This is a genomic window from Paenibacillus sedimenti (genome assembly GCF_014534655.1).
GTDB classification, from domain to species: Bacteria; Bacillota; Bacilli; order Paenibacillales; family NBRC-103111; genus Paenibacillus_E; species Paenibacillus_E sedimenti.
The window spans coordinates 634,387-692,057 of sequence record NZ_JACVVD010000001.1 but is presented as its reverse complement, the minus strand read 5'-3'; the positions used below and the strand labels follow the sequence as shown (position 1 = coordinate 692,057).

Annotated in this window: 47 protein-coding genes and 1 pseudogene (2 of these 48 only partly in view); 11 read left to right on the top strand and 37 right to left on the bottom strand. The window is 49.3% G+C overall.

The genetic code is table 11. From position 1 onward, the window contains the following. The 9 genes in view from ICC18_RS02445 to ICC18_RS02405 are tightly spaced (at most 59 nt apart) and all read right to left on the bottom strand, a layout consistent with a single transcriptional unit that may run on beyond the window. A protein-coding gene (locus tag ICC18_RS02445; RefSeq protein ID WP_188172780.1) for a 3-oxoacyl-ACP synthase crosses the window boundary here: on the bottom strand, nucleotides 1-345 show its start. 675 nt of this gene lie to the left of the window's left edge; only the first 345 of its 1,020 coding nucleotides appear in the window; its start codon is at nucleotides 343-345; its stop codon lies beyond the left edge, outside the window. 5 nt (nucleotides 346-350) lie between these two features. After that, a complete protein-coding gene (locus ICC18_RS02440) occupies nucleotides 351-533 on the bottom strand; it encodes a hypothetical protein (protein WP_188172779.1) in 183 nt (60 codons plus the stop codon). A 2-nt stretch (nucleotides 534-535) separates the two neighbouring features. After that, nucleotides 536-1,525, bottom strand: coding sequence for a branched-chain amino acid ABC transporter permease (locus tag ICC18_RS02435; RefSeq protein WP_188172778.1), 990 nt, complete (start codon nucleotides 1,523-1,525; stop codon nucleotides 536-538). A 4-nt stretch (nucleotides 1,526-1,529) separates the two neighbouring features. Further along, nucleotides 1,530-2,390, bottom strand: coding sequence for a branched-chain amino acid ABC transporter permease (locus ICC18_RS02430; protein ID WP_188172777.1), 861 nt, complete (start codon nucleotides 2,388-2,390; stop codon nucleotides 1,530-1,532). A gap of 24 nt (nucleotides 2,391-2,414) precedes the next feature. Further along, on the bottom strand, nucleotides 2,415-3,119 hold the full coding sequence (locus tag ICC18_RS02425) for an ABC transporter ATP-binding protein (protein ID WP_188172776.1): 705 nt from the start codon (nucleotides 3,117-3,119) through the stop codon (nucleotides 2,415-2,417). Further along, on the bottom strand, nucleotides 3,106-3,870 hold the full coding sequence (locus tag ICC18_RS02420; RefSeq protein ID WP_188172775.1) for an ABC transporter ATP-binding protein: 765 nt from the start codon (nucleotides 3,868-3,870) through the stop codon (nucleotides 3,106-3,108). The genes ICC18_RS02425 and ICC18_RS02420 overlap by 14 nt, the downstream gene beginning before the upstream one ends. 45 nt (nucleotides 3,871-3,915) lie before the next feature. Next, nucleotides 3,916-5,196: a substrate-binding domain-containing protein gene (locus ICC18_RS02415; protein ID WP_223192259.1), complete on the bottom strand. Its 1,281-nt coding sequence runs from the start codon at nucleotides 5,194-5,196 to the stop codon at nucleotides 3,916-3,918. 59 nt (nucleotides 5,197-5,255) lie between these two features. Next, nucleotides 5,256-8,516: an AfsR/SARP family transcriptional regulator gene (locus ICC18_RS02410; RefSeq protein WP_188172774.1), complete on the bottom strand. Its 3,261-nt coding sequence runs from the start codon at nucleotides 8,514-8,516 to the stop codon at nucleotides 5,256-5,258. A 33-nt stretch (nucleotides 8,517-8,549) separates the two neighbouring features. Further along, on the bottom strand, nucleotides 8,550-10,058 hold the full coding sequence (locus ICC18_RS02405; protein ID WP_312029470.1) for an acyl-CoA synthetase: 1,509 nt from the start codon (nucleotides 10,056-10,058) through the stop codon (nucleotides 8,550-8,552). Nucleotides 10,059-10,313: 255 nt separating this feature from the next. Between ICC18_RS02405 and bioB the strand changes: the two genes are divergently transcribed. Continuing rightward, nucleotides 10,314-11,297 (top strand): biotin synthase BioB, encoded by a 984-nt coding sequence (gene bioB / locus ICC18_RS02400; protein WP_376745606.1) that lies wholly within the window; start codon nucleotides 10,314-10,316, stop codon nucleotides 11,295-11,297. Here bioB and ICC18_RS02395 read toward each other — a convergent pair. Together ICC18_RS02395 and bluB are read right to left on the bottom strand one after the other, a co-directional pair. After that, nucleotides 11,283-11,873, bottom strand: coding sequence for a P-loop nucleotide/nucleoside kinase family protein (locus ICC18_RS02395; RefSeq protein WP_188172771.1), 591 nt, complete (start codon nucleotides 11,871-11,873; stop codon nucleotides 11,283-11,285). The two genes, bioB and ICC18_RS02395, sit on opposite strands and share 15 nt — an antisense overlap. Further along, the gene (gene bluB, locus ICC18_RS02390) at nucleotides 11,870-12,514 is read right to left on the bottom strand and encodes a 5,6-dimethylbenzimidazole synthase (RefSeq protein ID WP_188172770.1); all 645 of its coding nucleotides are present in this window, start codon (nucleotides 12,512-12,514) and stop codon (nucleotides 11,870-11,872) included. The genes ICC18_RS02395 and bluB overlap by 4 nt, the downstream gene beginning before the upstream one ends. Before the next feature lie 127 nt (nucleotides 12,515-12,641). Between bluB and ICC18_RS02385 the strand changes: the two genes are divergently transcribed. Beyond that, on the top strand, nucleotides 12,642-13,472 hold the full coding sequence (locus tag ICC18_RS02385; protein WP_188172769.1) for a sugar phosphate isomerase/epimerase family protein: 831 nt from the start codon (nucleotides 12,642-12,644) through the stop codon (nucleotides 13,470-13,472). A 7-nt stretch (nucleotides 13,473-13,479) separates the two neighbouring features. Here ICC18_RS02385 and ICC18_RS02380 read toward each other — a convergent pair whose 3' ends face one another. Next, nucleotides 13,480-14,172: a metal-dependent hydrolase gene (locus tag ICC18_RS02380; RefSeq protein WP_188172768.1), complete on the bottom strand. Its 693-nt coding sequence runs from the start codon at nucleotides 14,170-14,172 to the stop codon at nucleotides 13,480-13,482. A gap of 128 nt (nucleotides 14,173-14,300) precedes the next feature. Next, nucleotides 14,301-15,065 (bottom strand): YheC/YheD family protein, encoded by a 765-nt coding sequence (locus ICC18_RS02375; protein WP_188172767.1) that lies wholly within the window; start codon nucleotides 15,063-15,065, stop codon nucleotides 14,301-14,303. A 170-nt stretch (nucleotides 15,066-15,235) separates the two neighbouring features. Here ICC18_RS02375 and ICC18_RS02370 point away from each other — a divergent pair, with 170 nt between their 5' ends. Next, a complete protein-coding gene (locus ICC18_RS02370) occupies nucleotides 15,236-16,186 on the top strand; it encodes a CapA family protein (RefSeq protein ID WP_376745596.1) in 951 nt (316 codons plus the stop codon). Nucleotides 16,187-16,217: 31 nt separating this feature from the next. On the opposite strand, the gene ICC18_RS02365 is transcribed toward ICC18_RS02370, so the two are convergent. The 3 genes from ICC18_RS02365 to ICC18_RS02355 form a co-directional block, all read right to left on the bottom strand. Further along, a complete protein-coding gene (locus ICC18_RS02365) occupies nucleotides 16,218-16,718 on the bottom strand; it encodes a metal-dependent hydrolase (RefSeq protein WP_188172765.1) in 501 nt (166 codons plus the stop codon). Between the two features lie 36 nt (nucleotides 16,719-16,754). Next, nucleotides 16,755-17,171 carry a hypothetical protein gene (locus ICC18_RS02360; protein WP_188172764.1) on the bottom strand — a complete coding sequence of 139 codons (417 nt, stop codon included), beginning with the start codon at nucleotides 17,169-17,171 and terminating at the stop codon, nucleotides 16,755-16,757. Nucleotides 17,172-17,356: 185 nt separating this feature from the next. Then, nucleotides 17,357-18,361 (bottom strand): LLM class flavin-dependent oxidoreductase, encoded by a 1,005-nt coding sequence (locus ICC18_RS02355; protein WP_188172763.1) that lies wholly within the window; start codon nucleotides 18,359-18,361, stop codon nucleotides 17,357-17,359. A gap of 190 nt (nucleotides 18,362-18,551) precedes the next feature. On the opposite strand from ICC18_RS02355, the gene ICC18_RS02350 reads away from it, so the two are divergent. Next, nucleotides 18,552-19,745 carry a chromate transporter gene (locus tag ICC18_RS02350; protein ID WP_188172762.1) on the top strand — a complete coding sequence of 398 codons (1,194 nt, stop codon included), beginning with the start codon at nucleotides 18,552-18,554 and terminating at the stop codon, nucleotides 19,743-19,745. A gap of 539 nt (nucleotides 19,746-20,284) precedes the next feature. On the opposite strand, the gene ICC18_RS02345 is transcribed toward ICC18_RS02350, so the two are convergent. The 4 genes from ICC18_RS02345 to fucU all read right to left on the bottom strand — a co-directional run bounded on the left by ICC18_RS02345 (nucleotide 20,285) and on the right by fucU (nucleotide 24,766). Then, a complete protein-coding gene (locus ICC18_RS02345) occupies nucleotides 20,285-20,944 on the bottom strand; it encodes a class II aldolase/adducin family protein (RefSeq protein ID WP_188172761.1) in 660 nt (219 codons plus the stop codon). A 6-nt stretch (nucleotides 20,945-20,950) separates the two neighbouring features. Then, a complete protein-coding gene (locus ICC18_RS02340) occupies nucleotides 20,951-22,450 on the bottom strand; it encodes a rhamnulokinase (RefSeq protein WP_312029469.1) in 1,500 nt (499 codons plus the stop codon). Nucleotides 22,451-22,480: 30 nt separating this feature from the next. Next, entirely contained in the window at nucleotides 22,481-24,271 is a 1,791-nt protein-coding gene (locus ICC18_RS02335; protein WP_188172760.1) for an L-fucose isomerase, read from the bottom strand. Nucleotides 24,272-24,340: 69 nt separating this feature from the next. Next, nucleotides 24,341-24,766: an L-fucose mutarotase gene (fucU, locus tag ICC18_RS02330; RefSeq protein WP_188172759.1), complete on the bottom strand. Its 426-nt coding sequence runs from the start codon at nucleotides 24,764-24,766 to the stop codon at nucleotides 24,341-24,343. A gap of 163 nt (nucleotides 24,767-24,929) precedes the next feature. On the opposite strand from fucU, the gene ICC18_RS02325 reads away from it, so the two are divergent. After that, on the top strand, nucleotides 24,930-25,943 hold the full coding sequence (locus ICC18_RS02325) for a LacI family DNA-binding transcriptional regulator (RefSeq protein WP_188172758.1): 1,014 nt from the start codon (nucleotides 24,930-24,932) through the stop codon (nucleotides 25,941-25,943). A gap of 118 nt (nucleotides 25,944-26,061) precedes the next feature. Here ICC18_RS02325 and ICC18_RS02320 read toward each other — a convergent pair whose 3' ends face one another. After that, nucleotides 26,062-26,904: an SDR family oxidoreductase gene (locus tag ICC18_RS02320; protein ID WP_188172757.1), complete on the bottom strand. Its 843-nt coding sequence runs from the start codon at nucleotides 26,902-26,904 to the stop codon at nucleotides 26,062-26,064. Between the two features lie 181 nt (nucleotides 26,905-27,085). On the opposite strand from ICC18_RS02320, the gene ICC18_RS02315 reads away from it, so the two are divergent. Continuing rightward, the gene (locus tag ICC18_RS02315; protein ID WP_188172756.1) at nucleotides 27,086-28,036 is read left to right on the top strand and encodes a metallophosphoesterase family protein; all 951 of its coding nucleotides are present in this window, start codon (nucleotides 27,086-27,088) and stop codon (nucleotides 28,034-28,036) included. Between the two features lie 128 nt (nucleotides 28,037-28,164). Here ICC18_RS02315 and ICC18_RS02310 read toward each other — a convergent pair whose 3' ends face one another. The 4 genes from ICC18_RS02310 to ICC18_RS02295 form a co-directional block, all read right to left on the bottom strand. Further along, entirely contained in the window at nucleotides 28,165-28,704 is a 540-nt protein-coding gene (locus ICC18_RS02310) for a GrpB family protein (protein ID WP_188172755.1), read from the bottom strand. 62 nt (nucleotides 28,705-28,766) lie between these two features. Beyond that, complete coding sequence (locus tag ICC18_RS02305; protein ID WP_188172754.1) at nucleotides 28,767-29,411, bottom strand: HAD family hydrolase; 645 nt, start codon at nucleotides 29,409-29,411, stop codon at nucleotides 28,767-28,769. 151 nt (nucleotides 29,412-29,562) lie between these two features. Continuing rightward, the gene (locus ICC18_RS02300; protein ID WP_188172753.1) at nucleotides 29,563-31,029 is read right to left on the bottom strand and encodes an RICIN domain-containing protein; all 1,467 of its coding nucleotides are present in this window, start codon (nucleotides 31,027-31,029) and stop codon (nucleotides 29,563-29,565) included. Between the two features lie 278 nt (nucleotides 31,030-31,307). Further along, on the bottom strand, nucleotides 31,308-32,237 hold the full coding sequence (locus tag ICC18_RS02295) for an EamA family transporter (protein WP_188172752.1): 930 nt from the start codon (nucleotides 32,235-32,237) through the stop codon (nucleotides 31,308-31,310). 196 nt (nucleotides 32,238-32,433) lie between these two features. Here ICC18_RS02295 and ICC18_RS02290 point away from each other — a divergent pair, with 196 nt between their 5' ends. Further along, nucleotides 32,434-32,772: a L,D-transpeptidase gene (locus tag ICC18_RS02290; protein ID WP_188172751.1), complete on the top strand. Its 339-nt coding sequence runs from the start codon at nucleotides 32,434-32,436 to the stop codon at nucleotides 32,770-32,772. 116 nt (nucleotides 32,773-32,888) lie between these two features. Here the strand turns inward: ICC18_RS02290 and ICC18_RS33565 are convergent, their stop codons facing one another. The 8 genes and pseudogenes from ICC18_RS33565 to ICC18_RS02260 form a co-directional block, all read right to left on the bottom strand. After that, nucleotides 32,889-33,080, bottom strand: a complete 192-nt coding sequence (locus ICC18_RS33565) for a DUF6171 family protein (RefSeq protein WP_312029482.1) — start codon at nucleotides 33,078-33,080, stop codon at nucleotides 32,889-32,891. 92 nt (nucleotides 33,081-33,172) lie between these two features. Next, nucleotides 33,173-34,666, bottom strand: a complete 1,494-nt coding sequence (locus ICC18_RS02285) for an alpha-N-arabinofuranosidase (protein ID WP_188172750.1) — start codon at nucleotides 34,664-34,666, stop codon at nucleotides 33,173-33,175. A 160-nt stretch (nucleotides 34,667-34,826) separates the two neighbouring features. Beyond that, entirely contained in the window at nucleotides 34,827-35,909 is a 1,083-nt protein-coding gene (locus tag ICC18_RS02280; protein ID WP_188172749.1) for a Gfo/Idh/MocA family protein, read from the bottom strand. A gap of 25 nt (nucleotides 35,910-35,934) precedes the next feature. Beyond that, nucleotides 35,935-37,011, bottom strand: coding sequence for a Gfo/Idh/MocA family protein (locus ICC18_RS02275; protein WP_188172748.1), 1,077 nt, complete (start codon nucleotides 37,009-37,011; stop codon nucleotides 35,935-35,937). 190 nt (nucleotides 37,012-37,201) lie between these two features. Beyond that, a complete protein-coding gene (locus tag ICC18_RS02270; RefSeq protein ID WP_188173199.1) occupies nucleotides 37,202-37,654 on the bottom strand; it encodes a cupin domain-containing protein in 453 nt (150 codons plus the stop codon). Between the two features lie 26 nt (nucleotides 37,655-37,680). Next, a complete protein-coding gene (locus ICC18_RS34700; RefSeq protein ID WP_376745605.1) occupies nucleotides 37,681-38,184 on the bottom strand; it encodes a sensor histidine kinase in 504 nt (167 codons plus the stop codon). A 3-nt stretch (nucleotides 38,185-38,187) separates the two neighbouring features. Then, nucleotides 38,188-42,888: pseudogene (locus ICC18_RS02265) on the bottom strand (AAA family ATPase); the annotation flags it as partial. Nucleotides 42,889-42,931: 43 nt separating this feature from the next. Then, on the bottom strand, nucleotides 42,932-44,575 hold the full coding sequence (locus ICC18_RS02260) for a hydroxysqualene dehydroxylase (protein ID WP_188172746.1): 1,644 nt from the start codon (nucleotides 44,573-44,575) through the stop codon (nucleotides 42,932-42,934). A gap of 200 nt (nucleotides 44,576-44,775) precedes the next feature. On the opposite strand from ICC18_RS02260, the gene ICC18_RS02255 reads away from it, so the two are divergent. The 4 genes from ICC18_RS02255 to ICC18_RS02240 all read left to right on the top strand — a co-directional run bounded on the left by ICC18_RS02255 (nucleotide 44,776) and on the right by ICC18_RS02240 (nucleotide 51,318). Next, the gene (locus tag ICC18_RS02255) at nucleotides 44,776-48,072 is read left to right on the top strand and encodes a glycoside hydrolase family 44 protein (protein WP_188172745.1); all 3,297 of its coding nucleotides are present in this window, start codon (nucleotides 44,776-44,778) and stop codon (nucleotides 48,070-48,072) included. Between the two features lie 149 nt (nucleotides 48,073-48,221). Continuing rightward, nucleotides 48,222-49,412, top strand: a complete 1,191-nt coding sequence (locus ICC18_RS02250) for a PASTA domain-containing protein (RefSeq protein WP_188172744.1) — start codon at nucleotides 48,222-48,224, stop codon at nucleotides 49,410-49,412. Between the two features lie 43 nt (nucleotides 49,413-49,455). Then, entirely contained in the window at nucleotides 49,456-49,878 is a 423-nt protein-coding gene (locus ICC18_RS02245) for a GNAT family N-acetyltransferase (protein ID WP_188172743.1), read from the top strand. A gap of 81 nt (nucleotides 49,879-49,959) precedes the next feature. Next, entirely contained in the window at nucleotides 49,960-51,318 is a 1,359-nt protein-coding gene (locus ICC18_RS02240; RefSeq protein WP_188172742.1) for a hypothetical protein, read from the top strand. A 131-nt stretch (nucleotides 51,319-51,449) separates the two neighbouring features. On the opposite strand, the gene ICC18_RS02235 is transcribed toward ICC18_RS02240, so the two are convergent. The 4 genes from ICC18_RS02235 to ICC18_RS02220 form a co-directional block, all read right to left on the bottom strand. After that, on the bottom strand, nucleotides 51,450-53,072 hold the full coding sequence (locus tag ICC18_RS02235; RefSeq protein ID WP_312029468.1) for a DUF3502 domain-containing protein: 1,623 nt from the start codon (nucleotides 53,070-53,072) through the stop codon (nucleotides 51,450-51,452). A 235-nt stretch (nucleotides 53,073-53,307) separates the two neighbouring features. Continuing rightward, complete coding sequence (locus ICC18_RS02230; RefSeq protein ID WP_188172741.1) at nucleotides 53,308-54,216, bottom strand: carbohydrate ABC transporter permease; 909 nt, start codon at nucleotides 54,214-54,216, stop codon at nucleotides 53,308-53,310. 15 nt (nucleotides 54,217-54,231) lie between these two features. Next, nucleotides 54,232-55,101, bottom strand: coding sequence for an ABC transporter permease (locus tag ICC18_RS02225; RefSeq protein ID WP_223192317.1), 870 nt, complete (start codon nucleotides 55,099-55,101; stop codon nucleotides 54,232-54,234). Between the two features lie 98 nt (nucleotides 55,102-55,199). After that, nucleotides 55,200-57,671, bottom strand: partial view of a beta-galactosidase gene (locus ICC18_RS02220; protein WP_188172739.1) — the 3' portion only. The gene runs 315 nt beyond the window's last position; 2,472 of the gene's 2,787 nt are visible here — the last part of the coding sequence; the start codon falls outside the window, past its right edge; it ends in the stop codon at nucleotides 55,200-55,202.

Sequence of the window (57,671 nt, the reverse complement as noted above, 5' to 3'; positions counted from 1 at the left end):
CGCATCAAACCCCCAGGCGTTAACTGCGCCAATCTCATGCTGCAGCTTGAGTGCTGCCGTCCATACGGGATACTCCTTATATTCCTCGCCGATGTAAATTACCAGATCAATTTCTGCTGGATCCAAGCCCGTTTTGTCCAGAGCAGCTTTTGCGGCCCGAATGCCCATCGCACAACTGTGATCCTCTTCGCCGGGAACCAGCTTCTGCGTAATCCCGAGCTTCGTGCGCACAACATGCTCTGGAATGCCGGAAGCTTCGGCAATTTCCCCAGCCGTTATGACATGCTCGGGGATGTAAATCCCCGTACCGAGAATGCCGATTTTCGAATCTGAATAGGTTATCATCCCCGCTAACCTCGCTTCAATATTTGTTCCATTAATTCACACAGCTCTTCCATCGAAGACACTGTCATTTCTTCCTGGCCCTGCACATGCGTCACCCGAATACGCCATCGTTTCGACTCCGGAAGCTCTTCCTGTCCCATCGGGCTAAAGCGCACGACAAAAGATGTCACCTGCTGGTTGTCAGCCATCCCTATTTAGCCCTCCCGTTTTTCGAAATGTTGTCACGCCGATGATCCCGCCAATGCCTGACGGTACCGACGATTCCCTTGGGGAACAGCATGACAACCAGGATATAAAGCAAACCGAAAAAGATAATCCAACGCTCAAAAATCCAATGCACTTTAGCCAAGCTGGTCAACTGCTCATGAGCGAGCTCAATAATGGCTGCGCCAAGAATACCGCCGAACAACGTGCCAACGCCTCCGATAATGGTCATCAGCAGAGCGTCGACGTTCAAGTCAAACGCCAATACGGTCGTATTGACGAATCGCAATGTCACGACATACAGGGCACCGCTGACGGATGCTGCCACACCGGCAACCACACTGGCAATGACTTTGTAATGAATGATTTCGTAACCGAGCGACTGGGTGCGCTGTTCATTTTCCCGGATCGATTGGAGCACCCTGCCTAATGGAGACTGCGTGAACCTGCGCAGCATCAGGAATACGATAATCATCACGATAAAAGAAATGTAATAAAAAGTAAGTCGATCTTTCAGGACGTCTGGTATGGAAAAAGTAAACCCATCGTTACCCCTGGTCAAAGAGCGCCATTTCTCCGCAATGACGAGGAACAAGCCTGAAAAAGCGAGCGTCAACATCGCGTAGTAATGACTTTTGAGTCTAAGCGACAGCATGCCGACAATATAGCTGAGTATTGCAGACAAGACAGCGCCAATGACAACAGCCAGCAGCAGGGACGGAATGGTCGGTCCGAGCTTTTGCATTATGATCGCCACACTGTACGCACCAATGCCGAAAAACATGACATGCCCGAAAGAAACGATTCCCGTATAACCGAGCAGCAAATCGTAACTCATTGCAAATACGGCCAGAATGAAAATGTGGGTGATGACGATCATCGTCGCACGTTCATTATGAATGAGCGGGAATACGGCAAGGAGCAGGGTGATGACGGCAAATACGAGCAAGGACCGGTTGGTCAGCAATTTTAACATTCGTTTACCCCCTTGCCCCGAATAATCCGGAAGGCTTGAGCAGCAGTACAGCCACCATAATGAGCATGTTAACGGCGAGCGACAGCTCCGGCACGTAATACGCCATGAACGCGCCCGATAGGCCGACGAGGATCGAGGCGAATAAGGTTCCGCTCATTGTGCCCATGCCGCCGATGACGACGACGATGAATGCCAAAATCGCGAACTGCATGCCCATTTCCGCATGAATGACGCCTGAATAGGGAGCAACAAACACACCGGCCATCGCAGCTAGTGCAGCTCCCAGCATAAATACGAACGTGAACACCCGCCTAATATTAACACCCATCGCCTCAACCATCTCTTTATTGATGACGCCAGCTCGCACAATCAACCCTAACCGGGTTCGGTTTAACAGCATTTGTAAACCGATGAATACGAGGAGTCCAGCCACGATCAAGAACAATCGGTATTTGATGAAAATGACCCCGCCGACTTGCCAACTGCCGTCGAGGTAGCTTGGCACCGGCACGTTAATGGGATTCGGTCCCCAAACGACCTTCAACATCTCGCTTAGAACGAGCATAACGCCAAGAGTGACCAGAATTTGCGTCACATGATTGCCGTAAACCGGCCGAACAATCCATTTTTCCATTAAAAATCCAAGGCCTGTTCCTGTCACTATCGCACCCAGTATGGCAACCAGAAAGCTCCCTGAGAACATATAAAACCAGATGCCCGAGTAAGCGCCCCATGCGAATAAACCGCCATGACTGAAATTTAATACGTCCATAAGCCCAAAGATCAGGGTCAGACCTGCCGCCAGCAAAAAAAGCAGCATGCCCGTCGCTAACCCGTTAATTGCAAGGTTCAGCAGCACATCCAAACCCGGTCTCTCCTTTCCGACACATCAAGCGATGCCCAAATATTTGCGCCTAAGCTCTGCATCGCCTTTCATTTCAGGCATGGCGCCCCCGCGCACGATGCGTCCCTCCTCGACGATATAGAAACGTTCGCCGATCGAGCTCGCCATTATATAATTCTGCTCCACGAGGACTACCGTCGTTTTCTTTTTCATCATCAGAATCGACTGCATGAGTTTCTCGACCATAATCGGTGCAAGCCCCTTGCTCGGCTCGTCGATCAAAAGCAGCCTTATGTCATTGACATAAGCTCTTGCGATGGAAAGCATTTGCTTCTGACCGCCGCTGAGAAAGCCTGCTTTTTTGTGCCAAAACGTTCGCAGATCGGGAAATAGGCTCAAAATCCATTCCTGACGCTCCATGGAAGCATCGTCACGCTTCTGCATGGCTACTTTCATATTTTCTTCAACGGTCAGATCGCCGAAAATACCTTGATCTTCAGGCACGTAGCCAATGCCTTTGCGCGATATCGCGTAGGTCGGCAAGCTGCTGATCGAATCTCCTTGGTAGTGAATCGCTCCGCTGCGGATCGGTACCATGCCCATAATCGAGCGCAGTGTGGTTGTTTTACCGGCTCCGTTCCTGCCGAAAAGAACCGTAATTTCGCCTTCGTTCACGTCAAAAGAGATGCCCTGCAAAATATGATACTGCTCGATGTAAGAATGAATGTTTTGCACACTAAGAAGCGTCATCGTAAAGCCCTCCCAAGTAGGCAGACTGCACAATTTCGCTCTGCATAATGTCCGCTACCGGACCGTCAGCCAGAAACTTGCCGTTGAATAACACCATGATGGAGTCCGACAAATCGAGCACCATGTCCATCTTATGTTCAATAAGAATGATCGTTTTGTTACCCTGCTGCTTGATTTTGTGAATGACCTCGAGAATCGCAGGCACTTCCTCCAGCGACATGCCTGCCGTCGGCTCGTCTAACAGCAGCACTTCGGATTGTAGCGCCAGAAGCATGGCGATTTCCAGCTTCCTTTTCTCCCCGTGGGCGAGATTTTTGGCTAGCGCTTCCGCTTTGCCGTTCAGGAGTACGGTTTGCAGCAACTCGTATGCGCGTTCTTCCAGGCGGTTGAACTTGCGAAAATGCGAGAACATGTTGTAGCGGATGCCTGCCTGTGCCTGCACGGCGAGTCTCACGTTCTCCAATACGGTCAAATTCGGAAATACGTTCGTCAGCTGAAAAGAACGCCCGATACCGAGCCTTGCCCGCTCAGTCGGGGATAAACGGGTAATATCCTTGCCCTTATAGTGAATCGTGCCCGCAGATGGCTTTAACTGACCGCTTAACAGGTTGAAAAAGGTCGTTTTGCCGGCACCATTGGGACCAATGATCGATTTAAAATGATGGGGCGGCATTTGAAAATGGACGTCGCTCACAGCCGTGTGCCCGCCGAACGTAATCGTAAGTCCCTTCGTTTCCAGAATCGGTACCATGGGTCGCTCCTTCCTGCACATGAAATATATGAATCGGTTTGCTCATTATTTGTTTTGGATCGGCGGCGTCGTTTCGTCAGCCGTCATCTCGCGAATGAGCACGGGCACCGGATAGTCGAAGCCGTCTTTTTTCTCCAGTCTAACGGCGTAGAGCGGCTGCAGCGCTTGATGATCTTCCTTTCGGAACGTCATCTTGCCCTTCGGCGTATCGAAGGACATTCCTTCCATCGCCGGAATGAGCTTGTCGGCCGAAGAGTCCCCGTTCGTTTTCTTGAGCGATTCGACCGCAGCGAGTGCGGCCGACATGCCGCCTGGCGTAAACAGGTCAGGAACCTCGTTGTTGAAACGCTTCTTATGCTCATCCACGAGCCATTTGTTGATGTCGTTTTGCGGCAGCGTGTGATAATAGACCGAGAAACCTTCCATCCCGATCAGGTCGTTCATCGTTTTGAGCGCAGGAATATCCGGAGCGCCGGTTGAGATTTTGATGCCTTGCTGCTGCACCTTCATATCCTGGAACTGCTTCCAAGGCGAGTTCGCTCCCGCCCAGACGACGAACAAGTAATCCGGCTTCGCGCTGACGACCTTCTGGATATTGGCGGTATAATCGGTCGCCTTCGGATCCGCGTACTGCTCGGCAACAATGGTCGCGCCGAGCTTCAATGCCGCTGTTTTGAAGGCGGCGATGCCATCGCGACCAAATGAGCTGTCAGGTGCAAACGTGGCGATTTTGACGTCTTTTTTGGCGATGGCAGCGGCGCCGGCGACCGCATCCTGCGAGGAATTGCGCGCCGTACGGAAAATGTACTTGTTCCAGTTCGCGCCTGTGATGCTGTCGGCGACCGCAGGCTCGACGATCATCACCTTTTTATACTCTTCGGCGAGGGGAAGAACGGCGAGCGTATCGCCCGAGCTTGAGGAGCCGACCAGTAAATCTACTTTATCCTTTTCCAGCAGCTTCGTTGCTTTCTGTACGGCTACATCCGGCTTCGTTTCCGTATCTTCTACGATGATCTCGATAGGGCGGCCCGCAATTTCTTTCGAGCCTTTGGTCGCATATTCGATGCCAAGCTGAAAACCTCGCTCGGTTTGTTTGCCGTAGCTTTCCAGCGCACCCGTTTTGGAAGCGAGCAATCCGATCTTGAGCGGCGTTTTATTGGAGCTGGCTGCCGGTGTTGTTGAAGCGCTTACAGTTGTGGCAGGCGCCGTGCTCGCCCGGGTCGTTGAACTTGCATTTCCGCCGCCGCCTTGGCTGCAGCCTGTCAAAGCAACCGCAGCCCCTAGCATCGATAAGGCGCCTAAGCGTGCTAATTTTCTGGCAAACATGGTTAAAGCCCCCTCAATGGATAATGGATCTTTCGTATTTTCATTGTATCCATGCGAGGTTACAAATCAGTTACATGCGTCTGCATGACGGTGTCGTACATCTGCCTCGTTCGCTCCATCGGAGCTACACCGAGCTCACGATCCAGCTCCTTGCAACAGCGGTAATACCATTTCAACGCCTGATTGCGGTTGTTTTGCTTGTAATGGCAGTACATCAGCAAACGGTACGCTTCTTCCCAGCACGCATCCGTTTGTACGATTCGCTCGCACCAGTGAATGGCCCGGTCGAACTGTCCGGATTCGACACACAGCTGGGCCATCCGTTCCAATGATCGGAGATATAAGACCTGGATGCGCTCCCGCTCTTCGATGCACCAGTCGTCATAGCGTCGATCCGGCATATAGTCTCCGTGATAGAGCTGCAATCCTTTATCAAGCAGCGCCGCAGCGCGTTCTCTATCGGATTCTTCTAAGCCGTTTTTGGCATGCGCCTCGAATTCGACAACGTCCAGAATAAGTCCGGGCGCCAAATTCAAGCCGTACGAAGTGCCGTGCCGCTGTACGAAAAACGGATTCGAGCGCGCCTGTCTGCCGGGTTCAAGAGCGGAATGCAGCGCATTCAAGGCAACTTTGAAATCCCGCACGCCCGCCTTTTCATCCAATTCAGGGTAGAGCAGCGCCATGATCTCTTCTTTCGGCACCAACTGCTTCCTTTTCACGACCAATAGTTGAAAAAGCTCCTTCGCCTTCCCGCGCTGCCAGTCTTTGTCGGTGAGTTCCTTGTCGCCAAGAAAAACCTTAAATTCGCCCAGCGTTTGAACGCGAAGCGTATAACCGGGATGATAAGCTGCCTGTTCCAGGCCTAATCCGGACAGAAGAAACGATGCGTAGTGGCTGACGGCCTGACAGTTTTGCGCCGCAATCAACATAGGGACGAGCTGCTGAATATCTTTTGGACCGAAAAGCGTCCGCTTTTGAACCAGGTATTCATAATCGCCGCTTTGCATTTGAGAAAGAAATCGCTCTAAATGTTCATGGAATTCCCGCTCGCGCCCGCTATGATAGGCGATCCAAGTACGCCATAGCAGCGCAACCGTTAGTCCGTAACTATCCCCGCAATCACCAAAAAGAAGCTCCGCCTCGGCCATTAAATCATCAGATTCGGAAAGCTTGCCATGATAGATGTAGGCGACCGCGATGCTGAGCCGGATCCATGCGGAGAGCCAGCTATCGTTGACCTGCTCGGTTTCCAGCAGTGCCAGTCTGCCGTATTGCAGCGCCGACTCGAAGGTGCCGGCCCGACCGTGAAGCAGACAAAGGCCCATCAGCGGTTCGGCTTTGCCTCGCGACACTTCGAGGCCTTCCATCATCTCCTGCGCGGTGCGGTAGCAGTTCAGCACCACATCGAACTGCACGCTTGGCATTAGCTGTGCGGCATGCCCCATGCGCATCCAGCCGCACGCTTCGGCGAACGGGGATTCGGTGCGAATCCCTTGCAGCATGCCTTCTTGTGCGGCGGCTTTTGCTTTCTCGGGGTTGCCGAGCATCGACTCCATCAGTGAGGCTAAAATGTTCAATTCGCGGTGCGAGCGGGAGAGCACGATGCCGCCCTTCACGGTTTCCTCCAGCTTCAATTTTTCTAGCAAACGCAGCGCCTTTGCCAGTTTGCCGCTCCGCAGATTCATGCGGATCTCCAGCACATCGTCCTTGAAAACAGGATCCAGCTCCCGGCAGCGGGAGACCCACTTCCGGGCTTCGACGGCCCGTCCGGAGTTGACCAGATTTTCCGCGAGCAAGCTGTAGAGACGCAGTCTGTCATGAGTACTTCGAGATGAGTCTTCGAGGCTTTCAATTAGGTTCAGTGATTCTTTGAGCAAAGCATCCGCTTTCCTTGGTTGAATGGTATCCAGATACACGCGTGCTTGCCCTTCCAGCGCAGCGGCTCTGATCAAACCATCTCCGGTCTCATCCATCCGATATCCGGCTATTTCCTTGGCCTGCTTGTAACATGCTTGGGCTTTATCGTATAAACAGCGGTAGCGGTACGCCTCCCCCTGATAAACCCATAACCACGGATAGCGGTCCAGCAGCGGTTCCGGCAGAGTACGGGTTAGCTCCAGCAGCTTACCTAGGCGGCCGGTTTTCACGAGCGTCTTCCCGTAATCGTGCAAAACCGCAGCTATCCCCTGCTGGTCGCTAATGGTTCGATAATGATACAGCGCCGCCTCCGGCTGCTGATGATCCATAAAATATTGCGCTGCGAGTTTATGCAGGGAACGGAAGCGATTGTCTTCGCTTTTCAAGCGCTGCACCAGAAACTCGCGAAACATCGCATGATAACGGTATTGCTGCTCTCCGGTCTGGAACAAAAACAAACGCAAGCCGCATATGCGATCCAACATCATGTGGGAATCGTTCCAACCGTAAAGCTTATCGCACAGCGATGTATGGAAATCATCGAAAATGCAGGTCATGAGCAGTGCCTCACGAATCTCTTCGGTCTGTTTGCTGAACACTTCCATGGCCAGATAACGGAATAAATCATCCATCGACCTGCCGTCGTGATCGAGAATTTGCGCCAGTTTCCGGCCGGTTGTCAGCTGCTGCCAAATCATTTGGACGGCCATGACCCAACCTTCCGTCTTGCGGAAAATCTCCTTAACATCCGCTTCACCAAGCGGAAGCTCATAATAATCGGCGAATAAGACGTCAATTTCCTCTGCTGTGAACGCGAGATCCGACTCGCCCAGTTCGAGCAGCTCGGCTTTGACCTTCATGGAAGTGAGCGAATCCCAACGAGGTTTCGTTCTCCCTGAAATGACGAGATGAACCTGTGGAGGAAGATGACGAACCATATACTCCAAGCTTTTGCTCACGGGATCGCAATGCTCTACGAGATGGAAATCATCGATGACCACGATGACCTCGTCGCTGAGCTGCGTCAATTCATTCATGAGCGTATCGCTGAGCACATACAGATCCTGTTCATCCGAACCGTAGGCTCCCTCCAAGAGGGACACCATTAATTGCTCGCCAAACCCGGGATACTGAGTCCGTATCGCATGAACCAAATATTGATAAAAAGGAACCAGATCGTCCTCGCGCTCTCCGCAACTGTACCAGCACACCGCAATCCGCTCCATGCGGAAAAAAGAGGACAAAGCGGTGCTTTTTCCATAACCCGGTCCGCTTTGCACAATCGTAAGCGGGTATTCGAATACCTGCTTAAGCCTTTTGTTCAGGGATTGCCGCTGCAGCGTATTCTTTTTCAGCTGAGGCGGCGTAATCTTGGTAACCAAGATCGACTTGGCTGATCTCATGTTCTTCTCCTTGAAAGCGCTTTTTCACTTATTTTACCATAGGCCGCTGAACGCGGATACGAGGCCGTTCTTATCGATCTTCCCGACTGGCGTCTTTGGCAGCGTCTCGACAAACAGGATTTTTTTCGGCACCTTATATTTGCCGATCCGGGAGGCGCAGTAAGCTTGTAGCTCTTCGCTAGTAGCATGACTGCCATCCCGCAATGCGATGACGGCGGTGACCAGCTCGCCCCATTTGGCATGGGGCAGCCCGATCACAGCTGCCTCCGCCACAGCCGGATGTTGCTGCAAGAGATGCTCCACCTCAAGTGGGTACACGTTTTCGCCGCCGGTAATGATCATCTCTTTCTTGCGGCCGACGATGTAGTAGAAGCCTTCATCATCATAGCGTCCCAGATCGCCCGTACAGAACCAGCCTTCTCTGCATGCTTCAGCCGTAGCTTTCGGGTTATTCCAATAAGCTTCGAACAGGTGCTGTCCGCTTATTTGGATTTCACCCACTTCGCCGGCAGCGGCCTGTGTGCCATTCTCACGCATAATGCGGATTCGATTGCAGATCATCGGTCGTCCGACCGATCCGCGTTTTCGCAATGCATCAGCCGGATCAATATAGAAATTGTTAGGCCCGGCTTCCGTCATCCCATATCCTTCCTTGAACGGCAAACCTTTAGCGGCAAAAGCGTCATATATGGTCAGAGGACACGGCGCCCCGCCGGAAATAAAGGCACGCATGTGACGAAAAGAAGCCTCACGGTAGGACTGTGTTTGCACGAGCAGATGATACATCGTAGGCACCATCAGCACGACGGAGCACTGCATCAGCTCCAGAAGCATGACTGCACGTTCCGGCTTGAACTCCCGCTCCACAACAACCGTACCGCCGGCTAACAAAACGGGCAGTGAAAGTGCATTGATACCGCCGGTATGAAACATCGGCAGATAGGTGACAGTGACGTCCCGGTCCGTCAATCCCCAGCTTATGACGGTATTCGAGGCGTTTGCATATACCGATAGATGGGATAAAACAACACCCTTCGGCTTCCCTGTTGTCCCGCCCGTATAAATCATCAGCAGCGGATCTTTTGCTTCCGGCGCTTGGACGGTTTGCTCACCAGTCCCAACCGATCCTTCTGTACCAGCGTTAGCATATGAATCGCTCTGCAAGCTTATGCGCCGACCGGGATCAACCGACTGTGCAAGCGCCTCCAATTCTTCGTGATAGAAAAGCAATCTATAGGCGCAATCGTCTAAAATATAGCCAAGCTCCACGCCGGACAGCCGCCAATTCAGGGGAACCAGAACGGCCCCCATACGGGCGCAAGCGAATAGCAGTTCAAAATAACAAAGACCGTTAGGCGCAAGCAGCGCAACGCGATCACCTTTGGAAATACCCCATTGACGTAAAGCCGCAGCCAAATGCTCGGTCCGCTCCTGCAGCTGGCGATAACTCCAGCTCAACCCTGAATACCCATCAACCACAGCCGTCTTGTCCGGTGTCATGCGGCTTCTCCACTCAAACCATTCGGTCTCCCAACTATTCACGCTTGTTCCCTCCATGTATCGCCACGGCTGTTTCTTTTTGTTATACACGACAAGTTTCTATAACTTATTTGTACAACTGAACGGTTACAAATCAGTTACACATCATTGTATACATCACTCCCGGATTACAAAATCTCCTTTACATGGAAGACTTCGTCTGCTAAAATTGCTACGAATTAATTGTCAACTTATTAATTGTATTTAAGGTTAACAATATCATTAGAGGATGGTGATCATTTGTTGAATTCAACTAATATCTATACAGATTGGCAGTACCTTTCCCAAAAAGCACTCAACGAACAATTTTTAACATTAGAAGAAGGGCTCGCTATTCTCGAAGCCGATAACGATGAGGTATTGCCGCTCTTGCACGCCGCTTATAAGGTGCGGAACCATTACTTCGGCAAGAAAGTAAAACTAAATATGATAATCAACGCTAAAAGCGGCTTATGTCCCGAGGATTGCGGCTACTGCTCACAATCCATCGTTTCAACATCGCCGATCGAGAAATATACCATGCTGGATAAAGAAACACTGCTTGCCGGAGCTCGGGAGGCCATGGCCCGCAAAGCGGGTACGTATTGCATCGTTGCAGCAGGAAAAGGCCCGACGAATCAGGAGCTGGATCAAGTCGTCGAAGCCGTCAAAGAAATCCGCGAAACGATGCCGCTGAAGATTTGCGCATGCCTTGGCATACTAAAAGATGACCAAGCCAAACGGTTAGCGGAAGCGGGCGTACACCGGTATAATCATAATTTGAACACAAGCAAAGCCAACTACCCTGCCATCACGACAACGCATTCGTACGACCAACGGGTTGAAACGGTGGAAAAAGTAAAAAAGCAAGGCATGTCCCCTTGCTCTGGTGTCATTATCGGTATGGGCGAGACAAATCAAGAAATTATCGAAATGGCTTTTGCGCTTCGGGAACTTGACGCCGATTCCATTCCGATCAATTTTTTGAACGCAATTCCGGGAACTCCGCTCGAAAAATCGGGACGTATACCGGCCATGAAGGCGCTGAAAGTATTGGCCTTATTCCGGTTCATCTGTCCATCTAAAGAGATCCGCGTAGCAGGAGGGCGCGAGGTCAATCTGCGCACGCTGCAGCCTCTGTCTTTGTACGCAGCGAATTCCCTCTTTGTCGGCGACTATTTGACGACGGAAGGTCAAGATGTCTCTGCCGATCATCGGATCATTGAAGATCTGGGCTTTGAAATCGAATTATGTGCACTTTAGAATAAACCGCTCTACAAGCGTAAGCTTCTCTTCCGAAAGCGGTCCCGAATTATCGAAATATAGGATGGATGCTTCCGGAACATTCCATTTAATTTCCCGGCGAGTCAAAGACCGACTAAAGCTGCTCCAGTTGTCCAGCTTCCAAATATCCAGGACAGAGCCCCTCGATTGAATGCGCTGCTTGTATGCTTCATCGTCAGGGAGGAAGACATACACAGCTTTGGCATCGACATCGCCATTCGAAACACCAATTCGAGCCAGTTCCTTCTCAAGCCATAAAGGGTCCTCCGTCTCCCTGGTAAATGGACCGACGACGAATGCATCGATGCCAAGCTCCACGTTCTCCATGGCAGCGTCCATCGTGATCCGGTACCCTAAATCGCGGCAGCGCTTTTTGTATACATCCGAATCCCTATCGTTCGGATCATGCCCTGAGAGCGTCATAATCGATTCCGCGGCCGGTCTGAGTAATGTATCCATGTCGAAAAAAGCCGCACGGTGCTTTCTCGCTAAGGCTTTGGCGAGCGTAGTCTTGCCTGCTCCGGCCGGGCCTAAGAAAAAAACGAGCTTGCTCATACCTTGCCTCCCCATGTTTCGTGAAAAACCAGATCATCGAGGCTTCTTCTTTTTTCCCAGTTCGCTGTTTCTAAGATAGGCTTAGAAGGATAATGATCGGTATAGCCAATAGACAGCAAAGCGACCGGATCGATATGCGGAGGAATGCCTAATATATTGCGAATATCCGCTTTTTTATAAAAGCTGACCCAACCAAGCGCTAACCCTTCTGCACAAGCGGCGAGCCACATATTTTGAATCGCGCACGCCGTTGACAGCACATCCGTTTCGGGTATGGAATTCCGCCCGAGTACATGGGATCCCCCGCGAGTCGGATCGCACGTGACGCAAATCGTTAAAGGCGCTTGTTTGATTCCTTCGATCTTGAGCCCTAGAAATTGGTCTTGTCGATCATCCTCGTAATGAATGGCGAGTGCTCGTCTTTCTTTGTCCGCCGCCCAGGCCAGCCTTTCCTTGATTGTATCTTTCGTCACCAATATAAAACTCCAGGGCTGCATATATCCCACCGATGGACCGTGATGTGCGGCTTCCAGTAAATGCTTGACGATTTCCTCCGGAATCGGGGTCGTCAAAAAGGTTCTGATATCTCTTCTTGCATGAATGATCCTGTACAGAGCATCCTTATCTTGTTCGCTGAACATGTACATCCCTCCATGGAAATTTAAAGAAGCACTTATAGCCAAATATGTTATGTAAATCGCAGATCGAGTATGGCCCTGCGCGAGAATCGTTTGGTACACTGGACATAGCATGCAAAGGAGTGATACGATGCCTTATTTATCTTTAACCTCATGGAGTTTGCATCGAAATCTAGGCCCATTACGTTGGACCCGGTGGGACGATCATAGCAAAATTACTTATACAGACGCGCAAGAGCAACCTGAAACCTTATCCTTACTCGAGTTACCTGCTGTGCTGATGCAAAAAGGATTCGCTGCGGCGGAAATCTGTCATTTTCATTTTCCCGATACCGGAGAAACCTACCTGCTGTCGCTTCGAAGCGCTTTCAAAGAAGCGGGCATCCGCTTCTATACGCTGCTGCTTGAATATGGAGATATCTCAACCGCCGATGAAATACGCAGAAGCTCGGATATCGACTGGATTCGTCACTGGATTCAAATCGCTGCGGCAGCAGGCGCTGAACGGGTGCGAATTATCGCCGGAGACGCAGATCCTAAAGATCAAGGAGGTTTGAAACGATCGGCAACAGCATTGGTCGAATTGTGCGAATATGCCGCCGCTCGAGGAGTCAGGGTCGTCACGGAAAACTTTCATGCGCTTACCTCCGTATCGGACAACTGCCTTGCACTGCTCGACGCTTGCGGAGAAAGTCTGGGACTAACCTCCGACTTCGGGAATTTCAAAGGGCCGGAGAAATACGATATGCTAGCCCAAACAATCCCACACAGCGAATCGATACACGCTAAATCACAGACGGATGAAGAAGGAATACCCGATGCTGCTGAGTTTGAGCGCTGTATGCAAATTGTGAAGCGCACGGGCTACGAAGGGCCAATCACCGTCGTCTACGACGGACCCGGTGATATGTGGGAGGGCATACAGCGCGTACGCTCGCTTATTACGCCTTATTTGGCTTAACAAGAGATCATGCGATCTCTATACTTTCTCCTGGAGCAAGCAACTCGCCGTTCAAGCCTCGCTCTTCCAGCTTCTGAACGAATGCCGCTGCATCCTGCTGAATGACAGGAAAACTGTTGTAATGCACCGGAATGACCAGCTTAGCCTGATACCATTCGGCGGCTTGCAGCGCATCTTCAGGCCCCATCGTATAGTGATCGCCAATCGGGATAAACGCGACATCGATTTGATACCGCTCGCCAATCATCTTCATATCTCCGAACAGCGCGGTGTCTCCGGCATGCAGAATCGTTAATCCTTCTGATTGAATGATATATCCGGCTGGCATTCCACCGTAGAGAATACGCTTCTCTTCGGCGATCACAATACCCGAGCTATGGAACGCTTGAACCATTTTCGCTTTGGCGAAACCAAGATCGATCGTGCCGCCGATGTTCATTTCCAACGTTTTGACACCTTTCCACGACATGTACGCCGATAGCTCGGGATTGGCCACTACAGGGGCATCATTCGCTTTGGCAATCGGCTCCGCATCATTTATATGGTCCATATGGGCATGCGTTAGAAGTATGTAGTCTGTTTTAATATCCTCAGGATTTATCACTGCCAGTTGGTTGCCGCGCAAGAAAGGATCAATGACGAGCGACTTGCCCCCAACCACGATTTGCAAACACGAGTGTCCATGATAAATAATTTCCACGAATGATCTCCTCCAAGACAAATTATTGATTTTAGCTTTGTTTCCATCATCTAACATTTTAATCGTCTGGTCAAACTGCGCCACTATACCAGATTAAAACCCACAGTTTTCGCTGTGGGCGTTCATGCTCATTTGTTCGGGCTATTTTTCTTGTACAGCTTCCTCAAGCATTTCCAACATATTTTCTCCGGTCTTGTGTTCACTTCAATAACCCAAGGCTTTAAGTTTTTATCCATACCCATATCGATTCCGAAAAGTCGAATGCCAGGATAATTTTTTTCAAGCTGTTTGCATATCCGACTGCCAAGCCTGTTTAACTTAAAGATAGCCTTTTTTTGACTGGATGGATTGGTATACGGACCTAATAGTTCCTCGATGGATTGTGCGGTTCCGCCGCTTCGGATATTCGTTACGATTTTGTCAGAAGCAGCCGCGCGGCCGACAAATCCTTTATTTTGCCAAGTGTTATCACTTTGTTTCGTCATCATCAATCGAAGATCAAACGGACGTTTCTTCCACTTGAGCAAGTCTATACCCTGCTGAACCAAATAATCGTTGTTCACTTTCTTTAACAAAACAAAGGCGTATACCTCATTCATGGAACGGAATTTTTTTTGAACAGTCCCCAAATGAACACGGTAAGACTGTTGTTTCTCCGGGCCGAGCATTCGAACCTGCATGACGCCTACGCCAAAAGCACCTTGATTCGGCTTTAAATAAACCGTTTTAAATTGGGACAACATTGCAGATAAAGATTGTTTATTTAGTTTTTTGGTTGCGGGAAGGTGCTCTTTAATATGGGGATTCTGCATTAATTCACGATGCTGGTCCCATTTGATGCCTTTTGCAGGTTTATTCGGCTTGGAAGCAATAGCTAAATGAACTTGTTTCATGATCAATCTCCTCACACAAGAATTCCAATATCATATTCGGCTTCTTGGGAACAGGTAATAGGGGTTTGCCTATCATGCAAACAAGAATACCTTTTGACGAATAATGTGTAGTCATGAAAGGAGTGACTGCCTTGATCCGGATAACAATAGCCGCAGTCGGCGATTTGTTGATGAAAAGCGAAATTATTGCTTCAGTTAAACAACCCGGTGGATATAAGTTTGATCCTATTTTGGAAAAAGTAAAACCTTACCTACAAAAACACGATCTTGTCATCGGCAATCTGGAGACGACATTCTCAGGAAAAAGGCAACTGGGAGTTGCCCAAAGACGTCTGAAATGCAACTGCCCGAGAGAGCGCCGGAATCCGAAAACGGGTTTTCCTATATTCAACTGTCCTGACGAATGGGCTTCGACGCTTAAGAATGCCGGTTTCCATGTTCTGACCACAGCCAACAATCATTGCATGGACGGTGGCGAAGCAGGTTTAACACGAACATTAAATGTCCTCGATCGATATGGTCTCAAACATACGGGAACTTTTCGTTCCGTCCAGGAATCCAAAAGAAAATTGATTGTACGGGTGAAGGGAGTGAATATCGGAATATTGTCTTATACATCTGGGACGAATTCTATACCCGTACCTAAACCATGGTTAGTGGGCCGTATCAACCCGAAGAAAATGATAGCGGATATCCGCGAATTGAAAAATAAAACGGACTTCGTCATCGTATGCCTGCATTTCGGTCAGGAATATCGGATTTATCCTAACAAAAATGAAAAACAATTGATGTACTTATTATTTAAACAAGGCGTGAATGTGATCTTAGGCGCACACCCCCATGTACTGCACCCGGTAATTATGATAAAAGTGAAAGACATCCACGGGAACGTTAGAAACCGAGTCGCCGCTTCCTCACTGGGAAACTTTGTCTCAACACAGTTGAATAGAAATCCGAAAACGACTCAAGGCATGATTTTGGCATTGACTTTAACGAAAAATGATCGCGGGGAAACAGATGTAACGAAAGTTGGCCGTATTGCAACTAGGGTTCAGATGGTACGCGGTAAAAGGAATGTTTATAGAGTTGTGGCAGGACATGGGGGCCGGAAGAATGACTAAAAGAGCAGCATTGGGGCTGCTCCTTTTTCGTTCATATCAGGTGAAAGGTATACAGGAGCGGTATACCCAGACTTATGATCAGCAGCACGAAACGAATGCCGGTTTCAACGACGGAACCGGTCGTGACCGCCATCCATTTAGGGAGCAATCGAACTTTTGGCTTGATCGGCCAGAAGAGCTGTACCCCTTTGTCGTTAAACAAATCGATAAGCGGGTGAGAAGCGTATGAGATGATAAACACCCAATAAAACAAAGCCGGTATCGGCGATGAAACTAGCATTAATAGGATGAGCAGCAGGATCGAATGTGTCACTGTCCGGTGACGTACTTGAAGTACCCGAAGCAGTGCGGATAAAGGAAATAGTACCTTCGCCATGGTAGACCCCGGTTTGTCTACGTCAGCCAGAGTGCCTGCGAGACAGCCCAGCAATAGCGCTCCCGCAGCCTCCCACGATAAAAAGCTTACATTTTGATAGACCAGAACGAGCTCGGCGGAGACGAGTCCGGCGACGCTGTGTGTTTTCTGAAGCATGTTGAATCCCCTACTTATTCGTGATGTATGATAACTTTATAGTATTCGGATGGAGGTTGGAAAATGGGGCGTTAAATTACTTGATCGTAAAGAATTTATTATGTTTGTCGCAATTTCGATGGACTCATTTTCTTTATTAAATTCAAGATTAAACGAATCCCCGAATACCCTGTTTATGGTTTTGCTAAGCGAAATTGCGTCAATATCCTTAAGATGCTTAGTGATATAAACGGTAACTGTCCGGGTCTCACCATCATATTCATCTGCCGGACAATCCATTTCTAATAGCTGAATGGGGTCCCAGTTATCTATATGGCGCTTAACGATATCTAGAAACGGTGCAGGATCATATTCAAGTGTGTTTAGATACTTATTTTCTCTGAAAATTTCTTTCCTGACACTCCAAAGCAAATAATTGATTTTCGTTTCATCTGATACTGCTCTAAACTTCATTAATCCATTCTCCCCAGATGTTAATTGTCATGTTTACTCAAGCATCGAATGTTTCAAGCCCTTCATGTTCATTATGTTATTTTTCAATAGTAAAAACAACTTAGATCCACATGTTATAGGCATAAAAGAAGGCCGCCCCAACAATCTTTACAGATCTTCGGGGGCGGCCGCTTGCGCGAACCGGTTTATTGTAGTTCAAAAGCCTCCGCTACCAGTCGGTAGGAGCGAATTCGCGCTTCAACATTATGAATGGGTGAAACGATCATGATTTCGTCAGCGCGGTAAGCCTCGTTCAGCTTCAAAATCTCCTCCTTCACCTGCTGCGGGGTGCCCACGATGCGCTTATGACGGCCATCGCGGATCATCGCGTAATCCATCTCAGTGTACGGATAGTTCATCGCCGTTTCCACCGATGGGAAAGAAGGGAGCAGCATGCCGCGCATCAGTGAGAGGAAGAACAGATCCGTACTCGTCGCGAGCAAGTTCGCTTCTTCTGAGGTTTCGGCGCAGATGACGAGCACTGCAGCCAAGGAGCAAGCTTGCTCGTTCAGCCGCGATGGTTGGAAGTGCTCGCGGTAGATGCGCAGCGCCTCCGTGCAATCGGCGTTGCCGAAAAATTGCGCAAAGCCGAAGGCAGCACCCTGCTGAGCAGCAATGCGGGCGCTCTCATAGGACGAGCCGAGCAGCCATACCTCGGGCGCGGTCGGAATGATCGGCGCTGCGTGCAATGAGGCGAAACGATGGTCAGCAGGCAGGGCATCATACAGGTATCCAGTCAAATCCGCGACCTGCTGCGGATATTGGTCCACACCTGTATATTTGCCCTCCTGCAGCGCGCGGGTTGAGATCGGCATGCCGCCAGGCGCGCGGCCGAGTCCTATATCGATGCGACCCGGGTGCAGCGCCTCCAGCAGGCGGAAATTTTCCGCCACTTTGTACGCGCTGTAATGAGGCAGCATGATGCCGCCTGAGCCTAATCGGATGCGCGTCGTTTTCGCAGCCAAGTGAGCGATCAGCACCTCAGGGCTGGAGTGCGCCAGCGCCTGTGAGGCGTGGTGCTCCGATACCCAGTAGCGCGTATAACCCAGCTTATCTGCTTCCTGAGCTAATTGTGTCGTCTCAGCGAGCGTCTCCGCCGCTGTGCGACCTTCTCCTATTTGTGATTGGTCCAAAATGCCCAATTTAATCATCTTTATCACCTCTTTTTTAACTGTAACACATTTAAGCACAGAATGGCAAAAATACAACCGGAATCTCTTCCGACTGCCATTTTACCCATCCATGATTCTGTCAACAATTAAAATTTAATAAAAGAAAATAGTTGGCCTGGGACTTCGATGTGGTATCATAATCGGAGATAAAAACAAGGGAGAACGACGGATGGATAAACAATCAGAAACGAAGAAAGGTACGATATGGGAGGTTCTTGGCGTATCCTTAAAACTTGGACTGACCTCATTTGGCGGACCGGTCGCTCACATTGGTTATTTTCGGGAAGAATACGTTAAACGCAGACAATGGCTTGATGAAAAAAGCTATGCCGATCTCGTAGCGCTCTGTCAGTTCCTGCCCGGACCGGCAAGCAGTCAAGTCGGCATGTCCATTGGTATTCTGCGAGCAGGACTGCTCGGGGGAATCGCCTCTTGGGCGGGATTTACGCTGCCATCGGCTCTTGCGCTCGTGGTCTTCGCCATGCTTGTTCGCAGTTACGATCTCGCGCAATCAGGTTGGCTGCATGGTCTTATGATTGTTTCCGTCGCAGTCGTTGCCCAGGCGGTTTGGGGAATGGCTCGAACGCTTGCGCCTGATCGCACCCGAGGTACAATCGCCGTTCTGACGGCAATCATCACATTGATATGGCCTACAGCATATAGCCAGCTGATTCTGATTGCTGCAGCGGGTATATTCGGCCGACTATTCCTGCCAAAAGCTGAGATACCCAAGGCTTCTGAAGGTGTTCCTTTCCTTAGCAAACGAATTGCCGTGATATCATGGATGCTTTTCACGATATTGTTGCTCGGACTGCCGCTCCTCAGGCAGTTGTACCCTTCGCAGTGGCTTGCAATGTTCGATAGCTTCTATCGCGTCGGCTCGCTTGTCTTTGGCGGAGGTCATGTCGTCCTGCCGATGCTTGAAGCGGAAGTCGTTCCGACAGGATGGATTACAAACTCACAGTTCTTGGCCGGATATGGCGCCGCGCAAGCCGTTCCCGGCCCCTTATTTACACTTTCCGCTTATATAGGAGCGATCATGAACGGATGGCTAGGCGCACTTATCGCACTTCTAGCCATGTTCTTGCCATCCTATTTGCTCGTTGTCGGAACACTTCCTCTATGGGGAGCGATCCGTCGACGCCCGAATTTCCAGGCGGCATTGCAAGGCATTAATGCAGCGGTCGTCGGCATTCTGCTTGCAGCATTGTTTAATCCGGTTTGGACAAGCGCCATCCATAACGCATATGATTTCAGTCTTACCCTGGCAGCATTTGCCTTGCTCATGCTCTGGAAACTGCCTCCATGGGTCGTTGTCGTCCTCACTGCTGTTGGCGGTTCGCTCTTAGCGGTGCTCTTTTAGCTCTTTTAGCTTTTTTAACTCTTTTAGCTCTTTTAGCGCTTTGAATCGCAAGTCGTTACCAACTTATGGATTATTACCGTATTTTGGCAATATCCTCAGCTCGCTATCTCTTTTTTATTTCTATAACAGCAATATCCCCTTAACTCAGAAACAACCATAACAAATGAAAATTTAGGTGAGAGCACATCAGTTTCAAGATATCCGTAAATATAGATTCGGCCCATAAACCTTGTATTTTACCCTGCAGCTGAGCCGTGGGGATAATACATACAACAAATGCTATCGTACCTGATCTGATCCATGGGGATAATGCCTAGATCAAATACTTTCTCCTCTGAGCCATTGGGATAGTGCCTAGAACAAAGGCTCCGCATCTCCTCTGAGCCAGGGGGAAAATGCCTAGAACAAATGCACCGGACCTGAGCCAGGGGGATAGTGCCCAGAACAAATACTTCCACTCTCCTCTGAGCCAGGGGGATAGCGGCTGCAGAGCCCAAAACGTTGAATAGCCCGCCAACGATGGCGGGCTTATTTGTACCTTATTTCATTTGTTGCAGCAAATTCACGCGATATGCTTCGCTTTCGAGCCCTTGAATTTCTTTGTACTCTTCCTCCGTCAGTCGTCTAGGCTGTCCTACGGACTTGGCGATCATGTAGATTTTGGCGCTTTCCTCCATCACTTCCGTGCGGTAGTAAGCTTCGCGCAAGTTTTTGCCGGTCGTGACGAGGCCGTGATTTTTAAGCAAAATCGAGCTGTACCGGTCAGCCTTTTCGGCAACGAGATTCGCCAGTTTATCCGTCGTCGGTACGACGTAAGGCACGAAGGCCACATCGCCGACAAGCGCCGCTTGATCCGGGAACAGCATCGGCAGTTCATCGTCTACAAGCGTTAATGCAATGCAGTACGCCGGGTGCGTATGCACGATGGCCTGCATGTTCGGGTTCACGCGATAGCAGAACAAATGCATGAGCACTTCAGATGACGGACGGTACGACTTATCCAAAATGTCACCCGAGGGAATGTGAATAGGCACCCATTGCTCAGGCTCAATATCTTCCAGCGCAAAGCCGCTTGGGGACAGGTACATGATGTCCTCGAATCGGGCGCTGATGTTCCCTCCGGGACCGACAACGAGTCCTTTTGCCACGCTTTTACGCGCATATTTCGTTAGTTCTTCTCTCGTTTTCTGCTCCGACATCTCATATCAACTCCTTACTGATTTCTTAGTAATAACTTGCTTATAGGTGTGAAAAGCCTCCTGCCACTCCGCGCTATCCTCGGGCTCATACCGGTCCGGCGGGAAGGAATCCATGACGACCTGGCGGATTTGCTCGAGCGTGCCCACCTCGCCGTGCGCTTTGGCCTGCATCATCACATTGCCGATGGCCGTCGCCTCGACGGGACCTGCGATCACGGGTCTGCCCGTTGCATTAGCCGTCAGTTGGCACAGCAGGCGATTTTGAATGCCGCCGCCGACGATATGGATGGAGGCCAGCTTTTTGCCGAGCAGCAGCTCAATCTCATCGAGCGATTGCTTAAATTTCATAGCGAGGCTATCGACCACACAGCGGATCAGCTCCGCTTTCGTTTGCGGCACCGTTTGACCGGTATGTGCACAGTAACGGCGAATCCGATCCGGCATATGGCCCGGCGCAAGAAAGACGGGGTCCTCTGGATCTACATAGTAAAGCAGCCCCTTCTCCCGCTTCGCCATTTCCTGCATTTCGGCGTAAGAAAGCGTCTCGCCTTCCAGCTCCCACTGCCGCTTGCATTCCTGGAGAAGCCACAGGCCCATGATGTTTTTGAGCATGCGGATTTTACGTTCCGCTCCCCCTTCATTCGTAAAGCCCCAGCGGCGGGCATCTTCATTCAGGATCGGCTGATCCAGCTCAACGCCCATCAAGGACCAGGTCCCACAAGAAATGTAGGCATAGTCACCTTGAAGCGAGGGGATGGAAACAACAGCGGATGCCGTATCATGAGAAGCCGTTGCGACGATCGGAATAACGCTAACTTGCAGTTCTTCGGCGATTTCTTTTCGGAGCACGCCCTCAGCGGTGCCCGGCATGACGATGTCCGTAAAAAGCGTGGACGGTACCGAAATCCGGCCCAGCAGATCCCGGTCCCAATCTCTTGCTGTCGGATCGAGAAGCCCTGAGGTGCTGGCGATCGTGTATTCCGTAGAACGAACACCGGATAAGTAATAACGAAATAAGTCCGGCATGAACAGCATCCGCGTATCGCCGTCCAAGGATTGAGTTTGTGCTTTTGCTTCCGCATAAAGCTGAAAAATCGTATTAAATGATAAGGGCTGAATCCCAGTGCGGGCATACAATTCCGCATCCGGCAGCGAAGCCAGCAGTTCTTCCATCGCAACTGTGTTGCGCGCATCCCGATAGTGGTACGGATTGCCGATCAGCTTCCCTTTTCCGTTCACAAAGCCGTAATCCACGCCCCATGTGTCTACCGCAATCGATGCCGGGCTGCCTGAAGCATGCTGTTTGTAAGCATGAATCCCTTTTTTCAGCTCATGAAACAGGCGGAGAAAGTCCCAATGGAGGCTGTCGCCGAGCCGGACCGGATCATTGGCAAAACGATGAATATCCTCCACCGTAAGCCTCGCGCCGTCCCAGCGCCCAAGAATCGTTCTTCCGCTGCTTGCTCCAAAATCTACCGCTAACATATGCAAAGGGTTCGTTCCCACTGCAATCACCTCACTAACGTGCAAATCCCTTTACTTATATAAAGGACCGAAACTGCTGCAAGCTCTGAAATCTGCGCCTTCAGGGTCTGAAGTACCGAAATTGCTCCACACGCGCGGACGGAAAATATGTTCCTTCGCAACGTTATGCATCGAAACCGGAATTCTCAAAATCGCAGCGAGCGTAATCAAATCGGCCCCAATGTGACCATAGCTGATCGAGCCATGATTCGATCCCCAGTTGTCCATCACCGAGTACACATCCGTAAACGATCCTTCACCTGTCAAAATAGGAGCAAACCACGTCGTCGGCCATGTCGAATCCGTGCGAAGGTCGAGTGTGTTGTGAACGTCCTCCGGCAGGTCGACCGAATAGCCTTCCGCAAGCTGCAGCACTGGCCCCAAGCCTTTCACTAAGTTGATGCGGGACATCGTGACCGGCATGCCGCCTTTGGTCAGGAAGTCCGTGGAATAGCCGCCGCCCCGGAAATATTCCACAGCCGCCGGACGCCAGGACGTCGCTTCCAAGCATTTAGTCACTTCTTCGTCCGTAATTTCCCAGAAAGGCTTCATCACCGGTTTACCATCGCGTGTCTGTTCACCCGTACCATCCAGCGCCGCAGGACCGGAGTTGATCAAATGAAGAATGCCATCCTTCGCCGCTCCGGTGAGCGTATGTCCCGTAACCCGCTTCACCGCATCCGGACTCCAGTACGTTCTCACGTCCGCAAAAATTTGCGCCGTATTCGTGAGCAAATTACCGAAGAGCATCACCACGCCATTCAAGCTGTCATTCTCGGTTGCGACCAAATATGGCGCGCGCTTGCCGTTCCAGTCGAATGACGTATTGAGGATCGCTTCCAGGAAATCTCCGTTCGGGAAATGATCCGTCCAATGGCGCTGCCCCTGGAAGCCGGATAGAATCGCATTATGACCGAGTGCTTCTTCACCGTAATCAAGATCGGCAAGACGTAGGTTGCCAACCATGAGATCGCGGACGATCAAGGTCATTTTGACGACCTTTTCCCAGTCTTGGTCTTTTTTCTCGCGCGACGTTTGGATTTCCGGAGGGTTTTTGTCAGGGCCCTCCTTGCAGTTTTCTTTAACCCAGTTTAGAGCGATACGATATTCTTCCGGGTCGAAAATCTCCTCATCGATGCGTCGCACCAGCTCCGTCATATCGACATACTCGTTGCGCATGCCGAGGTAGTTCTGGAACAGCTCCTCATTCACGATGGATCCTGCGATTCCCATGGAGACGGAGCCGATGGACAGGTAAGATTTGCCCTTCATGTAGGCTGCGGCAAGTCCTGCCTTGGCAAAACGGAGCAGCTTTTCCTGAACGTCCTGCGGAATATCCGTCGTGCCTGCATCCTGCACGTCTTTGCCGTAAATGCCAAATGCGGGAATGCCCTTCTGCGCATGGCCGGAAAGCACTGCTGCCAAATAGACGGCTCCCGGGCGCTCGGTACCATTGAAGCCCCAAATCGCTTTCGGCGTCGAGGGATCCATATCCATCGTTTCCGTGCCGTAACACCAGCAAGGAGTCACCGTGATGGAGACGCCAACGCCGGCTTTCGCGAATTTCTCAGCAGCCGCTGAGGCTTCAGCAACGCCGCCGATGCAAGTATCCGCGATGATGCATTCGACAGGCTCGCCGTTCGGATATTTCAGCGTTTCGCTGAGCAGTGATGCGACTGCTTTAGCCATGTTCATCGTTTGATCTTCGAGCGATTCGCGCACGCCTTTTCTTCTGCCGTCGATTGTCGGTCTGATCCCGATTTTTGGGAAGCCTTGTTTCCATCTGTTGTCGCTGTTTGCCATGTTTAATTCCTCCTTAGAGTTTTGATAGAGTTATCGATAATCCAAAGTTCGCATATGGGGCGAATTGGCTTATTCGCTGATGACGCCCTTCTTCAAAATAATGTTGGCGTACAGCGCCTTTTCGCTTGTTGCTACAATCGCATATGCTTTCTTAGCACGTTCATAAAAAGCAAAACGCTCCACATGCTCGATCGCTGGGGTTATGTGTTTGCCAATGATCTGCTCATAAGTCCTCCAGATTGGCGTTTCCACGGTATCTCCCGGGACGACGTCCATGAGAGCAACCGGCTGCTCGCTGTAGGTATCAAGCGGGAACAAAGTTAAAAGCGCTTCCAACAACTCGGGGACGCCGTGACCGTCACTGCGCAGCAATCGATTCGTATGGCTGACCGCAGGAAAATTACCGTCAGCGATGACGATTTCGTCGCCATGCCCCATCTCCATCAGTACCTTCAAAAGTTCAGGTGAAAGAATGGATGGAATTCCTTTTAGCATATTCATAACCTCCATTGAATTTTCTTAGGATTTCGTTCTTCATACGACTATACGATGAATTAATTGTGTTACCGATAACTCAAAATTAACAATTTCCTGCCTTGCTGTCAATCCTTAATTTCTATACAATAGACGAATAGAATGAACGAAAAGGTGACTGCACGTGATTACAATCTATGATATTGCTGAAAAAGCCGGCGTCTCTGCCATGACGGTCTCGAGAGTTATCAATAACACAGGACGGATTAGCGAGGCGACTCGCAAACGAGTCCGCAAAGTAATGGAGGAACTCCATTACATCCCGAACTCGATGGCTCGCAGTCTTGTTTTGCAAAAGACGCACATTTTGTCTTTGCTCATTACGGATATAACGAATCCGTTTTATACAACGATAGCGCGCGGTGCCGAGGATGCTGCCAAGCGCTCGGGGTTCAGGCTGCTTTTTGGCAATAGCGATGAGGATTATGCGAAGGAAAAAGATTACGTCGATATGATTTTATCGACTCGCGTGGACGGCGTCTTATTCGCACCGACGGGGGACCATTCGCTGGAGCACCTGCAGCAGCTGCAAAAGCACAACATCCCCTTCGTCGTGCTCGACCGCGAAGTTCCGGGCATCGAAGCGGATGTTGTACTCGGGGACAGCAAGGAAGGCGCGCGAAAGCTAGTCGAGCACCTGATCGGCATCGGGCACCGCCGCATAGCGCTGATTAACGGCTCGCAGGACGTTTCAACCGCGCGCCTGCGGCATTTGGGCTATCGCGAAGCGCATACGCTCAACGGTCTGCCGATCGATGACTCGCTCATTATTCACGTCAACTATCGTGATTTTCACGACGAGTCTGCTCTCGAGGCGTTGTTGCAGCATCCTTCGCCGCCAACCGCCATTTTTGCAGCCAATAATATGCTGGCTGTTGGCGTCATTAAGTCTCTGCGCCAGAGAGGACTTCAAGTTCCGCAAGATATCTCCGTCGTCTGCTTCGACGACTTCGTCCATGCGGAAGCCATCAACCCATTCCTCACCGTGGCCGCTCAACCGGCTTACCAGTTCGGTTCGCTTGGCATGCAGCTGCTGATCGAGCGCATCGAGAGCGAACCCGCCCGGGAGAATCGCAAGCTGATTCTTCCGTCCGAGCTGCTGATCCGCGCTTCATCGCAAGCATTAGTAAGGGCTTAATGCAAAACTGCTCCAAAGTCGAAAGCGTCTCCCATCCGACTTTAGAGCAGTTTTGCATTTAGTAATCGTAAACGACATCTCTGGACAAATGGAAGAAATAATTGCCTGATATCAATACTCATCTCAACAATCGCAGCAAAATCGCCTCATACCACTTCCAAGGCAGCAAAGCCCGCCCCCACAGGCCCATCTTCACGCCGCGCCCCAACTGGTAGCGAAGCTTCGGATTGGCTGTGCTGACGATAGCCGCAATCTTATCGGCAACCTCCTGCGGATCGGGAGCCGATTCGGCTGCTTGCTTGGAGTATTGGAGCATTTTGCTGAGCTTGCTCCAGTATGGGGACGATGCGGACGTGTGGATGGCGTCAAATCCTTTGCGCCAAATCTCCGTCCGATAAGCCCCTGGCTCTACGAGGACGATCCGGACGCCGTAGGGCTTCATTTCCAGACGAAGCGATTCGCTGAAGCCTTCGATGGCGAACTTGGATGTGCTATAGGGTGCGTAGCCTGGATAGGCAGATAAACCGCTTACGCTGCTGATATTCACGATGCAGCCTGATCCTTGCAGGCGCATGTGCGGAAGCACTGCCCTAGCAACTGCGATGACGCCGAACACGTTCGTCTCGAGCTGCGCTCTCCACGCTTCCATCGGCACATCTTCCACATAACCGCCGATTGCAAAGCCCGCGTTATTTATTAATACGTCGATTCTCCCATAGTCGCGGATCATATTCGCAACGGCTTGTTCAATCGTATCATGAATCGTTACATCGACCTGCATAATCTCAATTGCTGTATGAACTCCCGCCGTTTCGGCTATTTCTAATAAGCTCTCGCCTTTGCTCAAATCACGCATCGTAGCGACTACCCGATACCCCTTTTTCGCCAATGCAACAGAAGTTAGTAAGCCAAATCCACTAGAAGCGCCTGTAACCAAGGCGACTGGTTGAGTGAAACCCATTGATGCCCGATTCCCCCTTTTACATTGTGTACCTGCATCCATAATCCCATATTACGAGACCAGTGTCGACGGTGATATGAGAAGATCGATGGCAACTAATCATTTATTAATATTCGTCCCTTCAACATATTCTTTTTATGAGAAATAAGTTAGTGTACAACCAACAAGGAGGGCTGCCATCATGAAGCATCAGCTTGCCTTTCGCGAAGATCGGTCGTTTACGATTGTGCAATTCACTGATCTCCATTGGAAAAATGGAGGCTTCGAGGACCAACAAACACGCGGTCTTATGGAAGAAGTGCTGGAAGCCGAGCAACCTGATCTTGTTGTCTTTACCGGCGACATCATCTATACAGGTTATGTGACCCCAGGGGATCCTGTTTGCGAGCATCCGCTGCAAGCGTTTCGCGATGCGGTTCACGCAGTCGAAGTGCGCGGGATCCCATGGGCCGTAGTTTTCGGCAACCACGATACCGAATCTATAATTACCCGAGGAGAGCTTATGGAAACGGTACTGGAACATCCTCATACCGTAACGCAGCGAGGACCTGCAGAAGTGAATGGGATCGGCAATTACGCTCTGCACATTACAGGTACTGACGGAACGACTGCTGCCGCGTTGTACTTTTTTGATTCGGGCTGTCTCTCGCCAGTCCCGCATGTGCCTGGTTACGATTGGATTCGTCCTGACCAAATCCAGTGGTACGCGGGAGAATCCGTCAAGCTGCGCGAGCAGATGAACGGAGTCGTATTGCCTGCTCTGGCCTTCTTTCACATACCGCTTCAGGAATATAAAGAAGTATGGGAGAGCGTACCCTGCTATGGCAACAAATTTGAGGACGTATGCTGCGCTCGTTTGAATTCGGGTCTGTTCGCTTCCATGGTTGAATTGGGAGATGTAATGGGCACATTCGCCGGTCATGACCATATCAACGACTATTGGGGGGAGCTGCAAGGCATAAGGCTCTGCTACGGTCGCGCAACCGGCTACAACACATACGGCAAAGAAGGCTTCACGAGGGGCGCGCGAATCATTCGACTGCGTCAAGGTGAACGCTCCTTCGAGACATGGCTGCGGCTTGCAGACGGCACTGTAATCAGCCAACAACCCGAACATTTGCCAGGCGTTTAACCCAACTATCTTTTGGAAATGATGCACCGGCTCCGATGATTTGACCAATCGCGATACCGACGGTATCCAGTAAACCGATGCTATTGAGTTGAAGAAAAATTCAAATAAACCGCCTGCATAATAGGCGGTTAAACTCCGCTTGCTCCCCTCCATACATTTTGAATAAAATGAGTCTTTGCTTCCGTATATGCTTCTCTATCGTTCTTGAATTGTTGCGCAAGTCTAACCTTTATCTCTGAGTATTCGTTAACCAAGTCGTAATCTTTCCTTAAAATATCTCGAAATTGCAGCTGTTGCCCCCATCGTTCTTCGTTCTTCAGCATGAGATGCAGATGGGCTGCCCTTTTATCGTCCCGAACCTTAACAAAAAATCTCCTCCACTCCCGACCATCCAACTCCGGCGGCACATAATGCCAGTCAAATTGCGAGAGCACATCAATAATTTCATTTAAATTGTGAAAGGCTTCAGTGCTGGCCATTATATCAATGATCGGTTTAGCGGGAAGGCCCGGAATGGATGTGCTGCCAATATGCTCCACCTCTAAAATGCCTAACGGGAGCAGCAGTTCTAACAAGCGTTCTCTTTCTTGCCTGCCTTTTTCAAGCCATTCAGGATTCGGTGATTGGATTTCAACCTCTTCGGTTGCCCATACAGGCCAATTGTCCATAGATTAGTTCTCCTTGCTACTTAAAAATAGGGATGCAGCCATGGCATGTGAAATCTTTAGACTTACATGAGATTTTCAATCTTGATGTCACGAATGGAATGGATAATAAAATCCGCTTTGGACAAATCCTGATTACCTGAATTCGGATTAATAAATCCAAAACATGTCATCCCCGCAGCTTTGGCGGCAGCGACGCCATGCTTGGCATCTTCGACAACAACGCAACTGGCTGGCTCCACGCCAAGCATGGCGGCTGCTTCCAAATAAACATGCGGTGCCGGTTTTCCTTGCTCGACCTCTTCTCCGCTCACCACACAATCAAAGGAACTTATGAGGTCGAACTTCCTCAAAACCTCTTCAATAAACACTCGAGGCGAGGAGGACGCGATGCCAAGAGGAATTCGATGTTTTTTCAAAGTGCTTATCAACTCTCTGATTCCTTCAATAGGCTCAATAAGACTTGCCCGCAGCAGATTTACTTTCAGAGTAACTTGATACTCAATAATGTCCTCAATCTCTTGCTGCAATTGATACTCTTGTTTAATGATCTTCCACATCTCAGGGTTCGTCATGCCGACGAATTTTTCCAGCTCTTCTTTGGTAATCGTCGCCCCCAAATGACTCATCGTCTGCATATCAGTTTCAAAATGAATCGGTTCACTGTCGATGATGACTCCGTCCATGTCGAATATAAAACCTTTTAGCATGATTTGATCTCCTTCTAACAAACTCCATAAATTAGATCATCCTTCTCTCTAACATTACATGAAATAAGTAAATTTTTCCACGAATTTGTAAAATACCCGGAACGCAACATATGTACGATTCCGGGTACTGTTCTTAATAGAGATGTCTTGCCTACTCGACCTTCAAAAGTCTGAATTGCTGATTTTTACCGCCGTTATCCGTCCACTGAATCGCATTGGCACCGTCTGTCTTGGAACCGCCGGAAATGTCGATGAGCTTGCCGGTGGCCCTATTCTTCAACTTGAAATTCCCCCCGCCACTATCGATAATTTGCCACTGTTGACTGGTCCATCCGCCATCTGCCCACTGCTCGATGATCGCACCGTCGGCTGTCGATCCGCTCGAAACGCCAATCAACCTGCCGCTGTTGCGATTGACAATTTTGTAGTACCCGCTTCCGGCGCTGACGAATTGCCATTGCCCGCTGTACCATCCATTGTTCATATATTGTTCAAGATCGTCTCCATTAGCTGTTCCTTGAGAACGAACGTTCAAATCCCTTCCGCTATTACGATTCTCTAGCAGATAATATGCGCTAGTATCTATGGCTGGGGAAGATGCCGTAATGGTTCCTGTGGCCGTATCAATCGTGACCGAGCTGCCCCAACTCATGGAGAGTGAAGTGCTCGTCGGGAACGTAAGTGGCAGCCAAACATATCTGGAGTCCATCACCTTACTGCCCATCGCCCCTCCCCACCGGTCGCCCATGTAAAGGAATGAAGTCGTGCTGGATCCTTCAATCGGGAGCACATAAGCGCTTTGCGAATCATATGTTGTGCTGTCTCCAAAGTTCGAAAGACCGCTCCAAGTGCCTGTTATGCTAGTTGCAGTCGCATATTTGCCTTGATTAGGGTCCCATCCGGTCGCTCCCGAGGTCACCAGGAAGTAAACTCCATTCCTTTTAAACATTGCCGGAGCTTCCCGATATTGTCCGGCCCAAAGTGTCTGCACGAGAGAATCGACGCCAAGGAAATCGGAAGTCAGCTTATAAATATTCAAATCAGCATTAACTCTCGTCGCGGATATGAGATAAGCCGTTCCGTTATCATTATAAACTGTCATATCGCGGGAATCGTAACCGAGCGGACGGAAACTGCCTTGATACGTATAATTGCCGTCTACCGTACTCGAATAGGCGACAGCCGTGCGAGCTTGGCCGTAGTCCACTCCGTTTTCCCAATGCATCCACAAGACAAAATTGCCGGTTGAGCTGTTATAAATGACCTTCGGCCTCTCAATATTGGAGACGTTCAATTCTGCAGCCGAATTTTTCGTCAAGACGTCGTTGCGGAACTCCCAAGTCCTCAGATCGGTCGAGCGGTAACAGGATACCGCGTTGAACGTACCGTCCGAATTGCGATTCTCGCCAAACCAATAATAGTAACTGCCGACTTTAATAACACCGCCGCCATGAGCATGAATGACATTGCCGCTAGTATCTTTAAATTGAATGCCATTCTGGACGCTGACAGCGGCCGCTTCTGTCTTAGAAGCCAGTAGGGATGCACCTAGCAATTGCAGGCCGAGCAAAGCAACGAGCATGTAACATAACAAACGAGCCCACTGTTTTCTTTTCATTCATTCATCCTTCCTCTCTCTTTCATTTTTCGTGAATGTGACCTTGCTACAAGCTGCTTCAAGAAAACCTGCGGCATTGAATTAAGCGCTTTCAAAATGATTTGCCTATCACCTCCTTGACGATAACCATAATGGATTCAGTGCTCGATTTTCCACTGTACATTTGTGTGATGTATGAACTTTTCGTACATATAATTATTAATTTTTGAACAACTAAAAAAAGGCAGGCGAAAAATCATCACGATTTCATGCCTACCCATAACGTATCGAATTGCCTGTTAAACGGTGATTTTTGCGCTAATGATAGCCTGGCGATTCTTTCTTCTCTTCATGAGTTCGGGAAGTGAGATGCCGAACATCGTAACTGCCACACCTAGCCACTGCAGCCAATGGACGGACTCGTTCAGTACGACGAAAGACATCAGCACAGCCGCCGGCAGCTCAGCTGCACTGAGAATCGTGGCTAGCCCGCCGCCAATGCGCGGCACGCCGATTGCGAAGAACAACGGCGGAATGACGGCGCCGAAGAGCGCGAGAAGCAGCGCCCATGGCAGCAGCTCCTGATGCAGCGCTCCGTTCACGAGGAAATGCGGCGGAAACACCAGCATGACCAGCACGAAGGAGCCGGATTGCATGATCGCGCTGCGTGTAATCGGAGCGATGTGGTTCTCGACTTTCCCGCTAAGCGAAATGAACATCGTGTAAGTAACGGCTGAAAGTAAGCCGAGAGCGATCCCGATCCATGAAGTAGCCTCATGCGTTCCGCCCACAAAGCCACTTGCCATAATGATCCCTACAAAGAGAATCAGCAGCGAAATGATCTTATCCTTGCCTGGACGCTTACGCTCTATGATCGCCTCCAGAAGAATCCCCATCCAGGTAAACTGAAACAACAAAATGATGGAAAAAGATGCCGGAATATACTGCAATGCCGCGTAATAGAGCATTCCCGTTAAGCCCGATGCAGTACCGACGGCCATGAGCTTGAGCGCTTGACTGGGCGCTACTTTAAACGTGTTTTGCGTTAAATCTGCTCTGGCCGATTTTGCGGTCGCCAGCACCATGGTCCAAAGCATGACGACACCGAATAAATTTTGACTGCCGACGACTTCGCCGACGTGAAAGCCTGATTCATAAGCCTTCTTCACAAACGTTGATAACAAGCCGTAGCTGATTGCCCCGGCTAGCACAAATAAGATATGTTTCATGATACCTCCTTGCGAAAATGACAAAGACGGACTGTGCCCAGTCCGCCACGTTTTCGAATTATCCTATTATACAGAAAAACATGAATGAAATCGAGTGTACCGTTACGAAAAAATCGCGATTCGCATGCAAACAGACCTGGCAGATGCCCTTCACCTTTCAGCAAATGCACATAGTATAGATCGAGGTGATGGCCCTATGCCGAAATATCGCATCATCATTGATCTGTCGGACTTCCAGTTGTATCTTTTGGACGGGAATATCGTTACTCGGGGATTTCCTGTGGGGATTGGTAAAATGGTAACCAAAACGCCTACGGGGGAGTTTTATATCATCAATAAACAAGCCAATCCGGGGGGGCCGTACGGCGCATTCTGGATGGGCTTAAGCAAACCGCATTATGGCATCCACGGTACGAACGATCCCTCATCGATTGGCAGACGAACATCGCACGGTTGCGTTCGCATGTATAATGAGGATGTGCTGCAGCTAGCCGCAATTGTTCCCATCCATACCCGTGTGACGATCCGTCCATAACAAAAGCTCCCCGCAGTTCATCAACCGCGGAGAGCTTTTTCATGTCACCTGAGCCAATGGAATAGTGCTACAGCGCAAAAAAAGCAAGGGCTGCAAAGCCCCCGCCTCCTCGTACGTCATACTATTAGCTGCCACCGATTATCACTCGGTTTTGGGCAGCTGCGTTCTTTAAGTTTGGCCGCGATGCGAACGATACAACCACAGATGGAACAGGTTGTTCCGTTTAGCAGCTTAGGACAGGCCGTACAGGCCAGCAGCCGCTGTTGATACACGGAATCTGTAACACAATGTTCCACCGATTGGAACATTGGCGACGACAGTACGCGTGATATTTGCTCCTCCGTTATTTGATACTGGTCATGACAACCTTTGCATCGCCGGTTTTGCTCCATCGAATGCCCTAAACTGTTACTTCAAGCACAGTAACGGATCTCGGGGATAACTGCACTCGAATCTCATTGCCTTCCAAAGAATAGGAATGGAACGCCTGAGGTTTTACCGCTTCAGGCTGATCAAACGTGTTATGACCGTCAATCGCACTGGCAGTTAGTTCCGTACCGTTAATCTTCAAACCGCTCGCTCCTGCGATACCTCTAAGTTCAATTCGAACATCGCTACCTGCTGCAGGATCCAAATTACATAAGCTGACATGAATGCGACCTTGCTCATCCTTTGAAGCGGATACTGAGGTTTGCGGCATCTTGCGACCGTCATGCTCATAATAGTCACTTACCAAGTGAGTGTTTAGCAATGTCGCATCATGATGCACCTTGTACATATCGAAGACGTGGTACGTCGGCGTCAATAACATCCGTTCACCTTCGGTTAAAATGACGGACTGCAGCACGTTAACGACTTGTGCGATGTTCGCCATCTCTACACGGTCACAATGCTCATGGAAGATATGAAAATTAATTCCTGCAACTAAAGCATCGCGAATCGTATTCTGCTGGTACAAGAAGCCGGGATTCGTTCCAGATTCCACGTCGAACCATGTTCCCCACTCATCCACGATAAGACCTACCCGTTTCTCAGGATCATACTGGTCCATGATAGCTGAATGTTTGCGAATCAATTCGTCCATACGTTTTGTACGCTCCAGCGTTATGAACCATTCATCATTACTGAACCCTGTCGCACTGCCTTTATGCTGCCAGGAATCACCGGCAATCGTATAGTAATGCAAGCTGATGGCATCCATCATCTTGCCCGCTTCTTTCATTAAGGTCTCCATCCAATGGTAATCGTCCACGTTCGGACCGCACGCGATTCTATGAATTTTATTCTCACCGTAATTACGGACGTACGTTTGATATCTGCGGTACAAGTCCGCGTAATACTCAGGACGCATGTTTCCGCCGCAGCCCCAGTTTTCGTTGCCCACGCCGAAATAGCGAACGCGCCAAGGCTCTTCCCGCCCGTTTGAGCGGCGCCAGTCCGCCATCGGTGAAACGCCGTCAAAAGTCATGTACTCCACCCATTCCGACATTTCCTGAACAGTTCCGCTGCCCACATTCCCGCATATGTATGGCTCGCATTCGAGCAATTCGCATAGCAATAAAAATTCATGTGTACCGAAATGGTTATTTTCCAGAACGCCGCCCCAATGCGTGTTGATCATCTTTTTCCGCGATTCCAGCGGGCCAACGCCATCTTTCCAATGGTACTCGTCTGCAAAACATCCGCCCGGCCATCTGAGTACAGGGACTTTGATTTTTTTTAACGCTGCCAGCACATCGTTTCGAATGCCCTTCGTATTAGGAATAGGTGAATCCTCGCCTACCCAGATGCCTTCATAAATACATCGTCCCAAATGCTCGGAGAAATGTCCATAAATGTTACGGTTAATCTTACCCTTCGCCATATCGGCATTAATCGTTACATAGGTTGTCATCGTAGTGCACGCTCCTTTTGGATTAATATTTTAATTAACTAATTAACAATATCAATTATTACATCTCTATTTTAATCGCTAACTCTCAACTATTCAACTGTTTATGTAGAAAATATTATGGACGACAAAAAAAGAGAGGCACACGGCCTCCCTTCACATCTTAATCCAAGTATACCGCTTTCCCAGTGCGCGCCGATTCATAGATGGCCTCTAGAATATACGAAACGACATAGGCTTGTTCGGGTGTAACGACCGGTTCCGTATCTTCCTCAATCGCTTTGATCCACAGTCTCATTTCGACGTCAGGGGCACTTACTGAAGCGCCGTCATAGAAGGCAACGCCACCTGCTTTTAATTCGACATCCGTAGTGAATAAACGGCTGTTTTTTTCCCCGTTAATGCGCAGACCGCCCTTCATGTCTGCTCCACCCTCGGTACCGGATAATGAACACTTCGCTTCATCGACTTCGAGCGTATTGAGCGCCCAGCTGGATTCTAGAATAATGGTTGCTCCGTTTTCCATTACGATCATACCGAAAGCTGAATCCTCGACCGTAAATTTGCCGGGATCCCAAGGCCCCCAGGCGTTGGCAGCATTCTCTCGTTTGGACAGCTCGTGATATGCGGTACCCAGCACAACTTTGGGCTTATAGTTGTTCATCATCCAGAGCGTTAAATCCAACGCGTGCGTGCCGATATCAATGAGCGGACCTCCGCCTTGTTTTTCTTCATCGAGAAACACGCCCCAGGTTGGAACTGCTCGCCTGCGAATAGCATGTGCTTTGGCAAAATAAATATCACCAAGCTCGCCTTGTTCACAGAGCTCTTTTAGGTGCCAGCTGTCTGCCCGGTAGCGATTGTTGTATCCGACCGTCAGTTTTTTCCCGGAACGCTTAGCCGCTTCGACCATACGTTTCGCATCAGCAGCAGTCTTGGCCATAGGCTTCTCGCACATGACATGCTTGCCTGCTTCTAGAGCAGCAATGGCGATTACAGCATGGGAATCATTCGGCGTACAAACATGTACGATGTCCAGAGTAGGATCCTGCAGCAGCTCTCGGTAATCAGCGTATACTTTCGCGTCTTCATCGCCATACTCATCAGCCGCTTTCGTCGCGCGTTCAGCAACGATGTCACAAAACGCTGCCATTTGCACGTTAGCCAGTTTTTTCAGACTGGGCATATGTTTACCATTGGCAATTCCGCCGCAGCCAATAATTCCAATACGATAAATTTGAGACATAAGAGTACCTCCTGAATAGTTCAAATTATAATTGAATATCGACTTCGCGCTTCAATTGGGAGGAGCGAAGGATGCCATCGATAATGGCTTGGTTGCGTACGATGAGTTCCCCCGGGATCGGCGCCGGCTTATCTTCTTGCACAGCCTCCACGAAATCGCGCACTTTCTCATGAAACACGTTTTTGTTGTGTTCAATGAGTGGGATCGCGCTTTCCGTATGGTGGCCTCTAACATCATGATACATCGTGATGGAACCGACCTTACCGTCGAACACTCCGCTCCAGGACCCTTTCCCTGCCGGTGTGACTTTAAGTCCGGCTTCGGTACCGAGAAAGATCGTCGGTCCAAGCGTATCCATATGCATGGCCCAGGATATTTTGAAGTTGAGAACGAGATCTCCTTCGAAGCGGACCATTGCAACACCGAAGTCTTCGACGTCGAATTGGCTTGCCTCTTTATGAAATTTTGGATTCGTCCCAAAATGATTCGAGCTGTAAGCGGATACGGTAAGCGGTTTCGGATAGCCCATTGCATTCAGCGCCATATCCAGCGAGTAGCAGCCGATATCTGCGATCGCCCCAGCTCCGGCAATGTCCTTGCGAATGAACGTACCGCCAGGCATTCCTCTGCGGCGCCCTCCGCCGGTTTCCACGTAGTAAACCTTGCCCAATTGCCCGGATTGAACCAGATCCTGGATGATCTTCATGTTCGGGTCATATCTCGGTTGAAATCCAACATTGAGCATATACCCCGTCTTCGCAGCCGTTTGCGCCATTTCCACCGCTTCCTCCAGCGTAACGGACATCGGCTTTTCCAACATGACATGCTTGCCTGCACGGAGGGCATCCAGAGTTGTCTGATAATGTGCGACATTCGGTGTACAGATGCTCACTGCGTCTAGTTCGAGCTCAAGAAGCTGTTTATAATCGTCAAAAGCTCGCGCAGAAGTCAGATTCCAATGACTCACAAATTGAGCTGACTTGTCCGGTATGACATCGGCGACAGCAACAATTTCGACATCACTCAGCTCTCGGTAAGCTTTAACATGGGCGCCGGCTATGCCGCCGCTGCCAATAATTCCTATCTTTAACTTCCTGCTCATCTAAATCCCTCTTTTCCCGCAAACTTCATTCTGCCTCTATGTGAAATGAAGACATCTGTCATTAATGTAGCACAGGAAAACTTATAATTTTAGTCTAACTTCAGGACAAGGAAAGTACGAAAATGCGACATCGGTCAAAGAAAAACGGAGCCTCCTTCAAGGAAGGGACTCCGTTTCCGGTCTGGATCGTTTATTGGCCGATCAACTTAAAATCGTCGTAATGAAACCCTGGTGCGACTACGCAGGATACGAACACAGGCTCATTCCCAAGAGGCTTCGCTTTCTGCCACACATTCGCCGGAACAAGCGCTTGCGGCTGCTGACCATTCAGCACATCGGGGCCGAGAATGATTTCCTGCGCTGTCTCAGGATACTCGCCCGTTCCGCCCAGCGTGAGCACGAGGGGGCTGCCTGAATGCCATAGCCATAATTCATCAGACAATACGGTGTGCCACTCCGAGTATTCGTCCGGATGAAGCAGAAAATAGATCGAAGTCGCCGCATAACGCGAGCCGGAATAAGCATCGTTCAATACGTCTTTCGGGATTTCGAAGGATGCTTTCCAAAGCTCCTTGTACCATCCGCCTTCCCGGTGAGGCTTTAAATCCAACGCTTGAACAAGTGGCGATAGTTGTTTGGTTATCATATGGTTTCTCTCTTTTCTCTTTATTATATCCGATGCACAGGAAGTGAAAACGAAATGCTGCAGCCTTGGCCCAGACGGCTTTCCGCCCAAATCTGGCCGCCATGGTATTGCACGATTTCCTTGGCGATGGCTAGCCCCAAACCGCTGCCCCCCGTCGTGCTGCGGGATTTGGAAGCTTTATAGAAGCGTTCGAAAATGTGCGGAAGATCTTCTTCGCTAATCCCCACACCGGAATCGGTAACCCGGATGATAAGCTCACTCGGCTCCCCTGCAATCTCCGCATGGACGCCGATATTCCCGCCTTTGGGCGTGAACTTTATCGCATTGTACAAAATATTCGCATACACCTGCTCAATGCGGTCGGTATCGACGGTCAACAGCATGTCTTCGCCTTCAATGAACTGCATATCCAACGTGTAGGCAATGCCGGCATTCGCCGCATCCAATTCGTATTTGGCGAAAAGCTGCCTGACCATGGCTCCGCTCGTCGTCGGAGCCAGCTGGAAGTGGAATTGTTTCGTTTCCAACCTGCTCAGCTGGTATAAATCCGTGATTAGACGCTGAATGCCGACAATGCGCATGTGGACGACCGACAGGTACTTCCGCTGCTCATCCGGATCCTGGATGACGCCATCAAGTATAGCTTCTACATATCCTTGGATGGAAGTAAGCGGCGTGCCTAGATCATGCGATATGTTGGAAAGCAAATCGCGACGCGAAGTCTCCATCAATGTGAGTTCATTCGTCCGCTCTCTGACTTTTGCCTCCAAATCATTGTACAACCGCGCATTCTCGATGGAGATTGCAGCCTGAGCTGACAGAAGTTTGATAATGTCAAGCCGTTCGGAGGTAAAGGCGTTGCGGATGAGATTATTTTCAAGATACAGCACACCGACCAGATTGCCCTGATGCAGAATTGGCTCGCAGAAGATCGACTTGCTTTCAACATTCCGAATGTAAGGATCATGCGTAAAAAATCCTTTATTGGCCGCATCGTCCAGGACGACGCCTTCTTTCGTCCGAGCCACATATTGAATGACGGCAGCCGGCAAATCTTCTCTCGTTTCCAGAGGCACAGAGGTTACTTTGCTGAATTCTTTTCCTTCACGGGCCAATGATTCCGTCCGCATTTCCGCTTCAACGAAAAGATTTTCGCGATCTTTCAAGACGAGAATACAACGCTCCGCCCCTGATGAGTAGGTCACGATTTCCATAAGCCGTTTCAGCAGCTGCTCCAGGTTGACTTCACTGGATAATGATCGGGAAGTATTCATAATCGTCACAAAATCAAGCGCTTGAAGCGAATAGTCACTAATCTTCGTCGTGCTCCAATCTTGCGACTCTTTGAGCGATGTTAAATAGGTCGGATAGCGAAGCTTTAGCTCGTCCGCCTTGGCTTTTGCCCCCCAGCTGAGATACCCGTAATAGGCATCCGTCAGGTAGGTTTTGGCGATTTTCTCGCGCAAAGCGTCTCTGTACAGTTTGCCCGCAAGCTCGCAGGCTAACGCTTCATGCTGGATGAAGCCCTGCTCCCGCGCTTGTCGGATAGATGCTTCATAACCCAGTTCCGCCTTTTGGAATTGGCCGGTTACGCGATTCCACTCCGCTCGCATCAAAAGGCTAAGATGCAAATAATTTTCCTGACAATTCGCGGCCCATTTATCCATTTTCCGCAGCATCCTGGACATTTGCTTGCTGTATAGTTTACGTTCGTGTATGGATGCTTTTTTATAAATACTCGTAATCGACAGCGCCAAATAGAAATATTGCTCAGGAATGTGAAACAATCCAAACGAGACGGTTTGCATCGCTTCGGCGGCCATGCCGGTTTTGACGGCATCTTCATACTGACCGAACAAATAGTATAGCATCATCTTTTTGACCGAGTAAACATGCAAGATCACTTGATTCGGATGCACTTCCAACTTTTTCAAGAAGCGCTTCTCCTCTTCCTCATCCTTACCGATGACTAACGGATTGGAGGATTGCCCCTCCAGATTATGAATGACCATGCGGAGCATCTCCAGCATTAACAGCGTATCATGATGGTTCGTTTGCTCCAAAATCCGGTAGTGCTTGGACAAATCTTCATAAACTTCAATAAGAGGCACGCCCCGAATATCTTGGACCAGAACTTGATACGTCAGCGCATATCCGGTGAAGACCAAATCACCGTCCTCAATTCCGCTCCGGAACGATTCCTGCAAATGATCCATACAAACCTGAAAAGGCTTCACCCAAGAGCTGACAAACAGCCCGAAGGAGAAATGGCTTTTACTGCGATACTGATGGGATTGGAACTTCGCATTCAATCTGGCACCAAGCAAGCCATACTCATAGCCCCGTTGATAGTCTCCAAATCCTGAGCCGAGGATAAGACCATAACACGTATAAACATATGACATCGCCGGTGAATTGCCGTATTTCAATGAATACTTGGTCATCGTAAACATGAATAACACGTACAGATTCGTATTCGTAAAGTACGCCGAGATCGCTACGCTCATCATAAGGTTCATCAGTTTAAGCATATACTCGTCATTCAATAACGGTAAATTGTACAGATCCGATGTACTTTTGCGGCCAATCATGAGCTTGAGCTTCAAATACTCCTGAAAAATTTGCAGATCTGTCGGCTTGCTTGGAATCCGTATGCCTAGCTTGGACAATGCCTCCAGTCCCACCTCTACGCTCTTATGCTGCTTGCCGACATTGGTATACAAAATAACCTGCAAATTGTACAATTCCAGCTTAAGCTCTTCAGTTGGAGCAGCGGCAAGCAAAAGCGAATATAATTTTTCCGCTTCATCGGCCTGGCCATTTAAATACAGCGCCTCGGCGGTTTCCAACCGTATGACAAAGCTCTGATCACATAGAGTGCTGCCTTCTTTTTGCTGCAACAAGACAATCGCTTTATTATAGTATTCCAGAGCGGACTTGTACGCATTGGATGCTTTCGCTTTTCTCCCCGCAGCCAAATTCAACTCCATCAGCCGTATACGCTGTTCATGTTTGCTTAACAAATCGGATCCGATATTCATATGATTGACGACTTCAAAAAGGCGTTGACCGGCCTCGATATCCGGCAAATCGCTCAACAGCTTGAAGGACATGCTCAGGTGCATCTCCGTCAGGGCTGACGCTTCAATCGATCCGTACACCGCTTCTTGAATGGAATCATGCACGAAGGTGAAACGGATGTCCTTCGCTTCCGCATCATCGTGCAATTCGCTGAAAAATTTGTAGTCCGTCCCTACCGGAATGATTAATCCGGTCTGAATCGGCCCTTCAAGCTCGCGCAGCACATTCGTGAAAGGCGTCCCCGTTACAATACCAAGCGCTTCAAGATCAAATGTTACGCCTAAACATGCGGCTAAGCGCAGCAAATGCTGCGTCCTCTCCGGAAGCCGGAGGAGCTTCTCAGCCAAAAGAAACATCAGATTATCGGTAATCCGCAATTTCCGAATTTCTTCCATGTCCCAAACCCACCGTTTGGCAACATAGCTGAATGTCAGCAAGCTTTGTTCATATAGGGTGACCAGAAATTGCTTAACGAAAAATGGATTCCCCCCGGTTTTCTCCATAACGAGCTCTGCCAGCTGGGCAGCTTGCTGCAACTCGATTCTGAGCGCTCCCGCGACAAGCTGCCGGACCGCCTCAATCTGTAATGATTTCAACGCGATAGACTCCGAAACCAGTCGAGACGGCAATTTATCCATCCATTGCGCATGTTCTGAAGATTGGGTTATACACTCACGATCGCTTCGATAAGAACCAATGAACAGAAAATACTGCATCTGTGAGTCGCACAGGAGCATTTCGAGAAACTGAAGCGATCCGGTATCGGCCCACTGGAGATCATCGAGAAACAAGACGATGGGTCGCTCTTTCACAGCAAAAAGAATGAGAAACTGCTGCAGTAAATAATGCAGCCGGTTTTGCGTCTCTTGCGGCGGAAGCGGCTTTGCTTGCGGCTGTTCGCCGATCAGAAGCTCAAGCTCCGGAACCAGCTCAATCAGCACCTTCCCGCTCGTGCCGAGAAGGGTTTTCAGGCGCTGCCTGTAAAGTTCGATCTGCTCATCTTTTTCAGTAAGCAGCTGCCGTACCAACTGACGCAATGCCCTGGATAACGCATAATAGGAAATCTGCTGTTTATTCGGTTCAAAACGGCCGGAAAGGAACCAGCCATTATCGTTCATAATCGTCTTCATCGTCTCTGCGATGAGGAACGATTTCCCATTTCCGGACTCACCAGAAACCCAAACCGCTTCAAGCGATCCTTGCACGGCACGCTGATACACCTGCAGCAATTTTTCGATTTCTCGTTCTCTTCCGTAAAGCCTATGTGGAATATGGAACACATCGGTCATATCCGATTGACCAACCTCGAAAGACTCCATTCCTTCCCGCTTCTCGCACATCGCCAAGCAGCGCTCCAGATCTTGAATGATGCCGAATGCGCTTTGATAGCGGTCTTCCGCATTTTTGGCAAGCAGCTTCTTCACGATATCGGACAAAGGCTTCGGTATGCCCATGCGCAAACTGTCAAGCGGCGCCGGGGAAACCGCAAAATGACAATGAATCAGCTCCACGGGATCTTCCGTCTGAAACGGCAGACGGCCGGTGAGCATCTCATAAAAGGTGACGCCTAATGAGTAGTAGTCTGAACGGTAGTCGATGATCCGGTTCATGCGGCCTGTCTGTTCGGGGGACATGTAACTCAGCGTTCCTTCCAGCATCGAGGGATCCAGCATCTCCTGCCGCTCTTTGGAAAACGAAGAAATACTGAAGTCAGCCAGTTTCATAATGTTTTTTTCCGGATTGATGATAATATTGCTTGGTTTAATATCTTTATGAATGACGAAACGATGATGAATGTCTCCAACAATCTTGACCAGTTGAATAGCCGCCGTCAAAAAGGTAGGCAGCGACTGGCGAAATACAGGAAAATAAGCCGATAGCGTCTCGCCGTCGAAATCTTCCAACACGAGCGCAACGCTGTTCTGATGCTTGAGAAGCGCTAACGGCTTCACGATGCCGGGAATCTGCAGGTGTTTCCCAATCTCATATTCCCTTTTCATTCTCGAAAGCTCAGGCGGTGTCGGGAATTCGTTGCGAAGCATCTTGATGATGACCTTTTCCATCGACTGACGATGAGAAGCACGGTAAAGCACAGTACGGTCGCCCTGATAAATTTGCCTGATCACATCGTATTCGGGCAATGTAAACATGATGAACCTCCCAACAAAGTCCCCAAAAAGTGACCCTTAAGCATTACAGCAGCTTCCCGTCCCACGGAAGCCCTTTATCATAGCGATGCTGGTCATGCTTGCGCCAGCGTTTGAGCCAATCGATTCCTAAAGCTTCAAATCTGTACATTTCCCAAATCTCACACAAATCCTCGGCCCGGCCATCTTTTTCAAGTATCGCATTGACCGCTCGTCTTGCCGCTTCATTAGCGCCTTCCATCGTGGCAAGATTGGTATTCGTCCGTACATAATCGGAGGCTAAGAACAAGTTAGGAATGCCCGTGTATGCGTTCGGCCGCAAGTCCCATGTACCCACTTTATTAATAAGCAATGGCTCCATATTGACGACTCCGTGCGGGTTATCAAAATGAATATCGGTATCCAGGAACCATGAATGAAGAACTTCATCCTCTAATATGACGGCGCCGTCGACATTCAGGCTTTTTTTCATTTGGGCCCAAACCTCAGCCTTGATTTCCTCCGCCGTACATTCCATGGCAGGTTTGCCGTACAATATGCCCGGCGATTCCCAATCGGAAATGTCGACAGATAAAATGCCTTTCACATTGCCGTCACCGTACTCGCTCAGGTTGACATCCGGCCAGAACTGCTTCTGGGAGACAGACGTTAGCGACCAAGGCGCATCCAAATAAATGACATGACCGTGCGTGATCGTCACATCCTCTTTCAAATAATACTGGATGCCGTTCATCCAAGCGACGGAATCTTTTAATTTTACTATCCCTTCTAGCCCCGGGTCTGCTTGCAGCATCTCATCCGTTACGAAGGCAGCCATCACTTCTACGGGAAATGCAGCTATGTAATAATCGGCTTCGACAACATATGTACGTCCCTCTTCCAAAATCGTAACGCCCGTGATCGCGCCGTCTACGCAATCCATACTTTTTACTTCGGCGGATATGCGGTAGTCAACACCTTGATCCCGAAGATAGGTCAGCCAAGGATAAATCCATTTATCGTTGGTCGGGCCGTTCAGCAGGCGCACAAAGCTCGTACCTGGCGTCGTAATATCCATCGTCATCTGAACCGCAACAGGCCCGACGGTTTGGGTATTCGCGATTTTGGATTGGCAGGCGACGAGCGTTTTCGTAAATCCGGCAAAAATTTTCTGGAATGCCTCCGACTGTTCCTGCGCTTCAATGAAAGTCCACCAGTCGATCAGATTATACTCCTCTTGAATCCGCTGTTCGCAGCTCGTCATAATTTGCCAGAGCTTGTCCCCGTATTGTTCCATGTCGGCCAGGGATAAGCCCAACCGGCTATCGAACAAATCCTTGATAATCACTTTGAAATCATCGAACGTGAACTGAATTTTGGCCAAGAGCGGCAGCAGCGGTGCCGTAAACGTAGCGATATCCAGACGCGTCACTTCCATTAAGTTATCGTAAACGGTATCTTCGCCGTAAGGAATGCGTTTGAGCGTATCGATCACATGTCTGTAAAACCGAGGGAACAAACGGAAACCGTGCTCTCCGGGCAAATCCCGTCTGCCGCCAATCCCGCTTCCCGTAAAAGGCATGCTTCTTGCCTTGCCACCCGGGATCGATTTAAATTCATAGACGGATACCGCATACCCTCTTTCAATCAATTCATGTGCGGCGCTTAATCCAGCGACACCGCCTCCCAATATTGCGACTTTTTTCATCATTTTTCCCCTCTCGTTATGTTGCCTTATGTAAAATTGTCAGATGAAACCATAATATCATCTAGGTCTTTTGAAGCATAGACATAACTTTTTTAAGTTTTGTTAGTTTAAACACATAATTCCCCAGATAAATATGTTACGATGTCATTCGTGTCAACCTGCTGCATGCAGGAAAAATTAAATAGAGAAAGGATTATTGAATCATGTCACGTTCAATACCCCCAAAACCGCGCCGAATGGCGGCACTCCTCATCGCTTGTATGATGATGGTAACCAGCCTCACCTACTTCGGCGCCCCGCCTTACGCAGAGGCAGCAGCCGATATCCAAGTATCCGCGCAAGCCGCCTCATCGCCAATCCCTGCTGCCTCAACCACCACCGTACAAGTCAATCTCACCTCATCCGAAACAACCGCCGTCATGATCGATATGGAAATATTCGACGCTTCCCTCAAACGTGTAGATCAGATTGTTGTCGATAACATTAACGTCACCGCAGGTGAAGCCAAGACTGTTCCGGTCAACTGGAAAGTACCTGCAAGCCTTCCGCAAGGAACTTATATCATCAGCTTGGGCATCTTCGGAGCCGGATGGAATCCGAACATCAATCAATGGTTCGCCGGTGTTGCAAGCGTCCAAATCACCGGAGGTACTGGTGGAGAGCCTGATCCACAGCCTACACTTCCAGCTCCTCAGCAATTGCAAGCCACCACGCAAAAAAATGACGTTACGCTGACCTGGAATCCGGTAGCCGGAGCAACCGCCTATGAGGTTGAGACCGATGGAATCATCGCTCCTGGGGTCACATCAACCTCTTACACGCATAGCAATCTCCAAGCGAACACAACACACACATACAAAGTACGAGCTGCAAATGGAACAACCCCTGGTGCATGGAGTGCACCGGTAACCGTTCAAACTTTACCCGATATCGTTGTTTCGCCGACAAACGGCATTAAAGTTGCCGTTAACACCGGTAATAACCCTACTGGCGTTATGCTGGGGCCAAACTTTAAAATCACGAATACGGGCAATACCCCGATTAACCTCAGCGACCTCGCAATTCGTTACTATTTCACCATTGATGGTGAAGAAAAGCCGCTATCCATCGGTTTTTGGTGCTCCGTTCCCGCCTATCAAACCAGCGTTATCACCCAATTTGTGAAAATGCCGATCCCATCCGCAACGGCCGACCGTTATCTGGAAATCAGCTTTACTCCTGCCGCCGGAACGCTAGCTCCCGGAGCGGATGTACTAATGAACACGTGGATAAACAAAAGCGATTGGTCCAATTTTGATCAATCCAACGATTATTCATATACCGGTACTACGGAAATAACGGATAGCGATAAAGCAACCGGCTATGTATCCGGTAATCTGAAGTGGGGAACAGAGCCGACGCTGCTGGATCTTCCTGCTTTTCCAAGCAACATCGCGGCTTCACCGGCCGATACTTCCATCGCGTTATCTTGGAATGCGGTTCAAGGAGCAACCAGCTATGATGTTTTGGCAGACGGCGTGCTGCACGAGAATATGGTCAACACTTCTTTTGTTCATAACTGGTTGAAAAGCGGTACACGCCACACTTATTACGTCCGCTCGCATCAAGACGGCAAGGTTGGCGTCTGGAGCTCCGCCGTATCCGTGAAAACAACCGGCCTGCAAAACATCCCCGCTCCGGTCAACGTGAAATCGAAGAGAACAGATACAGCCATTACGTTAACCTGGGATGCTCCCGATGCCGTTATTACCGGATACGACATTGAGATTGACGGTCTTGTCATCGACAATGGCATGAATGCCTCCTACAACGATACGAATTTGACGCCGGGTACAACACACACCTACCGGGTAAGAGCCAAAGAAAACACGACGATCGGCGATTGGAGTACACTACTTACGCTGGGCACAACGAATACCCCGAACGGTCCTTTCAGTGTTAACTTCAGCATCGATCCTTCCGCGGATCGTGTACCAATCTCCCCTTTTATTTACGGAACAAATGATGATCTCTCCGATTCTAACAACTGGACGGCCAGAAGAATTGGCGGCAATCGTTTATCCACGTATAACTGGGAAAACAACGCTTCGAACTCTGGCGATGACGCCGGTCACCATAGCGATGGTTATGTAGCCCATTACTACGGCGGCGTTCCGTGGGGACAGGATTCCTCGGAGCCAGGCATTGGTTTCACTGGCTTCCACCGAAAATCTTTAACCAAAGACGCGTATTCGCTTGTTACGCTGCAAACCGCGGGTTATGTTGCCAAGGATAAGAACGGTTATGTCACCCAGTCAGAGACAGCCCCTTCTTCCAGATGGGTACTCGTGCAAGCTGCCAAAAACGGTCCGCTCAGCCTTCAGCCGGATTTGAACGATAACCGCGTCTATATCGATGAGTTCGTTCATTACCTCACGAACAAATTCGGAAACGCATCGACGCCTACAGGCATTAAAGGTTACGAGCTCGACAACGAACCTGGACTCTGGCATAAAACGCATCACTATATGCACCCTGAGCGGCCAAAAGCGGCCGAAGTGCTGAATAAAGGTCTCGATACGGCAAAAGCCGTGAAAAACGTCGATTCGAGCGCCCAAATATTCGGGCCCGTCACCTACGGATTCGACGATATGCACAGCATGTACGTGGCCAGCGACTGGCCTGCCTTGAAAGGAAACTATAGTTGGTACCTTGACTATTATCTGGATCAATTCCGCGCTGCTTCAGCGCAGGAAAACAAGCGTCTGCTTGATGTTCTGGATACGCACTGGTATCCGGAAACTTCCGGCGATGCTTCGCTTGGCGGCAAACGAATCCAAGACCCTGCCGGCAGCGACAACCTAGCGACGAATAAAGCGCGCCTCCAAGCGCCAAGGCAGCTGTGGGATACCAGCTATACAGAGTCGAACAGCTGGTTGTTCAAAGATTACAGCTCCTTCTTCCCATTGATCCCTCGATTGCAGCAATCCATTGACACTTACAATCCCGGAACGAAATTAGCTTTCACCGAGTATAACTATGGCGCTGAAAACAACATTTATGGCGGAATCGCGCAAGCCGATGTGTTCGGCATATACGGGAAATATGGCGTCTACATGGCCAATTTCTGGAGAATGACGGACGCCCAATCAGGTTCGGCCTATATCTCCTCCGCATTGAATCTGTACACGAACTACGATGGAAACAATGGTACGTTCGGCGACACGAAGGTGAAAGCCGAAACTTCCGATATCGAGAACAGCTCCATCTACGGCTCCGTTTTTAAGGACAGCAACAATGACCTGCATCTCATTGTGCTTAATAAAAACATGGACTACGACATGAATGCCGTATTCAACATCGCTGGAGCAGGATACACAACAGCACGCGTGTGGGCATTCGATCAGACCAGCTCCGAGGTTACGGAAAGACAGCCTATTGCGGACATCAACGGCAGTTCATTTACGTATACCGTTCCAAAATTAACAGCATGCCATATCGTTTTGAAAGCTTCTCGCTAAAGAAGACAAAAGGACAGCCGAGCCCTAGCGCTCGCGCTGTCCTTTGTTTCTATCCGGCGTTCCTTCAGGTATACTATATGATAATACGTTGAACTCAAATCCCCCTTTACCTGCGAATAGTATGTTGTATAAGAAAGGATGGATTCACAATGGATAGATTGGATAGACGTATAGGAAATCGATATGTTTCTAATTCACTGATAACCACTTTACATAATGGAGTTTTACATAACGGCGAAGATTTATATTTAAATCGCAAAATCGTCATTTATTCCACCGAGCTAGAAGAAGGTCAGTCAGCTGATACGTACCTGCATAAATTTAAACGTACCTCTTCTTTTAATCATGACGGCTTCCTACACATACTCGATACCTCATTCAAAGATCGTACCTTACTCATCATCCTTCAGCAGAAGCCCGGACATCTACTCGCTGAACAATTGAGAAGCCGACTCTGGACTTTCGATCAAATCATCAGCTTAGTTACCGATCTCGGCGTATCCATGCTGGATTCTATGGAGGAGCAGGTCACCGGCTTTTCTGTGAGCTTAGAAAACTTATGGTATGGCGAGAACGGACGAATCTCCGTCATTAATTATTGGGATGAAGGAGCCCCGCAGACACAAGGGGTAAGAGGACTTTGCGGTTTGTTGGTCCAGCTTCTTTCCGGAAAGACGGAAATGGTGAATCCCTTTGAAGCCATGCATACCCATTTGGAGCGTATCCAAATCCCATCGGCAACGATGGAGCAAAAAGACGCATTAATCAAGCTGGTTAAACCCGCCAGCCAAGGACAGGCGTCATTATCCACGCTCATATTCGGTTTACGTAAACTACAGTCGATTAGCGTTATCGATGAGGAGCAGCCCCCTCTGCCATCCAGGTCGCCCATCCAAAATGAGCCTGTCCCAAAACTTCGCTTTTATAAAAGAAAAAGCGTGGGCGCCGCTGCTTTCTTTGTTGCGGCCATCTTTGTCATATGGATCTTGTGGCCTTCCTTTTCCAAATCGGACCGTCAAGTATCCGTCACACCAAGCCAGTCCGTTAAACCTGCTGCGGTGATGCCGACACCAAGCCCAAGTCCCGAACAAGCGACGAGCTCGCCCAAAGGCTCGGTAACGGACAAGGAGCAAAACAAAGAGGTTATCATTCCGAATCTCGTAGGAATGGTTCTTGCCGATGCGGAGAAGCAGGCTTTAGCCGACGGTTTGCGTTATAAGTACTTTTTGGAGGCAGGCACTGCGCCTAAGGGGACTGTAACCAAGCAGGACCCGGCGGCCGGAACAAAAGGTATGCAAGGAGACACAGTTACATTTTGGGTGAGTAAAGGAAGCCAGTGAGCTAGGAGCGCAGTATGAAGTGATTTAGGAAGGAAGGATCTCTATGAGTATTCGAAACATAACGAAAGAAATGGCTTGGGAAGTCAGACATAGGGTCATGTGGCCGGACAAGGACATGAATTATGTCAAATTGAAGGACGATGACGAGGGCATTCATTACGGTTTTTTTGCCGGGGAACGTCTGGTATCCGTTATTTCATTGTTTATTAATCGGCATCAAGCACAATTTCGCAAATTCGCAACGCTGGATCAAGAGCAGGGCAAAGGTTACGGCAGCAAACTGCTTCAATACATGATGGATGAGGCGCAAGCCCGGGGTGTGCAGAAGATTTGGTGCAATGCAAGAAGCAATAAAACAGACTTCTACGCGAGATTCGGATTGAAAGAGACTTCCGACATATTCACGAAAGACGGACAAGCTTATGTCATCATGGAAAAAAGCTTTGCAAATGCGATTGATTCGTGATTGACACCTATATAGATACCTGCTATAAATAAACCATACTAATCCTATATGAATTAACAAAAATCGGAGGTGCACTTATCTATGAAATTGCTACACTCTATTAAAACTGTACGCACGGTCGCATTAACCGCAGTTCTATTGTCTACTGTATCTTCATTCGGCTCGTCAGTTTTTGCTGCTGACGCAACGGATTCTGCTGCAGCGTACAAGCAGTTTTTGCAAGACAATTATAGCCTCAGCTTGTCAGGCACCTTGTCCAAAGGCGATTTCGTCCATGCTGTTGACCGCATTTTACATTTGGATGCCAAAGAACAAGAAAACAAGTTTACCGACTTGCAAAAAGATAGCCCCTATTATGAAGCCGCTATGGCTTTGTTCGAAGAAGGGATTCTCACGGAAAGCAAGTTGCAAGGTGAACAACCGCTCACACAGCTTCAGGCCACTTTCATTGCGTTGAAAGCCGCCGGCTTGAAAGAACTCGCTTATACATATCCGCAAGCTAAAATAAAAGCCGCTCTGGCCAAGTTACACATCGATTACGATCAGGAAAACGGGCTCACGCTTCAAGCCTCGCAAGAGCTTGCGGCTGCTGTAGATACCGGCCTCCTCTCCTCCGAACGGTTCGCGACATTCAAGCCGGAGGCAGCAGCGGATGATAGCTTTGCAAGTGAGTTGCTTGGCAAAGTCCTTTCCTTCCAAGGTCTGTATAAAAATTATATCGGAACTACGAATGATGATGATATTTTCCGCAAAGTAAATGAAGCTTGGGGTACTGAAGATTTGATTACGGCAAGCGATTTGCGTGCCGTTTTCGATACTGCTTTGAAACAGAACCTGGTAACGGGCTACAATTTGAAGGATTCGCGCTTTGATGCGCATTTTGATCAGAAGCTCTCCCTCACTTATGGACACTCCGATATTACGCATGCCTTGCAGTTGATCGGTCTGCTGCGTAGCGAAGGCATTGAGGCGAAAGTTCAACTTGAGCCGAAAACGTCCGCTTTCATTTATTTGAAGGAATGGGGCGAACCGACGCAATCCGATGATTACCAAGTCGTGCAAATCGAGAACGGCAACTTCATTGCCTATGCCAAAGAGTACGACATCGAATTTGAATTCGATAACGCTGAGCAGAAAATCAAGTTCCAACAAGTGATTTTCCAATATGCCAAAAAGAACAGCGAAGATCAAAAGGGTCTTATCTACTCCTCCTGGTGGCAGCCGCTTTACTATTCTTTGACCGATATGAAGGACTACAAAGTGATTGCCAATAATAAAATCAGCAAAGGGCACTATTACGCGCAGTCCTTCTCTCTGAGTGAAAAAGCTGCCGATGTCGTAGCCGGCATCAATAAAATTAACCCTGGCTTTAAAGTGGATTCCTACGAATTCTGGGTTGACGAACCTTTCTATAATTACTTAATGGGTGACTTTAAATAAGCACGTGAAAAAAGCAGCTGTGTGGAATTCCCACTCAACTGCTTTTCTTTTTCGCGTATAATCAATCGTTAATGCTCATAACGGCAGTCGGTCGTATAGGCATACTGACCAATCGATTCATTCGTTTCGTCTTATTTACTGCTTTCCACTAATTGTTTGTACGCATCCAGCTGTTTCTGTATCTCTCCCATCACTTTGTCAAAACCGGCAGCTTTCAATTTGGCGCGGAAATCCTCAACTGCTTTCACAGGGTCGCCAGCTTTGCCAAATATAATGGCTGGCCCCTTTTGACCCACGATCTGCGTAATTGCCGTCAGCTCGTTGCTGACAGGGGCTTTATCAAAGACGAATCTGCCATACGGGTATGGCTTTTTGATTTTGTCGTAGGAAGCATAAATATCTTTTTTCCCGGCATATTCATTCCCATCAGGAATTTCGTTCTTGTCAATACGGCCACCCCAGAAATTACTGTAGAAGTCGTCTCTTTGCACATCATAGCCGTCCGGACGATAACGTTTGCCATCCTTAATGACATATTGGACGCCCTCCAATCCGTAATTCATCAGCTTATACACTTCCGGATCCTGGCGGATCAGTTCGTAGACCATTAAAGCACGCTCAGGATGCTTGCTTTTCGCGCCGATCGAGGTACCGCCATGTGTAATGGACATGGAAACCAGGTTATTGCGAGTAGCTGAAAACGGAAAGAATTGAAGATCCGAACCCGGCTGCAGCTTATCCATTTTGATCCGCTCGCCCAGGAATGTTTGGGTGTGGTGCTGATCCACACTGGACTTGCCCGCTTCAAGCGCTTGACGGTTGTCGCCTTTATAGTTCAAGACATCGTCGCGCCAAAAGCCTTTGTCTCCCCACTCTTTCATCAGCTTGGCATAATTCACGAACGTGTCATCGAAAAACGGGCTGTAAGCCTTATATTTCTCATCATATGATTTTCCATAGACCAGAGGGAACATGCCCGTATTGACCGGCATTTCGATCGCATCGGTGTAGGAATTGATATAGCCGCCGATACTGCCTGTACCCGTACTGTTTACATCCCAAGGAACGACGCCGGGCTTCTTGTCCTTCACGCTCTGGAAGTACTTACCGAGCGTCTCCCAATCCTTGATCGGTTCCGTAATGCCGAACTCTTTGGCCCAGTCGCCACGGTATAGGAATCCGTGATTGACCCATTGCGTGTAATGATCTTCCGGAATGAGCATGATCTGATTTTTGTACTTCGTTTCAGCCCAGTTTTCCGGCGGAACTTCTTTCCATGTTTGCGGCGCATAAGTCGGCAGCAGTTTGTCGAGCGGCATGAACGCTCCTTTTTGCGCATTTTGCCATGTATCCAGCCAATCCGTTGCAACGGTAATCAAATCCACGGGCTCGCCTGAAGCTAACAGCAGGTTGTATTTCGTTTGCCAATCGGCCCACTCCACCCATTTGATCTCCAGCTTCGCATTCACTTTTTGCTTCAGAATGGCATTGATTTTGTCCATTACCTTCTCAAGCTGGCCATTTTTCGGCTTATCCCCCAGCATAACGTAGGAGATCGTCTGGAATTCCGAAGTATCGATTTTGCCCGCATCGGCGGATGTCGTTGCTGCCGGTTTATTCGTCGTTCCACTCCCTTTATCCGGCGCATTCGTAGCTGTATTGTTCGTGCTGCTTGTGCTGCTGCAGGCTGCCAGGCTCAACGCCAGCGTTCCCGCTATCGCGGCATTCCACACTTTTTTTGTTTTCATGACCATTTGTTTTTGCCTCCCTATTGTGTTTAATAATGAAGTTTAAAAAGTCCGCTTTCAGAACCGAGAAGGTTGGACGATACCCGGAGAAGGAGGAACGGAGCGTAGAGGGGTTCTACGTGAGTACCGGACTTCCCGGGTTCGTTCAAGATTCGATGTCGATATAGCTTCCTGAAATACTTCGTTATCAAAGTGGACTTTTTAAACAACCTTTAATTATCTGAAGAGTCTGCGCTATGCGTCAGCCCTTAACAGCACCAACCGTAATGCCCTTGATGAAAAACTTTTGCACCATCGGATAAAAGAGGATGACTGGTCCCGTAGCCACGACCGCCGTCGCCATTTTCATCGATTCGAGCGGCATATCTCTCGGCAATACGTTGGAAGAAACCGATGAGTTTTTGATGAAGTCTGCGCTGGTGACAACGTTGTACAAAAACAGCTGCAGCGGCCGATACTTCATATCCGGCGACAAGAACAGCATGGAATTGTACCACTCGTTCCAATAGCCTAGGGCAATAAACAGGCCGATCGTTGCTAACGCCGGCGTCGTCATCGGCAGAATGAGGCGTACGAAGATCATAAAGTCGCCCGCTCCATCCATTTTGGCGGATTCGGTAATCGCATGCGGGATCGACCTGACGAAGCTTTTCATCATAATGATCAGAAAAGGGCTCATCAGTCCCGGCAGCAAAACGGCGAGATAGTTATCTTTTAAGTGCATCCACTGCGTCATGATCAAGTAAAACGGTACGACTCCGCCTTGAAAAAGTGTGGTGAAGTAAATGAAAAACGAAATCCGGTTCCGATACGGGAAGTCAGGTCGCTGCAAGGAGTAGCCGGTCATGGCTACAATGAACAACCCGACAGCCGTGCCGACAATCGTAATGCCCATGGTGACGACGTAAGAACCGACGATGAGCTGAGGATTCTCGAAAACAATCTTGTAAGCGAACGTACTGAATTCCCGGGGCCACAGATTATAGCCATGAATCGTAATGGATTTCTCAGACGTTAACGAAGTCCCGAGCACCAGCAGAAAAGGCGCTACACAACACAGAGCGAATAAACTGATAAACAGATAGCCGAACACCCGGATGCTGACCGAAGATATATCGGATCCGCGTTGACGTGCGATGACTTGCTCCATCGAAGGGCCCTCCTCTTAAAATAGTGTGTTTTCGGGCGATACTTTTTTGACCAGCCAGTTGGCGGTGATCACGATGAAAAACCCGAAGATGGACTGGTACAGACTGACGGCGCTTCCCAACGAAAAGTTGAAATTGTTCATCAAAGAGCGGAACACGAACGTCTCGATAATGTCCGTCGCATCGAAAAGCGCGGTGTTGTTCGCTCCGACCAGGTTGTAGAACAATCCGAAATTCCCTCTCAGAATGCCGCCTAAAGAGAAGAGGAGCAAAATAATAAAGGTAGGCTTCAGCCAAGGAAGGACAATATACCGGATACGCTGAAAAGCATTGGCTCCATCAATTTCTGAGGCTTCTACAATCTCTGAATCCAAGCCCATGATAGCAGCGAAATATACTATCGAGCCGTACCCTGTCGAATGCCAAAGAAACGTAAGCACGATGATGGCCGGCCAAATGCTCGGATTCGAATATGTTTTCACCGGTTCCATGTCCATTGATTTCAGAACACCGTTTAACAGACCGAAATCGTAGCTAAGTATGTTATAGGCAATCAGTCCGACAAGGACGAAGGAGATAAAATAGGGTAAAAACATGAGCGACTGCGACAGTTTCTTAAACCACTTTTTACGCAGCTCATTGAGCAAAATGGCGATAGCGATCTGTAAGGTATTCCCAATTAAAATAAACGCCAAGTTATAAGCAATTGTATTAAAGGTTAGCTTCCAAAGCGCACCAGAGCTGATTAGAAACTTAAAATTATCGAACCCGACGAACGGACTTTTGAAAATGCCTTCCGAGTAGTTGTAGTTGATAAATGCAAGGTATAATCCCGGCATTGGCAGATACGACATGATTAAGAAAAATAAAATCGCTGGCACGCACATCAGAATGAGCGTCCGGTAAGTCCAAAACTTTCTTAGGGGTGCGTTCCGCCTGCCGACAAGCAAATTTGAGTCTACAACGCTTGATTGCACGGCCGTTTTCATACATATCCCCCCTCGGCACCTGCTACGGGAACAAAGCTTAACGACTCTATATGAGCATCCTCGTTTAACGCGACTGCTTCCAGCAGAATTATCATTTCATTCCCGGATGGTCTAAACCAAGGTCCCGGCAAATAAAAGGATTCATCGTTCCCTCCGCGGAACACAGGTCTACTTGTGCCGCCTTTCGTCCAGAGCCGTCCGACCAGATGGCCGTTAAAAAACACGGTAAGCTTCATATTGGCGCCAGCAATGTACACGCGCCATCCACGCCCTTCGTTGTCATCGCACAGTTCGCCATACAGCCAGGACATTTGTCCAGGCTTCAGCTCAACAGACCCATCGACAGCAAATGCTGCGTCCTTCGCCGCCTCGGCATGCTTCAGCAGTTCTGTCTCTTTGGCGGAAGACAGTCTCCAAGCTTTAGCCGAATTCCCTTCGTAGATGAGGATCCTTCCGCTAGGAGATTCGTACGTTTTTTCAGAAAACAAAGCAATGAAAAGCGTCTCGCCCGCGCTGGCGAAAGGCGTCAGATCCGCATACGGCTGCAGAGGCGTCAATTTTCCGACCGGCTGACCATTCACATAAACATGAGCATGCGAGAATTTGCCATTAAGATGCAATACCCATGAATCAGCATCCTTAGAAGTTACAACCTCCTTGCGGTAGCATTCATACGAAGGTAGGTCGGTGTTCAGCCACCCCCCGCAGCTCGCAATCGGCCATGAGCGGTCGGCGTACGAAGGGTCGGCATAAGGAGCGAAGGGTTCGCCAACTCGCAACGCCTTGACTCTCCAATTTTGACTGATATCAATAATATTCGTTACCGCTGTTATGCTTGTAAGTCCTTTTAACGCTGTCAGTTCCAGACTAGGCAATCGTATGTCATGAAAATTGGAATGACCCCATATTTCGGTGCGGGCGGTAAGTTTCGGCTCCATGCTCAAGCCTGTAGGAACAGGAATGAATTGACTCCCTCCTGCAGGCGTCATCGTACCAATGTAGGTGTCATCTGCATACAGGGAGACCACGTCACTTGCTCGTTCAAGCAACAAGCCCTTGTAGCACTTATCACTCGGAATCGTGACCCTAGACTCATACCAAGCATAGCCTCGATAAACGCCGTGCTTCTCCAAATTATCTGCACGATCGCCAAGGTGTATGGACTCATTCGTGAGAGCGACGATTGGATTGATCAAGCTCTGCGCCCACCGGGCAGTCACATCTTGACTAACTGAAGGCTCTGCCGCCATTCTGCCAAAATGGAAATTGCCCGCTTCATCGATTCTTTCCAGCGAAAGCGCCTTCGAACGGCTCAAGCCAACCAACTCCAGCAGTACGCTGTTTGACAGACGAATGAGAATATTGGCATCCTTTCCTTCAGGGCTATAGGATACGGTTAGTTGATCAGTCGATTCATGAATCGTCATATTGCCGGATACAATTTCAATTTCTTCACTAAACTTTAGACTGATCTCGCTCTCATGCTCTGCATGCAAGACAACAACGGTTCGATCTGATAAATGTTTCACAATGCTTATCTCCGCAGTTGCATACAATACCATTCCATCCTCGATTCCCCACGTTTGCAAGGGCACATTCAGAGGCAATATCGGGCAGCGGTTTGGTTTAGAGGCTAGCTTTGTATAACGAGGAAAGCTGGTATCCGCGTTCTGAAGGAAGACTTCATCATCCTGTTCGGTTACGTTGCACAAGAAAATCAATTGACCGCCCTGTTTCAAAGTTAATCTGTAATGGGAATGTTCAGACGAGTCGGGTATCGATTCTGCTAACGAACTTCCATAGGCTTGAATGACGTTGCTTAACAATCTTCCCTCATAGGCTTCCTCACGAATATGTCCTTCAGGTGTGATCATCCCATGGAAATCATAGTCCGATGTGAGGAATGATAACGGATTCCCCCAGTTGTTCGTCGCATTCGTGAAACCGAAGTTCGTACCGGAAGCTTGCAAATAAGGGCCGAGGAGCTTGACTCCGCAGGATAACAACCGGCGAAGAAGGAAATGGGAGCGATTCGTTTCTGTAACAAGCAATGGCAGTCCCCGCTCGTGCAGCTCATCTCGATAAATCAGTACTTTTTCCTCAAAAGAGGGGTCTTGATCGTTCGGATAGAAATTGCAGGTCGGAATGACACCCTCCGCGAATCCCGAAGCTGCCTCCAGACCGCCTTGTCCGGCACAAGCGATTAACGGGACCGTAACGCCATGCTGCAATGCCATGTCACGCAAAGCGGAAATGTAACCCTTGGGGTCATTGCAAGGGTAAAAATCAAGCTCGTTTTCCAGCTGAACGGCAATGATCGATCCCTGCTGATCGATGCTATTTTCCCTTAGAATCAGCAGGATTTGGTCGTACCACCGGGACACATGCTGCAAAAAGTGCGGATCGTTATCCCTGATGCGCAGATTATCCTTAACGAACAGATAAGCGGGCAAAGCGCCTCCATCCCA

What these genes read in the sequence shown, in the direction of transcription:
- ICC18_RS02440 (WP_188172779.1), bottom strand. Translation starts at nt 533, where the DNA reads ATGGCTGACAACCAGCAGGTGACATCTTTTGTCGTGCGCTTTAGCCCG.
- ICC18_RS02435 (WP_188172778.1), bottom strand. Translation starts at nt 1,525, where the DNA reads ATGTTAAAATTGCTGACCAACCGGTCCTTGCTCGTATTTGCCGTCATC.
- ICC18_RS02425 (WP_188172776.1), bottom strand. Translation starts at nt 3,119, where the DNA reads ATGACGCTTCTTAGTGTGCAAAACATTCATTCTTACATCGAGCAGTAT.
- ICC18_RS02420 (WP_188172775.1), bottom strand. Translation starts at nt 3,870, where the DNA reads ATGGTACCGATTCTGGAAACGAAGGGACTTACGATTACGTTCGGCGGG.
- ICC18_RS02415 (WP_223192259.1), bottom strand. Translation starts at nt 5,196, where the DNA reads ATGTTTGCCAGAAAATTAGCACGCTTAGGCGCCTTATCGATGCTAGGG.
- ICC18_RS02410 (WP_188172774.1), bottom strand. Translation starts at nt 8,516, where the DNA reads ATGAGATCAGCCAAGTCGATCTTGGTTACCAAGATTACGCCGCCTCAG.
- ICC18_RS02395 (WP_188172771.1), bottom strand. Translation starts at nt 11,873, where the DNA reads ATGAGCAAGCTCGTTTTTTTCTTAGGCCCGGCCGGAGCAGGCAAGACT.
- bluB (WP_188172770.1), bottom strand. Translation starts at nt 12,514, where the DNA reads ATGTTCAGCGAACAAGATAAGGATGCTCTGTACAGGATCATTCATGCA.
- ICC18_RS02385 (WP_188172769.1), top strand. Translation starts at nt 12,642, where the DNA reads ATGCCTTATTTATCTTTAACCTCATGGAGTTTGCATCGAAATCTAGGC.
- ICC18_RS02375 (WP_188172767.1), bottom strand. Translation starts at nt 15,065, where the DNA reads ATGAAACAAGTTCATTTAGCTATTGCTTCCAAGCCGAATAAACCTGCA.
- ICC18_RS02370 (WP_376745596.1), top strand. Translation starts at nt 15,236, where the DNA reads ATGAAAAGCGAAATTATTGCTTCAGTTAAACAACCCGGTGGATATAAG.
- ICC18_RS02365 (WP_188172765.1), bottom strand. Translation starts at nt 16,718, where the DNA reads ATGCTTCAGAAAACACACAGCGTCGCCGGACTCGTCTCCGCCGAGCTC.
- ICC18_RS02360 (WP_188172764.1), bottom strand. Translation starts at nt 17,171, where the DNA reads ATGAAGTTTAGAGCAGTATCAGATGAAACGAAAATCAATTATTTGCTT.
- ICC18_RS02355 (WP_188172763.1), bottom strand. Translation starts at nt 18,361, where the DNA reads ATGATTAAATTGGGCATTTTGGACCAATCACAAATAGGAGAAGGTCGC.
- ICC18_RS02350 (WP_188172762.1), top strand. Translation starts at nt 18,552, where the DNA reads ATGGATAAACAATCAGAAACGAAGAAAGGTACGATATGGGAGGTTCTT.
- ICC18_RS02345 (WP_188172761.1), bottom strand. Translation starts at nt 20,944, where the DNA reads ATGTCGGAGCAGAAAACGAGAGAAGAACTAACGAAATATGCGCGTAAA.
- ICC18_RS02335 (WP_188172760.1), bottom strand. Translation starts at nt 24,271, where the DNA reads ATGGCAAACAGCGACAACAGATGGAAACAAGGCTTCCCAAAAATCGGG.
- fucU (WP_188172759.1), bottom strand. Translation starts at nt 24,766, where the DNA reads ATGCTAAAAGGAATTCCATCCATTCTTTCACCTGAACTTTTGAAGGTA.
- ICC18_RS02320 (WP_188172757.1), bottom strand. Translation starts at nt 26,904, where the DNA reads ATGGGTTTCACTCAACCAGTCGCCTTGGTTACAGGCGCTTCTAGTGGA.
- ICC18_RS02315 (WP_188172756.1), top strand. Translation starts at nt 27,086, where the DNA reads ATGAAGCATCAGCTTGCCTTTCGCGAAGATCGGTCGTTTACGATTGTG.
- ICC18_RS02310 (WP_188172755.1), bottom strand. Translation starts at nt 28,704, where the DNA reads ATGGACAATTGGCCTGTATGGGCAACCGAAGAGGTTGAAATCCAATCA.
- ICC18_RS02305 (WP_188172754.1), bottom strand. Translation starts at nt 29,411, where the DNA reads ATGCTAAAAGGTTTTATATTCGACATGGACGGAGTCATCATCGACAGT.
- ICC18_RS02300 (WP_188172753.1), bottom strand. Translation starts at nt 31,029, where the DNA reads ATGAAAAGAAAACAGTGGGCTCGTTTGTTATGTTACATGCTCGTTGCT.
- ICC18_RS02295 (WP_188172752.1), bottom strand. Translation starts at nt 32,237, where the DNA reads ATGAAACATATCTTATTTGTGCTAGCCGGGGCAATCAGCTACGGCTTG.
- ICC18_RS02290 (WP_188172751.1), top strand. Translation starts at nt 32,434, where the DNA reads ATGCCGAAATATCGCATCATCATTGATCTGTCGGACTTCCAGTTGTAT.
- ICC18_RS33565 (WP_312029482.1), bottom strand. Translation starts at nt 33,080, where the DNA reads ATGTTCCAATCGGTGGAACATTGTGTTACAGATTCCGTGTATCAACAG.
- ICC18_RS02285 (WP_188172750.1), bottom strand. Translation starts at nt 34,666, where the DNA reads ATGACAACCTATGTAACGATTAATGCCGATATGGCGAAGGGTAAGATT.
- ICC18_RS02280 (WP_188172749.1), bottom strand. Translation starts at nt 35,909, where the DNA reads ATGTCTCAAATTTATCGTATTGGAATTATTGGCTGCGGCGGAATTGCC.
- ICC18_RS02275 (WP_188172748.1), bottom strand. Translation starts at nt 37,011, where the DNA reads ATGAGCAGGAAGTTAAAGATAGGAATTATTGGCAGCGGCGGCATAGCC.
- ICC18_RS02260 (WP_188172746.1), bottom strand. Translation starts at nt 44,575, where the DNA reads ATGATGAAAAAAGTCGCAATATTGGGAGGCGGTGTCGCTGGATTAAGC.
- ICC18_RS02255 (WP_188172745.1), top strand. Translation starts at nt 44,776, where the DNA reads ATGTCACGTTCAATACCCCCAAAACCGCGCCGAATGGCGGCACTCCTC.
- ICC18_RS02250 (WP_188172744.1), top strand. Translation starts at nt 48,222, where the DNA reads ATGGATAGATTGGATAGACGTATAGGAAATCGATATGTTTCTAATTCA.
- ICC18_RS02245 (WP_188172743.1), top strand. Translation starts at nt 49,456, where the DNA reads ATGAGTATTCGAAACATAACGAAAGAAATGGCTTGGGAAGTCAGACAT.
- ICC18_RS02240 (WP_188172742.1), top strand. Translation starts at nt 49,960, where the DNA reads ATGAAATTGCTACACTCTATTAAAACTGTACGCACGGTCGCATTAACC.
- ICC18_RS02235 (WP_312029468.1), bottom strand. Translation starts at nt 53,072, where the DNA reads ATGGTCATGAAAACAAAAAAAGTGTGGAATGCCGCGATAGCGGGAACG.
- ICC18_RS02230 (WP_188172741.1), bottom strand. Translation starts at nt 54,216, where the DNA reads ATGGAGCAAGTCATCGCACGTCAACGCGGATCCGATATATCTTCGGTC.
- ICC18_RS02225 (WP_223192317.1), bottom strand. Translation starts at nt 55,101, where the DNA reads ATGTGCGTGCCAGCGATTTTATTTTTCTTAATCATGTCGTATCTGCCA.